Raw genomic sequence first — 54,664 nt, forward strand, 5'->3', positions numbered from 1 at the left:
CACGCCAATGCCGTCCTCACCGCCGCCGGCTACAACTTCCGCCTCATCCTCCGCTGGCTGAGGCTTCTCTTGCGCCTCATCCTGGAGGCCTTTGCCAAAGCCATTGGCCCCAAAACCGCGCTCCAGACGGCTTCTTAACAGTCAACGTCAGAGACCCCGAAGCGATCGAGCGAGCCCGGTCGCGGCGGAGGTGAGATGCCGCCAGAGCGTGTCACATCTTGTTGGACGCCGCTTCTGTTTTGCTGGTCTTCGCGAGGCGAGCGACAGGAGAGACGCGTAGCGCGATGCGAGGCATCGGGCGAGCGGTTCGACGCAGCAAGCGCCCGCCGCGACAAAGCCCGTAGGGCCGGGGGCGATCGCAGACCGGATCCTGACCTCTCTTCAGGCCAATGCGAGATAGGAGGCGCCCAGCCGGCGGGTTCTACGCCGGCTTAGGCAGGAAGGCGGCTCACACGCGCCGCTCCACCATCTTCTTCTTGATCTCGGCGATCGCCTTCGCCGGGTTAAGTCCCTTCGGGCAGACCTGCACGCAATTGAGGATGGTGTGGCAGCGATACAGTCGGAACGGGTCTTCCAACTGGTCGAGCCGTTCGCCGGTGCGCTCATCGCGCGAATCGGCGATCCAACGCCAGGCCTGCAGAAGCGCGGCCGGGCCCAGATAGCGCTCCGGGTTCCACCAATAGCTCGGGCAGGCCGTCGTGCAGCAGGCGCACAGGATGCATTCGTAATAGCCGTCGAGCTTCTCTCGGTCCTCGCGGCTTTGCAGCCATTCCTTTTCCGGCATCGGCGAGACGGTCTGCAGCCAGGGCTCGATCAGCGCATGCTGGGCGTAGAAGCGGGTAAGGTCCGGCACCAGATCCTTCACCACCGGCATATGCGGTAGCGGATAGACCTTCACCGGGCCGTTCACCTCGCCCCAGCCTTTCAGGCAGGCGAGTGTGTTGCTGCCGTCGATATTCATCGCGCAGGAGCCGCAGATGCCCTCGCGGCAGGAGCGGCGCAGCGTCAGCGTCGGATCGACCTTGTTCTTGATCCATAGGAGCGCGTCGAGCACCATCGGCCCGCAATCTTCCGTGTCGACCCAATAGGTGTCGAGGCGCGGATTGGCGTCGTCTTCCGGATCCCAGCGATAGATGCGGAATTCCTTCAGCGTGCCGCCGTCGGGCTTCGGCCAGGCCTTGCCCTGACGGACGGTGGAATTCTTGGGGAGCGTGATGTGAACCATGGGCTGTGTCTTCGTGCGTGGGTCCGGCGATCGGCCAACCTGTGCTGCAAATGCGAAAGCGTCAACGTCGTGGCGCGTTCTGGCGCCGCATCTTATGCGCGCATGCCTTGCGTCGAACGGCGCATGCGCGCAAGAGAGCGAAAGCCGATGCACGCCGGAGTAATGGCCGAGCCATGAACGATCAAGCGCAAAGCGCATCCGCCCTTCGCGGGCGCACGGGCGGACAGATTCTCGTCGACCAGCTTCTCGCCCAGGGCGTGCGGACGCTGAGCTGCGTGCCGGGCGAGAGCTTTCTCGCCGCGCTCGACGCACTCCACGGCTCCGCCATCGAGGTCCTCGTCTGCCGCAACGAAGGCGGCGCCGCGATGATGGCGGAAGCCGCCGGCAAGCTGACCGGCCGGCCGGGCGTGTGTTTCGTCACCCGCGGGCCCGGCGCCAGCAACGCCGCGCATGGCGTGCACGTCGCCGCCCACGATTCCACGCCCATGATCCTGCTCATCGGCCAGGTCGGACGGGCGATGCGCCACCGGGAGGCCTTCCAGGAGGTCGATTACGAACAGATGTTCGGCCGCATCGCCAAATGGGTGGTGGAGGTGAATGAGGCTTCGCGACTGCCGGAGCTGATGGCGCGCGCTTTCCGCGTCGCCATGCAGGGGCGGCCGGGACCGGTCGTCGTCGCACTGCCGGAGGACATGCTTTCGGAGGAGACGGCCGTTATCGCCGATGCGCCGAAAGTGGAGCCGGCCGAGGCGGCCCCCGCCCCTGCCGATCTTCGCCGTCTTGCCGAACTGATGCGCGGCGCCCGCAGGCCTGTCGCCATCCTAGGCGGCTCGCGCTGGAGCGAGGAGGCAAGCGCCGGCTTCGTCGCCTTTGCCGAACGCACGGGCCTGCCGGTCGCCACCTCCTTCCGCCGCGCCCATCTTTTTCCCGCCGATCACCCGAACTATGCCGGCGATCTCGGCATCGGCCCGAACCCCAAGCTCTTTCGGCGCATTCAGGAGGCCGATCTCGTCCTTCTGCTCGGCGCCAGGCTCTCGGAGATGCCGTCGGGCTCCTACACGCTTCTTGACGTGCCGATGCCGCGTCAGGCGCTCGTGCATGTGCATCCGGGTGCGGAAGAGCTCGGCCGCGTCTACCAGCCGAGCCTTGCCATCCAGGCCTCGCCGAGCGCCTTCCTCGCCGCCCTCGCTGCGGCTGAGCTCGATTTCGGCCCCCCGGCGCAGGAAGCCGGCGCCGCGCATCAAGACTATCTAGCCTGGTCGCAGGAGCCGCTGAAGGTGCCCGGCGACTTCCAATACGCCGAGGCGATGGTCTGGCTGCGCCAGCGCCTGCCCCCGGATGCCATCATCTGCAACGGCGCCGGCAATTACGCCGGCTGGATCCACCGCTATTATCGCTTTCGCCGTTTCGCCACCCAGCTCGCGCCCGTTTCCGGCTCCATGGGCTACGGCGTGCCGGCCGCGGTGATGGCCAAGCACCTATTCCCTGAGCGCATCGTCATCGCCTTCGCCGGCGACGGCTGCTTTCTGATGAACGGCCAGGAATTCGCCACCGCCGTGCAGCACGGCCTGCCGATCGTCGTCGTCGTCGTCGACAATGCCATGTACGGCACCATTCGCATGCACCAGGAAGGGCGCTATCCGCACCGCGTCTCGGCGACGGATCTGGCCAATCCGGATTTCGCCGCGCTCGCCAGGGCCTATGGCGGCCATGGCGAGAGGGTGGAAAGGACGCAGGAATTCGCCCCGGCCTTTGAGCGGGCGCTCGCCTGCGGCAAGCCAGCAATCGTGCATTGCCTGCTTGATCCGGAAGCCATCACGCCTGCGAAGACGCTTTCCCAACTGCGCGGTAGTAAGTTGTCCGACTGATGGATAAATCGCTGTTAGAGAACGATAATCGGAATCAGTTGGTGATATGAGCGCACCGGAGTTCAATCTCGCCTTGGAGGGCGCGCCGGGAGAGACGGTGCGCCTTTCCCCACTGGTGCGCCGCGTGCTCGCGCCCAATCCGGGCCCTTTCACCTATCGCGGCACCTGCACCTACATTGTCGGTGAGGGGGATGTCGCCGTCATCGATCCAGGCCCCGCCGATGCTGCGCATCTCTCCGCCCTGCGCCACGCGGTGCGAGACGAGCGCGTCAGCCACATCCTCGTCACCCATACCCACCCGGACCATTATCCGGCAGCGGCGCCGCTGGCGGAAGCGACGGGCGCCGCCATCCTCGGCTGCGCGCCCGGATCGGACGCGGCATCACGCGCCGTCGGCGCCGCCTCGGATGCACCCTACCGCCCCGACCGCATTCTCGCCTGTGGCGAACGCATCGAAGGCCCGGGCTACACCCTGACGGCGCTCGCCACCCCCGGCCACGCCGCCAATCATCTTTGCTTTGAGCTGCAAGAGGAGCGGGCGCTCTTCTCCGGAGACCATGTCATGGCGTGGTCGACCTCCGTCGTCATACCGCCGGACGGAGATATGGGCGACTACATGGCCTCGCTGCGCCTCCTCCTGGAGCGCGACGATCGGCTCTACTGGCCCGGCCATGGCGGCCCGGTGAAGGCGCCCAAACGCTTCGTGCGGGCCCTGCTGCAGCATCGCAGGCAGCGCGAGGCCGCCATCCTGGGAACGCTCGGCCCCGAGCCGCGCTCAATCGACGATATCGTGCTGCAGATCTATCAGGGCATCTCGCCTTCCCTCCTGGAGGCAGCCGCCCAATCGACGCTCGCCCATCTCATTGACCTCGCCGCGAGGGGCAAGGTGCGAAGCGATACTGGCGATGTAACGCGCAAAGCGCGCTTCCTTCGCCCCTGAGCGGCCGCGGGAGCGCCACACCGCGGCCGTCCCGGCAACGGCTCTCGCCCTCACGCCGCTTGCCTACATTCCGCCGCATAGGCGGCTTAGCGGGCAGGCAAGCTTCAAGACATCGGGACACCCATGGCAGAGATATCCCGCCGCGCCGCCCTCCTCGGCGCGGGCGCCCTAGCCCTCAACTCTTTGGGCGAGAGCGCTCTGGCAGCGCCCGCGACGGGCGAGGGGGACGGGATCGCCTATGGGTCGCCGGAGACCTTCTCCTTCCAGCGGCTCAAGGCAGTGGCGCAAAGGCTCGCCCGCCGGCCCTGGCGAGCGACCCCACCGGTGGCCGCAGAGATCCTGCAGGAGATCGACTACGACGCCTATTTCCAGATCGCTTTCCGCAAGGACCACACGATCCGACCCGCCCGCAACGACGGCACGCCAATCCAGCTCTTTCACCTCGGCCGTTACCAGCGAGAACCGGTCTCGATCTCCATCGTGGAGGACGGCACCGCCCGCGAGATCCTCTATCGCCAAGCCTATTTCGACATTCCCGACGGCCATATCGCCCACCGCCTGCCGGAGGATATCGGTTTTGCCGGCTTTCGCGTGATGGATGAGAGCCTTGACTGGGACTGGCTCTCCTTTCTCGGCGCCTCTTATTTCCGCTCCCCCGGTAGCGGTCGCCAATATGGGCTGTCCGCCCGCGGCGTTGCCATCGATACCGGCCTTGCCAGCGGCGAGGAGTTCCCCCGCTTTTCCCGCTTCTTCCTGGAGGCCGTTCCGGGCGAGCGCGACCGGCTGATCGTGCATGCTCTTCTGGAAGGCCCGAGCCTGACCGGCGCCTACCGCTTCGACTGCACCCGGCAGGGCGGCGTCGTCATGGATACCGAGGCCGAGCTTTATCCGCGCCAGGCGATGCAGCGGCTCGGCATGGCGCCGCTCACCTCCATGTTCTGGTACTCGCAGAAGGATCGTCGCCACGCGATCGACTGGCGGCCGGAGATCCACGATTCCGACGGCCTCGCCATCTGGACCGGCAGCGACGAGCGCATCTGGCGCCCGCTGAACAACCCGCCGACCGTGATGACCAACAGCTTCACCGACGAGAACCCGAAAGGCTTCGGCCTTTTGCAGCGCGACCGCGATTTCGACCATTATCAGGACGACAACGTCTTCTACCACCTTCGCCCATCGCTCTGGGTGGAGCCGCGCGGGCCATGGGGCCGCGGCGCCGTCCAACTGGTGGAGATCCCGACCGGCGACGAGACGCACGACAACATCGTCGCCTACTGGGTGCCCGAGATGGAGGCCGTGCCTGGCCGCGCGATCCCGTTCGCCTACCGCCTTCACTGGAATGCCGAGGAGCCTTTTCCCAGCGGCGCCGGGCGCGTCGTCGACACCTTCATCGGCGCCGGCGGCATTCCCGGGCAGGCGCGCCCTCGTAACGCCCATCAATTCGTCGTCGACTTCACCGGCGGCGATCTTGCCCGCTTCGCCGCCGATGACGGCGTCGTGCCGGTCATCGATGTCTCGCGCGGGCGCATCGGCCGCGCCGGCGCCTATCCCGTCGTCGGTCGCCATGGGCTTTTCCGGGCCGCCTTCGAGCTACACGCTTCCGGTGCCGAGCCGCTCGATCTCCGCCTCTATCTGAAGCACGGCGAGCGCGCGCTGACGGAAACCTGGATCTACCAGTTCTTCCCCGACAGCGACCGGCTGCGCGGCAGCGGCTGAGCAGGCGCGGGCCGCCGGCCGCCTATTTCTCCCAGAACCATTTGGCGCATTCGCGCCGCCGCTCCGCCTCGCTGATGCCGATATCGGCAAGCCGCCAGGGCGGAAGCTCGGCCAGCTGCCGCCGTTGCCGCGCCCGTTGGAGCCACAGGCAAAGGCCGCGCGACAAGTCGCGGCCTTTGTGCGTAAATGTGACGGAATGACTGTGCATACCGTCCTTGAGAGCCCTTTATTGAAAGAGATTCAAACGATAAGATCGCACGACATATGTGCGGTTTTTTCACATGAGAAGACGCCTTCCCTCGCTCAACGCGCTGCGCGCCTTCGAGGCGGCCGGCCGCCATGGCCGGATGATCCATGCGGCCGAGGAGCTTCATGTCACCCACAGCGCCATCAGCCGGCAGGTGCAGCAGCTTGAGCAAAGCCTCGGCGTGGCGCTCTTTGAGGGCCCGAAGAACGCCCTCCGGCTGACGGAGGCGGGCCGCACGCTCCTGCCGCACCTCACCGCCGCCTTCGATCAGCTCGACATGGCGGTGCGCATGGTGGCGGGCAAGGAGGAGGCGATCCTCGATATCGCCTGCGGCGGCACCTTCTCCATGCGTTGGCTGATCCCGCGCCTGCATGGCTTTCGTGATCTTTATCCCAGGATCGAGGTGCGCCTCACCGCCTGCCACAACGACGAGCAGTTTCAGCGCGGCGATTTCGACGTCGTAATCCGCCACGGCACCGGGCCCTGGCCGGCGGACAAAACCGTGCTGAAGCTCTTTGCCACCGAGATCGGTCCCGTTCTGGCGCCCAGTCTTGCCCGCCCGGTCCAGACCGATTTTGAAGCTCTGCCGATCCTGCGCGCGCGCACCCGCCCCCACGACTGGGCCGAATGGACGCACAGGAAGTTCGGGCCGGAGCGCGCCGAGCGCTTGCGCCGCAACCCGTCGCCACCCGGCACCGAGTACGAGCATCTCTACTTCCTCCTGGAAGCGGCGACCGCCGGATTGGGGGTCGCCATCGCGCCCTGGCCGCTGGTCGCCGACGATGTCGCCGCCGGCCGCCTCCTCGCCCCGCACGGCTTTCTGGAGAATGGCGAGAGCTACGTCGCACTCGCCCATGCGCGCCCGGCAGAAAAGGTGGCGTTCTTCCTCGATTGGCTGGGCAAGCAGGCTGCCGACTTCGCATCCGCCAGCGCCGACTGACTTTCCCGGCGCTGAACGGGGTTAACGCCACAGTCACATTAGAACAGCTAGCCTTCACGGCGCATATGCCTGTGAACGAGGAAGCTCCATCATGGAAGACCGGCGCAGCGCCGAGCGCCTGCATATAGGCAAGCAGGCGGCGATCATCTCGCCGCGCCTTTTTGCCCGCGCCATCATCCGTAACATCAGCGTCTCCGGTGCTTGCATCGAACTTTTCAGCCCCGTTTCGCTGCCGGAGAGTTTCCGACTGCGTATCCCCAATTACGATACGTTTCCCGCGACCCTTGTCTGGCAGAACGGGCTTGTGGCCGGCCTGCGCTTCGGCGACCCGATCCGCGACAGCGCCGTCGCCACGCTTGCCAAGACGCGCCGCCAGCCCGCCCGGGCTCTGGCGAGCGAGTAGCGCGTTCCTTCCGCGGCGCGTGCCTCCCGCCAAGGCCGCCAGCCGCCTTGCCAATCACTTTCCCATGCCCGCAGCGCCGCGCCATGCGGCCACACTTGCTCCGCGCCCACAAAGATGCCTGCATAGGCAAGCGGAATCTGGCGCGCTCGCCCTCGGCCAAGGCGGCGCCATGCCCCGCCTGCGAATGGAGAGCGGATGACAAGATACGTAAAGGCGGCGGTCGTGCAGGCCGGGACGGTTCTCTTCGACACGCCCAAAACCCTTGCCAAACTGGCGGATCTAGCGCGTCAGGCAAGCGCCGGCGGAGCCGAGATCGCGGTCTTTCCCGAAGCCTTCGTTGGCGGCTACCCGAAAGGCCTCGACTTCGGCGCCCGTCTCGGCTCGCGCACACCGGGAGGCCGCGAGGATTTCCGTCGCTACTATGACAGCGCCATCGCCGTGCCGGGTCCAGAGACGGAGGAGATCGGCCGCATCGCCCGCATCAACGGGCTTCATCTCGTCGTCGGCGTCATCGAGCGCGGCGGCGGCACCCTTTACTGTACGGCTCTTATCTTCGGCCCGGACGGCAGCCTCCTCGGCAAGCACCGAAAACTGATGCCCACGGCCCTGGAGCGTCTCGTCTGGGGCTTCGGCGACGGCTCCACCCTGCCGGTCGCCGAGACCGGCATCGGGCGCATCGGCGCGGTGATTTGCTGGGAAAATTACATGCCGCTCCTGCGCACGGCGATGTATGCCAAGGGCATCGAGCTCTATTGTGCCCCGACGGCCGACGATCGCGAGACCTGGCTGCCGACCATGCGCACGATCGCCATGGAAGGGCGCTGCTTCGTGCTGTCTGCCTGTCAGTATCTGACCCGCGGCGATTGCCCGTCCGATTACGGCGCCGCTGAGGCCGAGGAGCCGTCCACGGTGTTGATGCGCGGCGGCGCCCTCATCGTCGACCCGCTCGGCAACATTTTGGTGGAGCCTTCCTTCGAGGGCGAGGCGGTGCGCTTCGCCGAGCTCGATTTTGCCGCCATTGCCCGCGGCAAGTACGATTTCGACGTCGTCGGCCACTACGCGCGGCCGGATGTGTTCCGCCTGACGGTCGATACGCGCCCACAAGCTCCCGTCTCCTTCACCGCGCCGCAAGCCGGCGAGAGGGCGGACGAAGAATGACGCCCTCGCTCGAAGCGGAGATCGCCGGGGCCATGGAGGCGAGCGCGGTGCTTCTGCCGCATCTGCCCTACCTGCTGCAGGATCTTCCCTCGCTGAGCGGCGCCGATGACGAGGTACTCGCCGTCCTGCGGCGCTTCAATCTCCCGCCCGGCGGGCGCGTACTTGATCTCGGATGCGGGCGCGGCGACCTGGCGATCCGACTGGCACGCGAGTTCGGCGCCGTTGTGAAAGGCTTCGACGGTCATCCCGGCTTCATCGGCGAGGCGCAGAGGGCGGCCCGGACTGCGGGCGTTCACCACGCCTGCCACTTCGTCGCCGCCGATCTCCGCAGCGCCTTGGCGGAAGGCAGCCGCTACGATGCGGTCCTGTTGATCGCCGTCGGCCCCGTGCTCGGCGACGCCGGCGAGACCATGGAAAAACTGCGCGCCGTCACGCGCCCCGGCGGGCTGATCGTCATTGACGACGCCTATCTGACAGATGGCGCTGAGGCGCCGGCAGGCTATGGCATGTATCGGCGCAAGGCCGAGGTAGAGGCCGCCCTCACCCGCTTCGGCGACGCAATCCTCGCCGTGCATGAAGGCAGCGACGCCCTGGCCGCGTTCAACGACTTGGCGCTGGAGGTGATTCCGAAGCGCGCCGGCGAGTTGAAGCAAAGCAACCCGCAACTGGCCGAAGCCCTCGACGCCTATGTCGCCGGTCAGATCGAGGAAGTGGCGCTCCTCAACGGCCCTATCATCCCTACCCTATGGGCGCTGCGACGCAGCGGGAGTTGAGCCTGCTGCGCCCGACGAAAGGCCTTCTCCTGGCGGGTCCGGTGAGAGCGCCGGGAAGGTCGCGGCACTGGCGAACACGCGCATTTTCCGGACGATACCGACGGCCTGATGGTTAGCTGAAGCGTGAGAAGCCGCATAAGGGGCGCGCAAGCTGCAGGAGCGCTTGATTTGGCGGCTTTACGGCTCTGTCAGGGTGCCGGCCAAGAGAAGATCGAATATGTTATCCAAGTCTCCGGCCGGACACGGGAAAATCTGGAGCGGGCGATGGGATTCGAACCCACGACCCCAACCTTGGCAAGGTTGTGCTCTACCCCTGAGCTACACCCGCATCCGAGAAGCCCCGCTGGCGGGGCGGTCGCCTATATGGCGCAAGAGCCCGGCCTTTGCAACACTTGATGCAAGCGAAGGGCTTGATCGCATCGGCCCGCCTGAAGGATAGGGGTACACGGAAAGGAAGGGGTGGAGCCGATGGGCAAGACGCGCGCCGCGTTGATGGCGTTCCTGGACGGGCTCGCTATCAAGACTGAGACCGTGGAGCATCCGCCGCTGTTCACCGTCGCCGAATCGCAGCGCCTGCGCGGCGAGCTGCCCGGGGGTCACACCAAGAACCTGTTTTTGAAGGACAAGAAGGGCGCCGTCTTTCTCCTCGTCGCCGAGGAGGAGGCCGACATAGACATGAAGAGCCTGCACAGGGTGATCGGCTCCGCGCGGCTTTCCTTCGGCAAGCCGGAGCTGCTTGAAGCGCTTCTCGGCGTCACCCCCGGCTCCGTCACCCCCTTCGCCGTCATCAACGACGCCGAGCAGAAGGTCGAGGTCATCCTCGACGAGGCGCTGCTTGCCCATGCTGAGCTCAATTTTCATCCGCTCGACAACAGCGCCACGACCCGCATCGCCCGCGGCGATCTCATCGCCTTCCTGGAGGCGACAGGCCATCCGCCCCGCATTCTCAGCCTCCAGTCCGCCTCGCAGACGCAGTGAGGCGGCGGGCGCAACAAAGGCCCGCCGCGTCGGCGACGCTGAGCCCGATTGCTTTTGCCGCCGGCTTGGCCACATAAGGCGGCAATCAGGAAATTGCCGACAAAGCAAGGAAGCCGACCATGAGCGAGCAAGGTTTCATTCTCGGCGGCCAGCCGAAGGCGCCCGGCAGCGGCGCGCAGGACGGTGCCAGAGCCGGAGGCGACCTCATCAAGGAGACCACCACGCAGGATTTCCAGGCCGACGTCCTGGACGCTTCGCGCAACGTTCCGGTCCTCGTCGATTTCTGGGCGCCCTGGTGCGGGCCCTGCCGGCAGCTGACGCCGATCCTGGAAGGCGCCGTCAACAAGGCCGGCGGCAAGGTTCGTCTGGTGAAGATGAACATCGACGAGCATCCGCAGATCGCCGGCCAGCTCGGTATCCGCTCCATCCCGGCCGTCATCGCCTTCCAGAACGGCCAGCCGCTCGACGGCTTCATGGGCGCCCTGCCGGAAAGCCAGGTGATGTCCTTCATCGAGCGCATCGCCGGCCCGATCGGCCCCTCCTCCGCCGAGGCGAAGCTGGAGGCGGCCGAGAAAGAGCTTGCCGGCCACGATCCCGCCGGAGCCGCCAGCCTCTTTGCAGAGGTGTTGCAGGAAGAGCCGGAAAGCGCCGCCGCACTCGCCGGCCTCATTCGCTGCGAGATCGCTCTCAACAACCTTTCCACCGCCCGCGCCCTTCTCGATCAGGTGCCGCCGGCCATCGAGAACCATGAGGCCATCGCGGCCGCCCGTTCCGCGCTGGAGCTTGCCGAGCAATCGGCTGATCTCGGTGACCCCAATGAGCTGCACCGGCGCCTGGAGGCCGATCCGGCGGACCATCAGGCCCGCTTCGATCTCGCCCTCATTCTCAATGCCCGCGGCGACCGCGCCGGCGCGGCCGGGCATCTCATCGAGATCGTGCGCCGCGAGCGGGAATGGAACGAAGAGGCGGCCCGCAAGCAGCTCCTGCAGTTCTTCGAAGTCTGGGGCCCGAACGAGCCGGCGACGGCGAAGTTCCGTCAGCGCTTGTCGTCGCTGCTTTTCGCCTAGTTCTGTAGAGGGGAAAGCCACTTGTGAGGTGCTTGGCATGGCCATCCAGGCCGGCAATAGATGTTACTCCGGACCAGCCGATCTGCCCGGCGAAATGCCGATTTTCCCTCTCTCAGGGGCCCTGCTTCTGCCGGGCGGCCAATTGCCGCTCAACATCTTCGAGCCGCGCTATCTCGCCATGATCGATGATGCCATCCGGGGCGAACGGCTGATCGGCATGATCCAGCCCGCTCTCGCCGAACCGGATGGCAACGCGCCTTCTTCCCTTTGCCGCGTCGGCTGCGCCGGACGGCTTACCCAGATCGCAGAGACGGGCGACGGCCGCTATCTCATCACGCTGACCGGCGTTGCGCGCTTTTGCGTGCGCCAGGAGTTGGAAGACATCGCCGGCTACCGGCGCTGCGAGGTCTGCTTTAAGGAGTTCGTCGCCGATTTCGAGCCGCGTCGCGGCGAGGAGGAGATCGACCGAGCGGCGCTGGAGCGGGCCTTCCGCTCCTATCTGACGGCGCACGATCTGGAAGCCGACTGGGACAGCGTGGAGCGCGCTTCCAATGTCGGGCTTTTGACGGCCTTGTGTATGATGAGCCCCTGGGGCCCGGCCGAGAAGCAAGCCCTTCTGGAAGCGCCGAGCCATAAGAGCCGGGCGGAGACACTGATCGCCATCGCCGAATTGTCGCTCGCCGGCGGCGAGGGTGAGAGCCCGGTTCACTAGCGCATCGGGGGAGAGGCAAAGATGAACGAAGATGCCGATACGGGGGCGACCGGCTCGTCGGAGCCACAAAAGCAAGAGCGGCGCGTCGACCCCAAGCTTTTGGAGATCCTGGTCTGCCCGGTGACGCGCACGAGCCTGGAATACGACCGCGAGCGTCAGGAGCTGGTGAGCCGGGCGGCGCGGCTCGCCTTTCCGATCCGCGAGGGCATCCCGATTCTGCTTGAAGAAGAGGCGCGGCCTCTTAAAGATTGAGCCTGCGGGGAGCGGGCATGGTTGCAGAAGGCGGCACGGCAACACGACGCGGCGCAGAGGCGCGCCAAAGGCTCGTCAGCGCCGCCGCCGATCTCTTCTGGCGCCAGGGCTTCGCCGCCACCTCGCTGGCCGATATCGGCAACGCCGCCGACATTCCCCTCGGCAACATCTACTACTACTTCCGCTCCAAGGCGGCGCTGGCCGATGCCGTCGCCGCCATGATGGAGGAAGAGATGCAGGCGGCGCTTTGCGAGCTCGCCGGTTTCTATGCCGATCCGCGCCAGCGCATCTCGGCCCTGATCGAGCTTCTGGAAGGATCGTCCGGCATGCGGGCCGTGCAGGGCTGCCCGATCCGCCGCGCCGCCGCGGAGTTCCGCCTGCCGGCCCCGGAAGCCTCCGCAAGGGCCGGCAAGGTGCTTGCCGATATGCGCGCCTGGCTGGAGGCGCAGCTTGTCGCCGCCGGCCTTGCCGGCGAGGAGGCGGCGGCCCGGGCGGGAGAATGCCTCGCCCTCTGGCAGGGCGGCATCGCCGTCGCCGAGGCGCGCCAGGACGAGGCACCTCTGAGGGAGGCGCTGGCAGCCATGCGCCGCAGGCTCGCCGAGCCGCCGCCACAGGCCGGGTCGACAACCTTCTGATCCCTTTACAGATAGCTGGCTTGACGGCCGCACGCGGCCCTCTGGCTGCAAGGATGCAAGACGGCGGGAAAACCGGCGCGGCCGCTGCGCTGTGCTGCCGATGAAGATTGCGATGCGCGGCCGAACCCGAACTTCGCCTACAGCGTTTCCCCGCGCATCAGCCGCGGCAGCTCACCGCCGAGCCCGGCCGCTTCGCGGATAAAACCGCGCTTTAGCTGCGGCAGCCGGTCGACAATGCCGAGCCCGACGCTGCGGGCGATGCGGAGCAAGCCGTTCTCACGCGAGAACAGCCGGTTGAGGACATCAGTGGTCACGCCCATCTGGAAGGTGTCGAAGCGCCGCCATCTTTCATAGCGCTTCAAGACCTCCATATCGCCGATATCGAGGCCGATGCGGTTCGCCTCCACGACGATCTCGGCAAGCGCCGCCGCGTCGCGGAAGCCGAGATTGAGTCCCTGGCCGGCGATCGGATGGATGCCATGCGCCGCATCGCCGAGGAGCGCGAAGCGCGGGCGCACGAAATCGCGCACCAGCGTCAACCCCAAAGGAAAGCCCTGGCGCGGCCCATCCAGCGTGATGGCACCAAGATGATGGCCGAAGCGCCGCTCAAGCTCCAATTGGACGACGAATTCGTCCTCCGCAAGGAGCTTCTTCGCCTCCGTCTCGCGCTCCGTCCATACGAGCGAGCAGCGGTTGCCGATAAGCGGCAGAATGGCGAAAGGTCCGGAAGGCAGGAAATGCTCCACGGCGATGCCGTTATGCGGCCGCTCATGGGCGACGTTGACGACGATCGCCATCTGCTCGTAGCGCCAGGAGACGGTATGGATACCCGCCTTGGCGCGGAGGCCGGAGCGCACTCCGTCGGCGGCCACCAGCAGCTTCGCCTCCACCTTGTCGCCCGAGCCGAGCGCAAGCGTCACCGCGCCCGGCTGCACCGTGAAATCGGCCACGGTCTCCGGCGCCACGATCTTCACCCCGGCCTTTTCCGCGCTCTCCTTCAGCGCCGCGCCGAGCACGCCATTGGGCACCATATGCGCGAAGGGCTCGCCATCGGCGAGCGGCTCGTCGAAGGTGAGAAAGATCGGCCGCACGGCATCACCCGTGGCGCTGTCGGTGATCTCCATGCCGAGGATGGGCTGCGCCTCGCTTGCCGCCTTCTCCCAGACGCCGAGAGCGGCAAGCATGCGCCTGGCGGCCGCGGCGATCGCCGAGGCGCGCTGGTCAGGCCCGCCCTTTCGCGGCCCGGCGGCATCGATCACCATGACACTGAGCGCCGGCGCGCCGTGCTTGATGGCGAGCGCCGCCGTCAGCCCCGCCGAGCCGCCGCCCGCGATGACCACATCTGCCCGCTTCGCCTTTGCCATCTTCGCTTACCTCTTTGCCGCTACCCAGCTCCACATGGCGCATTCCGCTTTCAGCACAACCCCGGCTTGACTTGGCGCCCTTCGCCGACAACCTTGGCCGCCGGCATCGGTCCTTGACCGACCGGACGGGCCAAACGGGGCGCGCAGTCGCCGAAACGGCCGCACTACCCGCCTTACGACCCCGCCGCGGAACGAGCAATATGACCAACGGTATCGAAGAGCTGCTCGCCATTCTCGACTTGGAGAATCTGGAGCACAACCTCTTCCGTGGGCGCAGCCCGCAGGTCGGCTGGCAGCGCGTCTTCGGCGGCCAGGTGATCGGCCAGGCGCTGGTGGCGGCGACCCGCACCGTGGCACAGGACCGCCACGCCCATTCCCTGCACGGCTATTTCCTGCGTCCGGGCGATCCGAGCGTGCCGATCATCTACGAGGTCGACCGCATCCGCGACGGCAAGAGCTTCGTCACCCGGCGCGTCGTCGCCGTCCAGCATGGGGAGGCCATCTTTTCGATGTCGGCCTCTTTCCAGCGTCAGGAAGATGGCTTCGAGCACCAGCTACCGATGCCGCAGGTGCCGGGCCCGGAAGAGCTGATGACGGAGGCCGAGTTCAAAGAGATGGTGATGGCCAGCAAGGCGCCGGAGGCGGTGAAGGCCTATTGGCGCCGCGAGCGGCCGATCGAGTTCCGCCCGGTCAATCTGCAGCATTACATCTCCCGCACGGCGCTGCCGCCCGAGCAGCGGGTCTGGTTTCGCGCCACCGGCCCGACGCCGCCCGACGGGGCGCTGCGCAAATGCGTGCTCGCCTACGCCTCCGACATGACGTTGCTCGACACCTCGCTGTTTCCGCACGGCAAGAGCGTCTTTTCGCGCTCCATGCAGGTGGCCAGCCTCGACCACGCCATGTGGTTCCTCAGGCCCTTCGATCCGGCCGAATGGATGCTTTACGCCCAGGACAGCCCTTCCGCATCCTCCGCGCGCGGCCTGACGCGCGGCTCCATCTATGGCCGCGACGGGCGGCTCATCGCCTGCGTCGCCCAGGAAGGCCTCATCCGTCAGCGCACGCCGCGCGAATGAGACGGGCCGGCTGAAGCCGGGCGGCAAAGGCGTTTTGCGCCACGAATCCCCCTCAATCGCCGCGACCTGAAACGCGCCCATAAATTGGGCACCTCGTCATATCTGCTGCATTTTTAGGCGAATTTTGCTGCTCGCGCTGGCAATCGCGCGGCACTAGCCGCGTTTTACAAACACAATCAGACGTTTAGCTCCTAGCGCACGATTCTGGCACAGCTCTTGGAACGGGCAGGCGGAGGCGGCGCTCCGGCTCGTCGCCAGGCCGGCCGCCGGCTGGCCGAACCAAGGGAGAGTGTGACCGAGATGAAATTGATCATGGCGATCATCAAACCCTTCAAGCTCGACGAGGTGCGCGAAGCCCTCACCGGGCTCGGGGTCCAGGGCCTCACCGTCACGGAAGTGAAGGGCTACGGCCGTCAGAAGGGGCACACGGAGATCTATCGCGGCGCCGAATACGCCGTCAGCTTCCTGCCCAAGCTGAAAATCGAGGTCGTTGTGGAATCCGCCGGCGCCGAGCGCGCCGTCGAGGCGATCGCCTCTGCCGCCAAGAGCGGTCAGATCGGCGACGGCAAGATCTTCGTCGTCAATATCGAGCAAGCGGTGCGCATCCGCACCGGCGAGATGGACAACGAGGCTCTCTAGACCATGGGGACTGCAAGAGAGGGAAAATCGATGAAACTTGAGTATTGGTTAAAGCGGGCGCCACTCATGGCCCCGCTGGCGCTTTTGGCGGTGGAACCGGCGCTGGCACAGGATGCCGCCCCGGCCGCTGAGGCGCCCGCCGCGGCAGCGGCCGATGCGGCCTCGGTCGCCTTCACCTTCAACACCCTGTCCTTCCTCATGTCGGGCTTCCTCGTCATGTGGATGGCCGCTGGCTTCGCCATGCTGGAAGCGGGCCTGGTGCGTTCCAAGAACGTCTCCATGCAGTGCCTGAAGAATATCGGGCTCTATTCCGTCGCCGGCCTGATGTTCTGGGCCATCGGCTACAACCTCATGTACATGGACGTGAACGGCGGCTTCTTCGGCGTTCCGCTGCCCAAGGACATCCCCGACCCGGCCTCGGAGACCGGCGGCGACTATTCCGTCGCCTCTGACTGGTTCTTCCAGATGGTCTTCTGCGCCACCGCGGCCTCCATCGTCTCCGGCACGCTCGCCGAGCGCATCAAGCTATGGCCCTTCATGATCTTCACCGTGGTCTTGACCGGCATCATGTATCCGATCACCGGCTCCTGGCAGTGGGGCGGCGGCTGGCTTTCGGAGATGGGCTTTTCCGATTTCGCCGGCTCCACGCTGGTTCATTCGGTCGGCGGCTGGGCGGCGCTCACCGGCGTCATCCTCCTCGGGGCGCGCAAGGGCAAATACGCCGCGGACGGTTCGGTCCACCCGCTTCCGGGCTCCTCCATCCCGCTCGCCACGCTCGGCACCTTCATCCTTTGGCTCGGCTGGTTCGGCTTCAATGGCGGCTCTCAGCTCGCCCTTGACGGCTTTGAGAATGCCTCGGCGATCTCGCGCATCTTCGTCAACACCAACCTCGCCGCCGCCGCCGGCGTCGTCGTGGCGATGATCCTGACGCAGGTCATCTACAAGAAGGTGGACGTGACCATGGCGCTCAACGGCGCCCTTGCCGGTCTCGTCTCCATCACCGCCGAGCCGCTCACGCCAAGCGTGCCGATCGCCCTCTTCATCGGCGGCATCGGCGGGCTCATCGTCGTTCTGGTCGTGCCGCTTCTCGACAAGCTGAAGATCGACGACGTGGTCGGCGCCATCCCGGTGCATCTGGTCGCCGGCATCTGGGGCACCTTGATCGTGCCCTTGTCCAATGCCGATACCAGCTACGTCACCCAGGCGATCGGCATCGCCTCCATCGGCGCCTTCACGGTGGTCGTCAGCGCCGTCGTCTGGATGATCCTCAAACTCACCATCGGCATCCGTGTCGGCGACGAGGAAGAGGCGCTCGGCCTCGATGCGGTGGAGATCGGCGTGGAAGCCTATCCGGAGTTCGGCGTCGGCTCGCAGCGCGTCTGATCCGCTCCGACCGCTTCATGCCAACGGCGGCCCGGGCCTTGTGCCCGGGCCGCTTCTTTTTCTCTTCCAGATGCTTGCGGCGCCCTCTGGTTAACAAGCGCTTAACCCGACCTGACCTATCCTGCCCCTATCGGCAAGCGAGGGGATGGCGGCTGAATGGCCTTCGGCGCGAATAGTGAGCTTTTGCATTCCACCTATGCCCTGCGTCAGCTGGCGGCCCGCCGGCTTCTGCAGCTCGCCGGCTTTGCGCTTCTTTTCCTCTTGGCGCTGATCGTCCTTGCTCTCATCACCTGGAATGTCGCCGATCCGAGCTTCTCGCATCTGACGCAAGCGAGCCCGAGCAACCTTCTCGGCCGCCCAGGCGCGATTCTCGCCGATCTCGCCATGCAGTTCTTCGGCCTTGCGGTCATCGCACTCCTCGTCCCGCCGGCGCTTCTGGCGCTGGCGCTCGTGCGCAGCCGCAGGCCTCGCCATGCCGGCCGGCAATCGAGCTTCTGGATCGGCGGCGCCGCGCTCGCCGCCCTGGCGCTAGCCTGTCTGCCCATCACCACGGCCTGGCCGCTGCCGGTCGGATTCGGCGGCGCCCTTGGCGACATCCTTCTGCGCCTGCCAGAGGCCATCTTCGGCGATCCCCTCTCCACAGGCATGCGCGCCGCCATCGGCGTCTTCGCCTTCGGCCTGGCGCTCGGCTTTCTCGTTGCCTCCGTCCTCACGCAGCCGCTGGAGCTGGCCGCGCCCGCCGCGGACCGTCGCCGCGCTGCTGTGGAGGAAGAAGACGATGCCGCCGGCGACGAGGAGGCAGGCCGGCTCGCCCTAGCCACGGGCTTTCTCCTGCATCACGGTCTTGCCGCCGTCTCAGCCGCCAGCCGTGCCGTCAAGCGTGGCGGTCGCGCCGCCCTCAGCGCAGCTCTGGAGCGGCAGCAAGAGCCACGAGCGAGGCTGGCGCCGGACACTCGCCTGGAGCCGATGCTCGGCGAGACCGATATCGACGAGGAGACGGAGCCGCATTTCGAGCCGGTGCCGGAAGCGCCCGCACCGCGCCGCGTCGCCGAGGCGGCGCCGCGCCTCAAGCCCGGCCGTCGCGTCGCCCGCGAGGCGCAGCCTTCCCTGCTGCCTGCCGACGCTTACGAGTATCCGCCGCTGCATTTCCTCGCCGAACCCGAGGTGAGGCGCGGCCAGCACCTCGATCCGGCCGCCTTGGAGAAGAACGCCCGCGCCCTGGAAGGGGTGTTGGAGGATTTCGGCGTACGCGGCGAGATTATCAATGTGCGCCCCGGCCCCGTGGTCACCCTCTACGAGCTTGAGCCGGCGCCCGGCATCAAATCCTCGCGCGTCATCGGCCTGGCCGACGACATCGCCCGCTCCATGAGCGCCATCGCCGCCCGCGTCGCCGTCGTGCCGGGCCGCAACGTCATCGGCATCGAGCTGCCGAATGCGCGCCGCGAGACGGTGTTCCTGAAGGAGATTCTCGCCTCGAGTGATTTTGAGAAGAGCCGTGGCCGCCTCGCCTTGGCGCTCGGCAAGACGATCGGCGGCGAGCCGGTCATCGCCGATCTCGCCAAGATGCCGCATCTTCTCGTCGCCGGCACCACCGGCTCCGGCAAGTCGGTGTCCGTCAACACCATGATCCTGTCGATCCTCTACCGGCTGAAGCCGGAAGAGTGCCGCCTCATCCTCATCGATCCGAAGATGCTGGAGCTGTCCGTCTATGACGGCATCCCGCATCTGCTCACCCCCGTCGTCACCGACCCCAAGAAAGCGGTCGTGGCGCTGAAATGGACGGTGCGGGAGATGGAGGAGCGCTACAAGCAGATGTCCAAGCTTGGCGTGCGCAACATCGAGGGCTTCAACCAGCGCATCGCCGCCGCCAAGAAGAAGGGCGAGGTAATCCGGCGAACCGTCCAGACCGGCTTCGACCACGACAGCGGCGAGGCAATCTTCGAAACCGAGGAGCTGGCGCTCGACCCCATCCCCTATATCGTCGTCATTATCGACGAGATGGCCGACCTGATGATGGTGGCCGGCAAGGAGATCGAGGGCGCCGTCCAGCGCCTGGCGCAGATGGCGCGGGCCGCCGGCATCCATGTCATCATGGCGACGCAGCGGCCTTCCGTCGACGTCATCACCGGCACCATCAAGGCGAATTTCCCGACCCGCATCTCCTTCCAGGTGACCTCCAAGATCGATTCGCGCACCATCCTCGGCGAACAGGGAGCCGAGCAGCTCCTCGGGCAGGGCGATATGCTGTTCATGGCCGGCGGCGGGCGCATCCAGCGCGTCCACGGCCCCTTCGTCACAGACGGCGAAGTGGAGGAGGTGGTCTCGCATCTGAAAGCGCAGGGCGTGCCCGATTATCACGACGCCATCACCGACGAGGAGGCGGCCGGCGAAAGCGGCTGGGACGCGCTCGCTGGCGGCGCCGGTGGCGAGGAAGGCAACGATACCTACGATCAGGCGGTGGCCATCGTCTTGCGCGACCGCAAGGTCTCCACCAGCTATATCCAGAGGCGCCTGTCGATCGGCTATAATCGCGCCGCCTCGATCGTGGAGCGGATGGAGAAGGAAGGCCTGATCAGCCCGGCCAACCATGCCGGCAAGCGCGAGATCCTCGTCGGCGAGGAGGACGCGGCCTGATCCGATTTTAGCCCTCTTTCAGTGTTTGCAGCAGAAGAACCGTTGAAGCGGGCGGTTCGCGGCACGGCCCGCAAGGGCCCCGCAAAGGGCAGGGAGAACCGAATGCGCATTGATGCCAGGCGCGGCTTGCGCCTTTTCGCCGCCGGAGCGCTGGCGCTCGCCACCCTTTCAGCGCCCGCCTTCGCCATCACCCAGGAGGAAAGCACGGCCCTTGCCGCCATCTCGCAGAAGCTTGACGGCCTGCGCACGATGAATGGCGAGTTCATCCAATTTGGCCCGACCGGCCAGAAGAGCCAGGGCAAGTTCTATATCGCCCGGCCCGGCCGCATTCTTTTCGACTACGACCCGCCCTCGCGCCTCACCGTGCGCTCCGACGGGGAATCGGTGCTGGTGCAAGATGCCAGCCTGAAGACCGACGACCTGTGGCCCCTGTCGAAGACGCCGCTGAAGTTCCTCCTCGATATCGGCCTCAATCTGACCCGCTCCGACAAGGTTCGCGGCGTTGCCGTGGAGAGCGACCTTATCCAGGTGACGATCGTCGACGACGCCCAGTTCGGCGGTGGCACGCTCACCCTGTTCTTCGATCCTTCCAGCTACGAGCTGCGCCAATGGACGGTCCGCGATGCGCAGGGGCTCGATACGACCGTCGTGCTCTACAACGTGGAGACGGGCCGCAGCCTTTCGCCGGACCTGTTCAAAATCAACTACAGCGCCATCACCAACAGGGCGCGCGAGCGCTCGCTTCGAGATTAGAATATTTCCTAACTGTGACTCTTTTGCATGTTGGAATACAACGTGCCGACAGGTTATGAGGAACATGGCGATGCGTGGGCTTGTCTCGGCGACGGGAAGCCCCATCTAGTCGCTGCGGAGATCGACCCGGCCGATACAACGCCCCCCGTCTCGCTCGGGTTCGGTCCGCGAAGGCGTCCAGTCGATCCGGCTGGACGCCTTTCTTTTCGGCACCTTTCTTGTTGACGTTGCCCGTGGCGGGTGGATTTCCCGGCTCGGGGCGGCCATTCCCGCATCATGGCTTTTTCCGTCGCGACCTGGAACATCAACTCCGTCCGCCTGCGCATCGATCTGGTGCGCCACTTCTTGCAGGAGGCGGCGCCGGATGTACTGTGCCTGCAAGAGACCAAGTGTCCGGACGCGCTATTTCCGCAAAAGCCCTTCCAGGAGGCCGGCTACCCCTTCCTCGCTTTCGCTGGTGAGAAGGGCTACAACGGCGTCGCCATCGTCTCGCGCCGCCCGCTCGCCAAGATCGATCGCAGCTATTTCTGCAACCGCGAAGATTGCCGCCACATCTCGGCCGAAGTGACGACACGTGCCGGGCCTCTCACCTTGCACAACTTCTATGTCCCCGCCGGCGGCGACGAGCCTGACCCGGAAAAGAACTGGAAGTTCGCCCACAAGCTCGCCTTCGTGGAGGAGATGACGGCGGCCACGGAGCGTTTCGCGCGGCCGCGGACGATCCTGGTCGGCGACCTCAACATCGCCCCGTTGGAAACCGACGTCTGGTCACACCGCCAGCTCCTCAAGGTCGTCAGCCACACGCCGGTCGAGACGGAGGGACTGAAGCGCCTGCAGGCCGCCGGCAAATGGGTTGACGTCATGCGCCACTTCGTGCCGCCGGAAGAAAAGCTCTACACTTGGTGGAGTTACCGTTCGCCCAATTGGGAAGCGTCCGACCGAGGCCGGCGGCTCGACCATATCTGGGCTTCGCCGGACCTAGGTGAGCGTGCCCTCTCCATGCAGGTGCTGAAAGCGGCCAGAAGCTGGGAGCGCCCCTCCGATCACGTCCCGGTGGTCGCGACATTCGCCGAGGAATAGAAGAGCTCTCTAGTCGCCGGGAGTTTCCAGCCGCCGCCCGACGCGGCGGATCTGCTCGACGGTCTCCGTCAGCGCCCGGGTCAACTCCTGGCGCAGCCCTTCGGCGATCTCCGGGTACTCCTCGAAGAGACGACGAAACACCGAGCGACGGATTTGCAGCACCACGCTCGGCTCGGCCGCCAAGACCGTCTCATGGGCGCGCATCTCGGTGATGAGGGCGAGTTCGCCGATCAGCGCTCCCCGCTCCAGCGCTATGGCCTGCGCCATATCCGGCTTGCCCTCCTTGGGGCGTCCCGGCAGCGCGCGCAACGCACCGGACGCGACGAGATAGGCGGAATGCAGGGGTCGTCCGGCCTCCACGACCACCTCGCCCTCGCGCAGCGTCCGGCTTTCGGCCGAGAAGGCGATAAGGCGCAGATGATCCTCCGAGAAGCCGGCGAAGAAAGGCGCCTCCTTCAGGAGCGCGACATCGGAACCAAGGCTCATCGGCCCGCAACCTAGCTCCGGACCAGCTTATAGCCGCCGGCCTCCGTCACCAGAATCTCCGCATGCGAGGGATCCTTCTCGATCTTCTGGCGCAGCCGATAGATATGCGTCTCCAGGGTATGCGTGGTGACGCCCGAATTGTATCCCCATACCTCCGACAGAAGCACGTCCCGTGTCACCGTGCGCTCGCCGGCCCGATAGAGGTACTTCAAAATCGCCGTCTCCTTCTCCGTCAACCGCACCTTGCTGCCATTGGCATCCAGGAGCAGTTTCGCGGCCGGGCGGAACGTATAGGGCCCGATGGTGAAGGTGGCGTCCTCGCTCTGCTCGTGCTGCCTGAGATGCGCCCGAATGCGCGCCAGGAGCACGGCGAAGCGGAAGGGCTTGGCGACGTAATCGTTGGCACCCGCCTCCAGGCCGAGGACCGTGTCGGAATCGGTGTCGTGTCCCGTCAGCATGATGATCGGCGCCTTGATGCCGCTCTTGCGCAGGAGCTTCACCGCCTCGCGCCCGTCCATGTCGGGCAGCTCCACATCCATGATGACGAGGTCGACATGGCTGTCCTTGGCCGCCTTGATGCCGGCGCCGGCATTCTGCGCGGAGGCGATCTCGAATTCCTCATAGAGCGACAACTGCTCCATCAGCGCATTGCAGAGCTCTTTGTCGTCGTCGACGATGAGGATTCGTCTGGCCGTCATCGGCGCTCCTCTCTCACCACGATTGCGTGAGAATCTCTTGCGCCGGACCTTAGGGCAAGTTGATAAGGCCTGCCAGCCTGGCCATGCCGCCGTTCCCAGATCGTTTCATGTCCCCGCCCGATCCACGCTTCTGTCCGCCCGCCCAGCGCCCGAAAAGGCGAGACCCTGCCACGCCGCGCCGCAAGATCTGGGTGCGGGCGCTTCCCCGGGCACGCCAGACGGCGATCCTCTCCCTCGGCGACCTCACCTGCCGGGCGGCTCTCGGCCGCGGCGGCATGAACCGGGTCAAGCGCGAAGGCGACGGGGCGACCCCAGTCGGATGCCTGACTTTGGAATGGTGCGCCCTTCGGGCCGACCGGCGGCCAGCCATGCCGCGCCCAGCTCTGCCCACCATTGCGCTTTCTTGGGATGATGGCTGGTGCGACGCACCCGAAAGCCGGCGCTACAATCGGCCGGTACGTCTGCCCTTTCGCGCCTCGGCAGAGAAGATGTGGCGCGGTGACCATCTCTACGACGTGGTGATCGGCCTTTCCTGGAACACGGCGCCGGCCAGGCGCGGATTGGGCAGCGCCATCTTCTTCCATCTTGCCCGCCCCGGTCTGACGCCGACGGAAGGCTGCGTCGCCGTGCCACGGGCGATGATGCGCCTCCTCCTGCCGCGGCTTCGCCCCGGCTGCAAGATGCTTCTCCTGCCGCCCGGCGACAGCGGCCCGAAGCTGCGAAGGCCGAAAGGCAAACGCCGCTAGCCTTGGCGCGCCCCCTTGAAAGGCGCCCGGGCGCCGAAAATCGCGCTGCCGACGCGCACATGCGTGGCGCCGAGTTTCACGGCGGTCTCAAAATCGGCGCTCATGCCCATGGAGAGCTTGGCAAGTCCCAGCTTGTCGGCGAGCTTGGCCAGGAGCGCGAAATGCGGCCCGGGCGGCTCCTCCAGGGGCGGAATGCACATCAGCCCGGCGATCGACAGCCCGTGCTCCTTCCGGCAGCGCACCACGAAGGCTTCCACCTCCTGCGGCACGACGCCGGCCTTTTGTTCTTCCTCGCCTGTATTGACCTGCACGAAGAGCTCCGGTCGCCTGTCTTGTTTTTCCATTTCCTTGGCGAGCGCGGCGGCGAGCTTGTCGCGGTCGAGCGAATGGATGGCGTCAAAGAGCGCCACCGCCTCACGCGCCTTGTTGGTCTGCAAGGGCCCGATGAGATGCAGCTCGATATCGGCGTATACGCCCTTCAGCTCGGGCCATTTGCCCGCCGCTTCCTGAACGCGATTCTCGCCGAAGACGCGCTGGCCGGCTTCCAGCACCGGGCGGATCGCCTCCGGGCCGAAGGTCTTGCTGACGGCAATCAGCGTCACCGCGTCCGGTTGGCGCCCGACTTCGCGCGCCGCCGCCGTCATCCGCCGGGTGATATCGGCAAGCGCCGCCCGGCTGTCTTGCATGTGGCTCATCTGGAACGCCCGCGCCGAAGGACGGACCATCGCCGCTCGGCGAGGTTGACCGGCTCCGGCAATCCGTGTTGATGCTCTCCGGCCGCCGCAGCGGTGGATTTGCCCCCAACAACCATGCCGTCCATGACCGCGTCAACCGAACGCTACAACCCGCGAAACGTCGAAGCCCGCTGGCAATCCGTCTGGGAGGAGCGCGGTCTGTTCCGCTGCCCCGATGACGACCCGCGGCCGAAATACTACGTGCTGGAGATGTTCCCCTATCCTTCGGGGCGCATCCATATCGGCCATACCCGCAATTACACGATGGGCGACGTCGTCGCCCGCTACCGCCGCGCCCGCGGCTACAACGTGTTGCACCCGATGGGCTGGGACGCCTTCGGCATGCCGGCCGAGAACGCGGCCATGCAAAACAAGGTCCATCCCAAGGAATGGACCTACGCCAACATCGCCACCATGCGCGATCAGCTGAAACTGATGGGCTTTTCCATCGACTGGTCGCGCGAATTCGCCACCTGCGACGAGGAATACTACGCCCAGCAGCAGCGTCTCTTCCTGGATTTCCTCAAGGCCGGCCTGGTGCGGCGCAAGAGCGCCAAGGTCAACTGGGATCCGGTCGACCAGACGGTGCTCGCCAACGAACAGGTCATCGACGGCCGCGGCTGGCGCTCCGGCGCCCTGGTGGAGCAGCGCGAGCTCACCCAATGGTTCCTCGCCATCTCCGATTACGCCGACGAGCTTCTGGAGGCGCTGAAGACCCTGGAGCGCTGGCCGGAGAAAGTCCGCATCATGCAGGAGAAGTGGATCGGCCGCTCCGAGGGGCTGCGGATCCGCTTTCAGTTCGCCGGGACCGCGCCGGGCGGGGCGGAAATCCTGGAGGTCTTCACCACGCGGCCGGACACGCTCTTCGGCGCTTCCTTCATGGCGCTGTCGCCCGATCATCCGCTTTCGGCCGAGATCGCCGCCACCGATGAGAAAGCCAGGGCCTTCATCGCCGAATGCCAACGCCGCGGCACCTCCGCAGAGGCCGTGGAGACGGCCGAGAAGAGCGGCTACGACACCGGCCTCAAGGTTCGCCATCCCTTTCTCGACGGCAAGCTTCTGCCCGTCTACATCGCCAATTTCGTTCTGATGGGCTACGGCACCGGCGCTATTTTCGGCTGCCCGGCGCACGATCAGCGCGACCTCGATTTCGCCAACCGCTACGGCCTTCCCGTCACCCCGGTGGTGAAGCCCGACGAGGTGGCGGAGGCCGATTTCACCGTCCTGGAAGAGGCCTATCTTGGGCCAGGGCGCCTCGTCCATTCCGATTTCCTCAACGGCATGGGTGTCGAGGAAGCCAAGGAGGAGGTCGCGCGTCGGCTTGAGGGCCGCCAGGTCGCCGGGGCGCCGCAGGCCAGCCGCGAGGTCAATTTCCGCCTGCGCGACTGGGGCATCTCGCGGCAGCGCTATTGGGGCTGCCCGATCCCGATGATCCATTGCCGGACTTGCGGCGCCGTGCCGGTGCCGGAGGCGGATTTGCCGGTGCGCCTGCCGCAGGACATCGATTTCGACAAGCCGGGAAACCCGCTCGACCGCCATCCAAGCTGGAAGGACGTCGCCTGCCCGCAATGCGGTGCACAGGCGCGCCGCGAGACCGACACGATGGACACCTTCGTCGACTCCTCGTGGTATTTCGCCCGCTTCACCGCGCCGCGCGCCGCAACGCCGACCGTGCCGGAGATCGCCAATGCCTGGCTGCCGGTGGACCAGTATATCGGCGGCATTGAGCATGCGATCCTGCATCTTCTCTATTCGCGCTTCTTCACCCGCGCCATGACCGAGACCGGCCATCTCGACCTTGCCGAGCCCTTCGCCGGCCTCTTCACCCAGGGCATGGTGGTACACGAGACCTATCGCGAGCCGGATGGAGCGTTCCTGCCACCGGAGGAAATCGTGGTGGAGGAAAAGAGCGGGGTACGCCAAGCCCGCCACGCCAAGACCGGCGCGCCGGTGGAGATCGGCCCGATCGAGAAGATGTCGAAGTCGAAGCGCAATACGGTCGGGCCGGAGGAGATCAGCCGCAACTATGGTGCCGATACGGCACGCTGGTTCATGCTCTCCGACTCCCCGCCGGAGCGCGACGTGCAATGGTCTGCCGCCGGCGTGGAGGGCGCCCACCGTTTCGTGCAGCGCATCTGGCGCATGGTGACAGGAGCCGCCGCCTCCTTGCCGCCAGCCGGCTCTCCGGGGCCGGGTCGACTCTCGGAGGCCGATATCGGGCTCCGCCGCGCGACTCATCGCGCTATCCGCGATGTCACCGAAGCCATCGAAAACCTGCGTTTCAACCGCGCCATCGCCTTTTTGCACGACCTCGCCAATCAGATCGCTATTCATGATAGCGGTGATAAAGACGATAGTTGTGATAGTGGGTGGGCGCAGCGTGAGGCCCTCGAATCCCTCATTCTGTTGATGGGGCCTTTCATGCCGCATTTGGCTGAAGAGGCGTGGCAGGTTCTCGGCCACGACCGCCTCGTCGCCGAAACGGACTGGCCGGAGGCCGATCCGGCCCTTTTGCGCGAGGATGAGATCATTCTCCCGCTGCAGGTCAACGGCAAGAAGCGCGACGATCTCAAGGTCGCGCGCGATGCTAGCGTCGCCGAGATCGAGGCGGCCGCATTGGCGGCCGAGTGCGTCCAGCGCTTCCTTGAGGGAAGGCCGGCGCGCAAGGTCATCGTTGTGCCGGGGAGGATCGTCAATGTGGTCGGCTAGAAGAGCTTCTTTCGCGCTCATCCTCGCCGCCACGGCGCTGCTTGCCGCCTGTCAGGTTCGTCCGCTCTACGCGCCGGGACCGACGGGCCGGTCGGTGCAGGCGGAACTGGCCGCCGTCTCCGTCGCCGCCCCCTCGACGCGGCCTGAGCAGGTGTTCCGCAACACCCTGCTCTTTGGGCTCGAGGAGGCCACGCCCGTCCCCAAGCGCTACGATCTGCGCTACAGCCTCTCGCTTGCTTCGAGTTCCGTCGGCATTGAGAGCGTTACCGGCGTGCCCACCGCCTATCAGATCTCCGGCACGCTCAACTACGTGCTGACGGACGCCCAAACCGGCGAGCGGCTGACCAGCGGCACCATTGCCAACGTCGCTTCTTACGATCGCTCCTCCCAGACTTTCGCCAATATCCGCGCTGAGCGCGACGCGGAAAACCGCGTCGCAACGACCATTGCCGGAATTTTGAAGACACGGCTCGCCGCCTTCCTCGCCACCAGCTAGAGCCTCCTGTGATGGTGGCGATCCGTCCAGCCTCCGTATCCGGTTTCCTCGCCGCACCCCCGGCCGAGTTGCGCCTGTTTCTCGTCTATGGATCGGATCAGGGCGCCGTCAGTGAACGGGCCGCAGCCCTTTCCACTGCCCTTTCGGCTCGCGAGCCGCAGGGCACAACGCTTATCCGCATCGGTTCCGACGAGCTTGCCGGCGATCCCGGTCGTATCGCCGACGAATCGAACGCCGATCTCCTGTTCGGCGGCCCACCCCTCATCCGTTTGAAGCTGCTCGATGCCCGCCACAACGCCGTCGGCGCCCTTCGCCCCTTGATCGAGGCGCCGCCCGAGGCGGCCTACGTCATCGTGGAAGCGGAAGAGTTGCGAGCCGGCAGCGCCCTGCGCAAGCTCTTCGAGGAATCGGCTGCCGCGGCCGCGCTCCCCTGCTACGAGGCGAGCCCGGAGGATGTCGCCGATCTCGTACGCTCCAGCCTGCGCGAGGCGGGGCTGCGCGTGGAGCCGGAGGCCTTCGATTATCTCCTCGCCCATCTGGGCGGCGATCGCGGGGTCACGCGGCGTGAGCTGGAAAAGCTCGTCCTCTTCGCCGGCGACGCGGCCGAGATCACCTTGGAGGACGTCCTCGCCGTCACAGGAGAAAGCGTTGAGCTGCGCAACGATCGGCTGATCGATCACGCTCTGACGGGGGATCTTGACCGCCTGGCACTGGACCTCAATCGTCTGAAGGCGGAGGGAGGCTCGCCCGGCGCCCTTCTCGCCCAGGCGCTCAGCCATCTCATCATGCTTTCAGGCCTGTCGGCCCAGGCCGCTCACGGTGCCGCGCTCGGCCCGCTCGTTGAGCGGGCCCGTCCGCCCGTACATTTCCGTCGCAAGGAAAAGGTGGTGCGTTCCCTGCAGCTATGGCCCTCAGAGGCGCTGCAGCGCGCCCGAGCCGCCGTCGATCGGGCAATCTTGCTCACACGCCAGTTTCCCGGGCTCGATCACGCCATCGCCTCCGACACGTTGCTGAAGTTCGCTCTGGCCGCCCGCCGCGCCGCCCGGCGTTAGGTCGCGAAGATACCATGAACGCGGCGGACCTTCTCGTCCTGTCACGCTCTAGCTTCGCAGCCGCCCGCACACCATGTCGAGCTGCGCCAGATCGCGATACTTGATGCGCACTTCACCCTTGCCGTCCGGCTTGTGGCGGATATCGATCTGGAGACCGAGGCGGTCGCCCAGCTCTTTTTGCAGCGCCAGCGTATCGGCGTCCTTTTCCGCGGTTTGTCGCCGCTCGCCGGAGGCCGGTTCGGCACCGCGCTGCGCAAGCTTTTCCGTATCGCGCACCGAAAGGCCCTTGGCGATGGCGATCTCGGCCAGCCGCACCGGCTCTTCGGTATTGATCAAAGCCCGGGCATGTCCCGCCGTCAGGCGCCCGAAGCGCAGATGCTCCAACACTTTCTCCGGCAGCTTCAAGAGCCGCAGCGTGTTGGTGACATGCACCCGGCTCTTGCCGATGACGTCGGCGAGATCGCCCTGGCTGTAGCTGAACTCCTCGATGAGCGCCTGATAGCCTTGCGCCTCCTCCAGCGGGTTAAGGTCGGCGCGCTGCACGTTCTCCACGATGGCGAGTTCCAGCGCCTCCCGGTCGGAAACCTCCAGGAGCGTAATCGGAACTTCGTGGATGCCGGCAAGCTGCGCCGCGCGCCAGCGTCTTTCGCCGGCGATGATCTCGTATTCGCCGCTAACACCCGGTCGCGGCCGCACCACGACCGGCTGCACCAGCCCATGGGCACGGATGGACGCAGCAAGATCCTCAAGCTCCTCGCCGGAGAAATCTCGCCGGGGATTACGGGGATTGGGGTGGATGGAGGCCAAAAGGGCCGTCTGCGGCGCCGGGCGCGGTCTCTCCCCCTCTTCCGCCGGCGTCATCTCCGGCAACGCATAATCCTGTAAGAGGGCATCGAGGCCCCGTCCCAGCCGTCTTGTCGGTTCTTGCGCCATTCTCGTTCCGCCTATGCCCGCACGGCCTAAGCCGCCCTCAGGACCCGCTCGCGCTGGATGACCTCGCTGGCGAGCCTCAGATACGCCTGGCTGCCAGCGCAATTGATATCGTAGAGGATCGCCGGCTTGCCATGCGAGGGCGCCTCGGAGATGCGCACATTGCGCGGAATCACCGTCTCATACACCTTTTCGCCCATATGCGAGCGCACATCCTCCACCACCTGGCCGGAAAGGTTGTTGCGTCCATCGAACATGGTCAGCACGATCCCGTGGATGGAAAGCTCAGGATTGAGGCCCCGGCGCACCCGCTCCACCGTACCCAGGATCTGGCTGAGACCCTCCAGCGCGAAGAACTCGCATTGCAGCGGCACCAGCACGGCATGCGCCGCAGCCATCGCGTTAATGGTCAGAAGGTTGAGCGAGGGCGGGCAATCGATCAGGACATAGGTGAAGGGCGAATTTCCCTCCTTGCCGAGCGCGGCGACGGCCTTGCGCAGCCGAAAAGCACGATCCTGAAAGCTGGCGATCTCCAGCTCCACGCCGAGCAGGTCGAGCGTCGAAGGCGCGATCGACAAGCGCGGCACGACCGTCTCCACGGCGACATCGCGCAGCGGGACCTCCTCCATCAGAATGTCGTAGGTGGAGCGCTGGCGGCTTTCGCGGCCGATGCCGAGACCCGTGGAGGCGTTGCCCTGCGGATCGAGGTCGACGATAAGGACTCTCTCGCCGATAGCGGCAAGCGCCGTTCCGAGATTGATCGCGGTCGTCGTCTTGCCGACGCCACCCTTCTGATTGGCGATGACAAGAACGCGCGGGACAGAAGGAAGCCGCTCCACATTCTGCGGCATGTCTCAGGCCTTCCTCAGCTTCAGATTGGAGATGGCGGCAACGCCACCGCCGCCCCCGACGGCGCTTTCGTACCATATCTGATCGAAAGACCAGATGTGAGCCGCCGCCGCCTCTTCATGCACATATTCCTTGCCCTTCATGGCCAACACGATCCCGTCGGGTGCGAGCAGCGGCGCTGCCAGAGTGAAGAGCTCCGGCAACGGCGCCAGCGCCCTGGCGCTGACGATATCGTAGGGTGACGCGCTGCCAAGCGCCTCGATCCGTTCTGCGCGGATTGTCGCGCTCGGCGCGCACAGGCGTGCCGCCTGGCGCAGGAAAGCAGCCTTCTTCCGGTTCGCCTCCACCAGCGTGACCTGAAGTTCCGTGCCCTCCGCGGCGATGGCCACGACCATGCCTGGAAAGCCGCCGCCGCTGCCAAGATCGATCCACCTCTTCGCGCCCTCCGGCGCCAGCGGCAGAAGCTGCAGACTGTCGGCGACATGCCGCGTCCATAGCTCCGGCACCGTCTTGGGGGCGATGAGATTGTGGGTGGCCTGCCAAGTGAGGAGCAAAGCGACGAACCGTTCCAGAGCCGATTCGATGCCCGGTCGGAGATTGAAGGGGCGGAGAGCGGCACCTTTGTCAGGCGCCGTCATGGCTTGTGCCAGCGCGGGCTCAGGCGGCACGACGCTCCCTCGCCTGTCTCTTCACATGCGCTAGGATGAGGGTGAGCGCTGCCGACGTCATGCCCTCGATACGCCCGGCCTGGGCAAGGCTTGCCGGCCGCACCGTCTCAAGCCGCTCACGTAGCTCGTTGGAAAGGCCGGAAAGCGCCGCATAGGCGAAGCCTGCCGGAATCCTTACCGCCTCTTCGCGCTTCAGCGACGCGACATCCGCTTTCTGGCGATCGAGGTAGACCGCGTAGCGCGCATCGGTGGTGACGTGCCGCACAAGCGCCGGCTCTGCCGCGGCGAGTTCCGGCCAGATCGTCGCGAGCCTGGCGTAGGGAAGATCCGGATAGGCGAGGAGCTCGAAGGCGCTGCGCCGGATGCCATCCTGGTTGACCGCAAGGCCGTGCCGTGCGGCCTCGTTGGGCGTCAGGCTCTTCGCGTTGAGAAGCTCGCGGAGTCGTGCCAACTCGGCCATTTTCTTCCGGAACCGAGTCGAGCGTGCCGCGCCGACGATTCCCCAGGCTTCGCCGAGTGGCGTCAGCCGCTCATCGGCATTGTCGACCCTCAGTGCCAGCCGGTATTCCGCCCGCGAGGTGAACATCCGATAGGGCTCGGAGACGCCGCGGGTAACGAGGTCGTCGATCATCACCCCGAGATAGGCATCGGCACGCGAGACGGTCTGCGGCTCGGCCCCGCCGGCCCGGCGCGCCGCGTTGAGGCCGGCGATCAACCCCTGCGCCGCCGCCTCTTCGTAGCCGGTCGTGCCGTTGATTTGCCCTGCCAGGAAAAGCCCCGGAAGGCTCTTGGCCTCCAGTCCGGCGGTCAGCTCGCGCGGATCGACATGATCGTATTCGATGGCATAGCCCGGACGGAGGATACGCACCCGGCCAAGCCCCGGAAGGGTGCGCACGAACGCCGTCTGAACCTCCTCCGGCAAAGAGGTGGAGATGCCGTTCGGATAGACGGTATGATCCTCAAGGCCCTCCGGCTCCAGGAAGACCTGATGCGATTCCCGTTCCGCGAAACGGACGACCTTGTCCTCGATGGAAGGGCAGTAACGCGGTCCGCGGCTCGCGATCCGCCCTGAGTAGATGGCGGAGCGGGAAAGATTGGTGCGGATGATGGCATGCGCCTCTGCCCCGGTGCGAGTGATGGCGCAATCGATCTGCGGCGTTACAATCCGATCCGTGAGAGCGGAGAAGGGCTCCGGCGTTTCGTCACCCGGCTGTCGCTCCAGAGTCTCCCAGTCGATGCTGCGCCCGTCGAGACGCGGCGGCGTACCGGTCTTCATCCGCCCAAGCCGCAGCCCCAGTCGCGCCAGGGTATCTGCCAGAGCGATGGCCGGCCGCTCATCGACTCGACCCGCCGGCCAACTCCTCTCACCGAGGTGGATAAGGCCGCGCAGAAAAGTACCGGTCGTGATCACCACGGCGGCGCAGTGGATCGCGCGACCATCGGAAAGCTTAAGGCCAGCCACGCGGCCGCGCGCGATGAGAAGGTCGGACGCTTCCCCCTCGACGACGACAAGGCCCGCCTGCGTGGCGATGGCCTCCTGCATCGCTCGGCGATAGAGGGATCGATCCGCCTGTGCGCGCGGCCCCTGCACCGCTGGGCCCTTGCGGCGATTGAGCATCCGGAACTGGATACCCGCCGCATCGGCGACGCGCGCCATCAGCCCATCGAGGGCATCGATCTCGCGCACCAGATGCCCCTTGCCGAGTCCGCCGATAGCCGGATTGCACGACATTGCGCCGATCGTATCGAAGCGGTGCGTAATGAGGACGACATGCGCCCCGGCCCTGGCCGCAGCGGCGGCCGCCTCGCAGCCGGCATGGCCGCCGCCGATGATGGCAACATCGCAAGAGGTGATGCTCATAGGCTTTGGTCTAGTCGCTCTTTCTCGCCTTGAGAAGATGTTTCACGTGGAACCGATGAGGAGTCAGGATAGGTTTCACGTGGAACATCCGCTGAATCGTTCCGCGTGAAACCTCATTTGCCGATGCAGAACCGGGAGAATATCGCACCTAGCATCTCCTCCGCGTCGACCCGCCCAGCGATGCGTCCGATCGAAGTGACACAGCTTCGCAACTCCTCGACCGTCAACTCGTCGACCGTCATCCCTTCCCGTTCCAGCACCGATTCAATCCCCCGCCTCAGCGCCTGCAGACCCGTCCGCTGCCTCCCATTCACCGCTTCAGCCCCGGTCCCCGGGCTCCGGCCTCCGAGCTGCCCCCGCAACCAGTCACCGATCGCCCCCTCAAGCTCTTCCAGCCCCACCCCGGACTTTGCCGAGACACGGAACGCCGCATCGCCGATCCGCCCATGCGGCTCGCCCGAGATGTCCGCCTTGGTCTCGACCCTCCATACGTTCACTTCCGAGGCCTTCGTCGCACACCCGGCGTTCCCGCCCTCTGTCAGTCGAAGCACCAAATCCGCATTCTCCGCGCTAAGCCGCGCGCGGCGCACGCCCTCCATCTCCGCCGCGCTTGCCGCCGAGCGAAGCCCCGCCGTATCGACCAGCGTCACCGCATATCCCCCAAGCGAAAGCGGTACCGTCACGAGATCGCGGGTGGTACCCGGCTCGTCGCTGACAATCGCAACCTCCCTTCGGGCAAACGCATTGAGCAGCGTCGACTTGCCGACATTCGGCGCTCCCGTCAGCACAATCGTGAAGCCCTCCCGGATCCGCTCGGCGAAATACGATCCCGCCAGAACCGACTCCACCTCCGCAAGAAGTTGCCGAAGCTCCTTCCAGAACTCAGGCCCAAGCTCCTCGGCAGCATCTTCCTCGTCCGCGAAATCGAGCCGCGCCTCCACCTCCGCGAGCAGATCGCGGAGCCGTTCCCGCCATTGCGCAAGCCGGCGCGCCATCGCCCCTTCGGCCTGCGCCAGAGCCTGGCACCGCTGCGCCTCGGTTTCCGCAGCAATCAGATCGGCAAGCCCCTCCGCTTCCGTCAGGTCGAGACGACCGTTCAGGAAAGCGCGGCGGGTAAATTCCCCCGCCTCGGCAGCTCTGACGCCGTCCCGTTCCGCGAGCGATTCGAATATCTTCAGCACGACCGCCCGGCTGCCGTGACAATGCAGCTCGGCGCAATCCTCTCCGGCGAAGCTACCCGGTGCCGGCAGCCATACGACAAGCGCCTCGTCGATCGGCTCCCCGGTGCCGTCCCGCAACATCCGCAGGCACATCCGCCGCGCCGGCGGGACTGACCCGGCCATCGCCTCCAGCACCTCGCGGCTGCGCGGCCCGCAGATGCGAATCACCGCGACGCCGGCTGGCGGCGCCCCACTCGACAACGCGAAGATCGTCTCCATCTACCTTGCTACCCAACCGAAGGAACCGCCGAAGCCATATGGCCGAAAACCGCCTCGCACAATCCGCCAGCCCTTATCTTCGCCAACACGCCGACAATCCCGTCATGTGGCACCCATGGGACGAGAAAGCCCTCGCCGAGGCAGCCCGGCGCAACGTCCCAATACATCTCTCCATCGGCTACGCCGCCTGCCATTGGTGTCATGTCATGGCCCATGAAAGCTTCTCGGACGCGAAGACGGCCGAACTCCTCAACGCCGGCTTCGTCAACATCAAGGTTGATCGTGAGGAGCGACCCGACATCGACCATATCTATATGCGCGCCCTCCACGCCCTCGGCGAGCCCGGCGGTTGGCCACTCACCATGTTCCTGACCCCAGCGGGCGAGCCATTCTGGGGCGGCACCTATTTCCCGCCGGAGCCGCGTTTCGGTCGACCGAGCTTCCGTCAGCTCCTGACAGCGGTTTCAGAGACCTGGCGCGACAAACCCGACACGATCACCGCTAACACCGCAGCCATTTTGCAAAGGCTGACGCACCAGCCCGCGGCGCCTTCTCCCGCGCCCGACGCTCCCATTCTCGACGCCGCCGCCGCCCAGATGCTGACTCTCTACGACACCCGCCACGGTGGTTTCCATGGCGCCCCGAAGTTCCCCCAAGCCCCCCTACTGGAACTGACCTGGCGGGCCGGTCTCCGGACCGGAAACGAGTCGTTCCTGCACGCCGTTCTCCTCACCCTCCACAACATCTGCCAGGGCGGCATTTATGATCACCTCGGCGGCGGCTTTGCACGCTACGCCGTCGACGACCGCTGGCTGGTGCCGCATTTCGAGAAGATGCTCTCCGACAACGGTCAGCTCCTCTCGCTCCTCGCCCTCGCCGTGCAAAAGACCGCCTCGCCGCTCTTTCGCGCTCGGCTCAACGAAACCGCCGACTGGCTCCTCCGCGACATGCTACTCGCCGAAGGTGCCTTCGCCGCCAGCCTGGACGCCGACACCGAAAACGAAGAAGGCGCTACCTATGTCTGGAATGCCGCCGAGATCACTAGCTTGCTTGGCAACGATAGCGCCAACTTCGCCGCCCGCTACGGCGTGACGCCCGCCGGCAACTGGGAAGGCAGGAACATCCTCAATCGGCTCGGAGCCGATTCGTTCGAATGGCTCGGCGACGCGGAGGAAGCGCGTCTCGCGACACACCGGGCGAAGCTTCTTGCCGTGCGCGAGCGGCGCCCCCAACCCGCCCGCGACTACAAGATCCTTACCGATTGGAACGCGGTCGCGATCGCCGGCCTCGCCCGCGCCAGCGAGGTGAATGAGCGTCCCGAACTCCTCGCCGCCGCGGAGAAAGCGTTCGCCTTCCTCACAAACCTCGACGACCACGCCCCCGGCGCGCTCGTCCACGCCTGGTGCGATGCACGCGCCACCGCCGCGGGCCTCGCCACCGACTACGCCCAGATGATGCGCGCCGCATTGGAGCTGTACGCCCAAACCGGCGCCAAACGTTACCTTCACCACGCGGCGGCGTTCTTCGACCGCCTCGAGACCGATTTCCTCGATAAAGACTCTGGGACCTATTTCCTCACGGCCGACTCCGCCCCGCCCCTGATCCTGCGCCCACGCAGCGACACCGACGAAGCGATGCCAAACGCCAACGGCGTCGCGGCCGAAGCGGCGATCCGGCTTTCCCTGGTCACATCCGAACGACGGTTCCAAGACCGCGCCGAGGCCATCATCGAACGTTTCCGTCCGGCCATGATCCGCGACCTCATCGGCACCGCGAGCGTGCAAACGGCATGGGATACCGCCGAGCGCGCCCGTCACGTCACCCTCGCAGAAGGCCCCAACGCGCCCCCGCTGCGCTGTCTCGTCGCCGCGGAGGCTGACCCGGCCCTTCTGCAAGACGCCCTCGCCGCGGAAAGCGTCCAAGGCGCGCTGCGCCTATGCGACCGCCAACGATGTTATCCTGATGTCGTTGATACCGAGGCCGCGGCCGCACTCCTGCGCGATAGCCGCCGGGGCATCAACTCTCCGTCGGCATAAGACACCGCAGACGGCTTCGCGGCCGCCTGTCTCAGGTGTTCATGGAATCGAAGAATTCGGAATTCGACTTCGTGTGCCGCAGCTTGTCGAGAAGGAACTCGATGGCATCGACGACACCCATGGAGGAAAGAATCCGCCTCAGCACGAAAATCTTCTGAAGGTCGGCCCTTGGCACCAAAAGCTCTTCCTTCCGGGTTCCCGATTTCAGGATGTCCATGGAGGGGAACACCCGCTTGTCGGCGACCTTACGGTCGAGCACGATCTCCGAATTGCCCGTGCCCTTGAACTCCTCGAAGATCACCTCATCCATCCGACTGCCCGTATCGATCAGCGCCGTCGCGATGATCGATAACGACCCGCCCTCCTCGATATTGCGCGCCGCGCCAAAGAAGCGCTTCGGCCGCTGCAATGCGTTCGCGTCGACACCGCCCGTCAGCACCTTCCCGGAGGACGGCACCACCGTGTTGTACGCTCGGCCGAGGCGGGTGATGGAATCGAGCAAAATGACGACATCGCGTCCATGCTCCACCAGACGCTTGGCCTTTTCGATGACCATTTCCGCGACCTGCACATGCCGCGCCGCCGGCTCGTCGAACGTGGAGGAAATCACCTCGCCGCGCACCGTGCGCTGCATGTCGGTCACTTCTTCCGGCCGCTCGTCGATAAGCAGGACAATGACGTAGCATTCCGGATGATTGCTGGTGATGGAACGCGCGATGTTCTGCAACAGCACCGTCTTGCCGGTACGCGGCGGCGCCACGATCAAGCCGCGCTGTCCCTTGCCGAGCGGCGCCACCAGGTCGATCACCCGCGCCGACATGTCCTTCATCGTCGGATCGTCCAGCTCCATCTTGAAGCGGGTATCGGGATAGAGCGGCGTAAGGTTGTCGAAATGAACCTTGTGCTTCGCCTTCTCAGGCTCCTCGAAGTTGATCGTGTTAACTTTCAGGAGCGCGAAATACCGCTCACCATCCTTCGGACTTCGAATTTCTCCCTCGATCGTGTCGCCCGTTCGTAAAGAAAACCGGCGTATTTGCGAGGGCGAGACATAGATATCGTCCGGCCCGGGAAGGTAATTGGCATCCGGCGAGCGCAGGAAACCAAATCCATCTTGTAAGACTTCGATGACGCCTTCGCCAACGATGGTCATATCGCGTTCGGCGACCTTCTTGAGAATGGCGAACAACAGCTCCTGCTTGCGCAGAATGCTGGCATTCTCCACCTCATACTCTTCTGCAACCGCAAGAAGTTCGGTCGGCGACTTCGCCTTAAGGTCTTGTAGCTTGATCTCTGCCATGAAAGTTGAGTCCCGTGTGAAACACGGTCGTAAAGGCAAGGGGGTTCTTGGAAGGCGCCGCCACGGAGCGGGAACCAGAAGGGGGACGGCCTCACCGCAGATGGCCGATTACGCCAGTCCTTTTCGCTTAACCCGGCTCGGCCTGAATCACAAGCCGAAATATCGTCCAGATCTCAGAACGGACGCACGATCACCATGATCACGATGCCGATCATCAGCAATGTCGGAATCTCATTGACGGCCCGGTAGAACTTCTCTGGCCGCGTATTCCGATCCTCTCGAAAAGCCTTGACCCAGCCCATCATGAAAAAATGCGACAACGTCAAGAGCACAACAAGTGTCAACTTGATGTGGAACCAGCCCTGATCCCAGGCATGGGCGAGAAACGCCGCCCACAATCCAAAGCCCCAGCTGGCGATCATCGCCGGCGTCATGATGGCGACGAGCAACCGTCGCTCCATTACCTTGAAGAGCTCCGACTGGTCGGAGCCAACCGCCACCTTGGTGTGATAGACCATCAGCCGCGGCAGGTAGAGAAGCCCGGCCATCCAGGCGATAATCGAAATCACATGCAGGGCCCGCGCCCATTCATAGGCCATCAGCCGCCCCGCACCAGCTGCACGAATCTTTCCACATGCGCGACCGGCGTATCGGGCGTGATGCCGTGTCCGAGATTGAAAATGTGCGGGTAGCCCTGCATCGCCTCCAGGATCTGCCGCACGCCATTCTCCAGCGCCGCACCACCGACGATGAGCCGCATCGGATCGAGATTGCCTTGCAGCGCAAGCCCGCCGACCGCGTCGCGCGCCGCAGCCAGCGGCACCGACCAATCGAGCCCAAGCGCATCCGCGCCTGTGGCTTCGGCATAGGCCTTGAGCCGCGCACCGCCGCCCTTCGGGAAGGCGATCACCTTGGCACCGGGAATTTCCGCACGCACGCCTTCCACGATCCGCCTCACCGGCTCGATCGCCCAGCGCTTGAAACCCTCCTCGTCCAGGACCCCGGCCCAGGTGTCGAAGATCTGCACCGCATCGGCGCCCGCCCTCAGCTGCGCCACCAGATAGCGGGTGGAGGCCTCCACCAGAATATCCATCAGCGCATCGAAGGCCTCCGGCTCGCCCATCGAAAGTTTGCGTGCCGGACCCTGGTCAGGTGTACCGGAGCCGGCGACCATGTAGGTCGCCACCGTCCACGGCGCACCGCAAAAGCCCAGCAGCGTCGTCTCAGCGGGCAAGGCTTGGCGCACGCGCTCCACCGTCTCCAGAACCGGAGCAAGATGGCCAAGCACGTCCTTGCCGGCGAACTCGCCGATCCGTGCCGGATCGATCGGCTCCAGAACGGGCCCGCGACCCTCCTCGAAGCGCACGTCCTGTCCGAGTGCGTCGGGTACCACCAGGATATCGGAAAACAGGATCGCCGCGTCGAAACCGAAGCGACGGATCGGCTGCAGCGTCACTTCCGTCGCCAGCGTGGGCGTGTAGCACAGGTCGAGAAACCCGTTCGCCTGGGCTCGCGTTTGCCGGTACTCCGGCAGATAGCGTCCGGCCTGGCGCATCATCCAGAGCGGTGGCACTGCAAGGCTTTCGCCCTCCAGGACCTTCATGAGGGATTTTGGGGAAGTCACAGGGCTCTTAATCCAAAATTAACGAGAAGAGAGTCTGTTGTTGTTTCTGGTCCGTGGATTAACCGGATTCAAACTCCCCCACAACGTATGAAGCCGCGGCAAAGCGGCTGCGCCCGCATCACGGCGTTTGGAAAACAGCGTGGATAGCGGGCGAGCGCGGGAATTGCCGCGCAGCGTTCGAGCCGATTCAAGGCAGCGCGCACCATAGCGCGCCTTGCCATGTGCGCTTGTTGAAAAGCGCTAGCTGTCGACTCCTGCCCACACCCTGTTGCCAAGCCTTGGCCCACGGCGCAGATTGTGGATCGGCGTGGCGGCCAGCGGGATGACGTCGGCAGGCGACGTCGCCGCCGCCCGGATTGCGCCATCTTATTCACGGCTATCCCCCATTGCCCCAGACCCGCTTCTTTCATCTGCATCTTATTTCCGACGCGACGGGCGAGACCCTGATCAATGTCGGGCGTGCCGCGGCCGCGCAATACGCCGGAATCCGGGCGATTGAGCATATCCATTCGCTCGTGCGCAGTCCCAAGCAGATCGATCGGATCATGGTGGAAATCGAGAACACACCCGGCATCGTTCTCTACACCCTCGTCGACCGCAAGCTCGCCGACCTCTTGGAAGCGCGATGCGCCGAGCTCGCCGTTCCGGCCGTATCGGTGCTGGAGCCCGTGCTTCAGGCCTTCCAAGCCTATCTGGGTGCACGTTCCACCGGCCGTATCGGCGCCCAGCATGCCCTAGACGCGAGCTATTTCCGTCGCATCGAGGCGTTGAACTTCACCATGATGCACGACGATGGGCAGCTTCCGGCCGATATCGACGAGGCAGATGTGATGCTCATCGGCGTCAGCCGCACCTCCAAGACGCCGACCTCCATCTATCTTGCCAATCGCGGTATCAAGACGGCCAATCTGCCCATCGTCAAAGACATTCCGGTTTCCCCCGCCCTTGCCCGCGCCAAGCGCTGCCTCGTCGTTGGCCTTGTGGCGAGCCCCGACCGCATCGTGCAGATTCGCCAGCACCGCATTCTCAGCCCTAACGGCGAGGAGCGAAATTCCGCCTATCTCGACCGCCACGAGGTGTCGCAGGAAATCCTGCAATGCCGGCGGTTATGCGCCAAGCACGGCTGGCCGATCATCGATGTGTCGAGACGCTCCATCGAGGAAACGGCAGCCGCCGTGCTTGCCTTGCTGGCCGAGCGTCGGCTAGGGCCGCATACATGACGCAGCAATTGATCCTCGCCTCCGGCAGTCCGGCGCGGCGTGCGCTTCTCGGCGCCACCGGCCTCACCTTCGATGTCTTGCGCGCCGAGCTCGATGAGGAAGCTGCGGCGGCCCCCTTGGAGGAGAGCAATGCCAGTCCCGCCGATATTGCTGCCGCGCTCGCCATGGCCAAGGCGCTGACCGTTAGTGAGCAATATCCGGAGGCGCTCGTCATCGCCGCCGATCAGACGCTGGAATGCGAGGGCGAGCTGTTGCGCAAGGCCGACGATATGGGCGAGGCGCGCCGCCAGCTCCTCCGCCTTTCCGGCAGGACACATTTCCTGCATGCCGCGCTCGCCTGCGCTGAGGCTGGTCAGATCGTGTTTGAGGCTCAAGAAAGCGCGGCGCTCGCCCTGCGCCAGCTTTCGCCGGAGGAGGTCGGCCGCTATCTCGCCTTTGCCGGCGAGGAGGTGCTGTCGAGCGTCGGGCTCTACCAGTTCGAAGGGCCGGGCATTCGCCTGATGCAGCGCGTGGACGGCGACTATTTTACCATTCTGGGCCTTCCGCTGATGCCGCTTTTGGCGTTCTTGCGCGAGCGCGGCATCGGCACGTTCTGATATGCGTCCCATCGCCTGCGTCACCGGCTGGCCCGTCGAGCATTCGCGCTCGCCCTTGATCCATCGCTTCTGGCTCGCGCGCTACGGGGTGGAGGGTGATTATGTCGCCCGTCCGGTGTCGCCGGACGAAGCGGCGGATTTCTATGGCAGCTTCGCAGCCTCCGGCTTTGTCGGCGCGAACGTGACCTTGCCGCACAAAGAAACGGCCTATGCCGCGGCGCACCGGCGCATGGCCGCGGCGGAGCGTCTCGGCGCGGCCAACACGCTGTGGTTGGAGAAGGGCGAGCTCGTTGCGGACAACACGGACGCGGTCGGATTTCTCGCCTCGCTCGACAGCGCGGCGCCCGGCTGGGCGGAAGGCGCGGAGCGAGCACTCGTTCTGGGCGCCGGCGGTGCGACGCGCGCGGTGCTCGATGCATTGATTGAAAGAGGCATCGAAAAGGTTGATCTTCTCAACCGAACCGAAAAGCGCGCCCATGAACTCGTGGAGTTCTTCGCGCCGCGCGCGGCGGGCCGCCTCGTTCCGGGACCGCTGGAGGCCGCGGAAAAAGTCCTGCCCCGCGCCGATCTCATCGTCAACGCCACCTCCGCCGGTCTTCACGGCGCCGCGCCGCTCGCCATTGCCTGGAAAAAGGCGAAACCGACGGCGCTGGCCACCGATCTGACCTATGTGCCGCTTATGACGCCGTTCCTTGCCGGCGCCTCGGAAGCGGGCCTTGCCACGGTTGACGGGCTCGGCATGCTTCTCCACCAGGCGGTGCCGGGCTTCGAGCGCTGGTTCGGCGTGGTGCCAAAGGTCGATGAGGAGCTACGCCGTCACGTTCTGGCCGATCTTGCGAGGGCTGTTCCATGATCGTCATCGGCCTGACCGGCTCCATGGCCATGGGCAAATCGACGACGGCGGCGATGTTTCGCGCCCGTGGCATGCCGGTGCACGATTCCGACAATGCCGTTCACCGTCTCTACCGCGGTGCCGCGGTGGCGCCGATCGAAGCAGCTTTCCCCGGCGTGACGAAGGATGGCGAGGTCGACCGAAAGAAGCTTGGTGCGACGCTCGCCGGCGATATCGCCCAGCTGAAGCGGCTGGAGGCGATCGTTCATCCGCTGGTGCGCGAGGAGACGCTGCGCTTTGCTCAGAAGGCGTCAGACGATAGGGCGCGGGCCATCCTTCTCGATATACCGCTCTTGTTCGAGACGCGGGCGGAGGCATGGATGGATTGCGTCGTCGTCGTCTCGGCGCCTGCCGAAATCCAGCGCCAGCGGGTTCTGGCCCGCCGCGGCATGAGCGAGGCGCTGTTCGACAAGCTTGTTGCGCGCCAAGTGCCCGATGCCGACAAGCGGCGGCGGGCGCATTTCGTCATCGATACCGCCCATGGCTTCGCCGCGGCCGAGCGCGAGGTGGGGGCTATCCTCAAAGCCGTGGCATCGATGAGCTAGGGCGCGCGAGGTCTCGCCTTGCGCGATGCGCGTATCGGTGGCTTGGCGACGGGGTGCCGAATCGGTCAGTCAGCCGCCTGACGCAAAAGTCTTGGATGAACCGGCGCGCCAGCTTGCGCCGGCACTTTCTCCGGGCACAATGGCTGGCCGATGCGTGAGATCGTCTTCGATACCGAGACCACGGGCCTTGACGCCCTCAGGGGCGACCGGCTGGTGGAGATCGGCTGCGTGGAGATCATCAACCGCATTCCCACCGGGCGCTTCTACCACGTCTATATCAACCCCGGCCGCGCCATCAGCGCCGAAGCCGTCGCCGTGCACGGGCTGACGGAGGAGTTTCTCGCCGACAAGCCGCTTTTCACAGATTGCGTGGCGGAGTTCCTGGAATTTATCGCCGATGCGCCGCTGGTGGCCCACAATGCCAGCTTTGACCGCGGCTTCATCAACATGGAACTGAAGCTTGCGGGCCAGACGGCCCTGCCGGATGAGCGCTTCGTCGACACGCTGGTCCTGGCGCGGCGTCGCCATCCTGGCGGCGCCAACAGCCTCGACGCGCTTTGCAGCCGCTATGGCATCGACAATTCGGCCCGCACCAAGCACGGCGCGCTGCTGGACGCAGAGATCCTGGCGGAAGTCTATGTGGAATTGCAGGGCGGCCGCCAGGCTCTCTTGGAGCTTGGCAGCATCTCCGCTGGCGAGGACGGCTTGCCGCGCGCCCAACCTGTCGGAGCGCGCCCGCACGAGCTGCCATCGCGTCTTTGCGGGGCCGCACGCGCCGCCCATCGCGCTTATGTCGCAAAGGAGCTGGGCGAGGCGGCGATGTGGAACAGGTATTGGCCGGCAAAGCCCGGCGCGAGCGGCGACTGAGCTCTTCTGCCGACGATGGCCTCTCGGCGCCGAACAAACCGCGATGGACCCATCGCGGCAAGAGATCGTCAGGCCGTCTTCGGCGCTTCGGCCTCGGCCGATTGCTGCGCGCGCTGGCGATAGAGCGCGGCGAAATCCACCGGGTCGATCATCAACGGCGGGAACCCGCCCTGACGCGTGGCGTCGGCGAGAATCTGCCGCGCGAAGGGGAAGAGGAGCCGCGGGCATTCGATCAGCACGATTTGATGCACATGCTCCTGCGGCACGTTGCGCAGCTGAAACAGCCCACCATAAACGACTTCCGTAACGAAGAGCGTATCCTCGCCGCGCTTGGCCGCCGCGTCGAGCTTCAATTCGACCTCGAACTGATTCTCGCCGATCGGCTTAGCGTTGACGTTGACGTTGACGTCAAGTGACGGGTTGGAGCCGGCCGGCCTCAGGCTGTTCGGCGCGCCGGGATTTTCGAAGGACAGATCCTTGATGTACTGGCCGAGGACATGGATTCCCGGCGCCTGGTTCGCCGCGGCTTCCGCCGGCTTCGTTTCTTCGGCGGGCTCGCCGCCATTGCTGGCTTGCTTGGCCATGCTCGTCTTTCCGCATATTGAGGGTTGGCTGGCCGACTAGCATGCGCCGTGGATTGCGGCAACCACGGCGGGCGACAAGCCGGGCGCCTCAGTTCGGATCGCGGACCTTGAACTCGCTCTCTTCCAGGTCGATCACCTCTCCGTCGGGGCCAGTGCGGTAGCGGCGCTCGGTGGTGACGACCGTCAGATTGAGACGCGAGACGACGAAGGAAAAGATTGCCTGGCGCACGGGCGGCACGAAAAGCAGAAAGCCGATGACGTCGGTGACGAAGCCCGGCGTCAGGAGCAACAGGCCGGCAGCGGCGATCATCGCCCCATCGGCCATACTGCGCGCCGGCATACGGTTGGCTTCCAAATCGGCGCGGATGCGCAGGATCGTCTGCACGCCCTGATGGCGCAGCAGCGCCGTGCCGATCACGGCCGTCAGCAGCGTCAAGAGCAGCGTGGCGACAAGGCCGATGCTCTGGCCGACGAGGATGAAGACGGCCACTTCCACGAGCGGCACGATAAGAAGGAGGAGAAAGATCGGCATGGGGCGGTTCCTGTTCGCCGATATGGGGATTGGGTGAGTTTTTTAAAGACTTGCCTGCGCCCTGCTGGACTCGCGGCCGATCCTGCTTACATTGGCCCTTAAGCAGCGGACGCCCGACGGGAGCGTGCAAGGATAGGCATGAGCGGCTTCTTCGATATCTATTCCTTGATTTTTTTGGTCATTGCCGTGGTGATTTTCATGCGCCTCGGCAGCGTGCTCGGCCGGCGCACCGGCAACGAGCCTTCGCCGTATGAGAATGGCCGCAAACCCTCGCGTATGGCAACGCGTCCGACCCCGGAAAACGTCATCACCCTGCCGCGAGCCGAGCAGGCGCCCGAGCGCGACATGGCGCCGGAGACGGGCGCGCCCGACTGGAGCGCTCTGAAGCGCCACGCCAAGCCGGATACGCCGCTTTACGACGGGCTTGTGGCGATAAGCCGCGCCGACTCCGCTTTCGATCCCGATTCGTTCCTGAACGGCGCCAAATCCGCTTACGAGATGATCGTGCAGGGCTTCGCGGCTGGCGACCGCGATACGTTGCGTTCGCTGCTTTCCGCCGACGTCTACGAGAGCTTTTCCGGGGCGATCGCCGAGCGCGAGGAGCGGGGCGAGCGCATGGAGACGACCTTCGTCGGCTTTGAGACCGTCAAGCTTTCCGGGGCGGCATTGGAAGACAAGGTCGCGCGCATTGCCGTCCGCTTCAAATCCGAGCTTGTCTCCGTCACCTACGACAAGGAGGGGCGGGTGATCGAGGGTGATCCGACCAGCGTGCAAAAGCCCGACGAGATCTGGACCTTCGCCCGCTCCACCGCCAGCCGCGACCCGAACTGGGAACTGGTCGCCACCGAATCGGGCTGAGCCGCGGGCCCGATACGCGTGCTGTCCGTTCCGGCCCGCGCATGTCCGCTCCCGCTCCCGCTTCCGGCTGCCAAAGCGCAATAGGGCCCGAAACGGCGCTTGTGCCCGTTGCCTTCGATGCCATCGCCGGCTGGCACGCGGACGATCACGCCCACGCTTTTGCAGCTTTCAGACTGTCGGCCGAGGCCTTGCTGAGCGGCGTCCCGCCCTGCCGCGGCCGGGCCGCTCGCGGCTTGCGGCAGACGGCCGAAGCCGCCGTTGCCATGCAAGATGCCGCTCGCGACAAGAGCGCCGCCCGCGCCTTCTTTGAACGTTACTTCACGCCATGGCGCTACCCCCATCCGGGCCTTTTGACGGGCTACTACGAGCCCGTCGTCGAGGCGCGGCTGGAAAGATCGGCCGAGTTCAGCGTGCCGCTCTACCGCCCGCCGGCCGGCTGCGCCGCCGAGGAGAATCCGCAAGAGGCGATTTGCGCGCCGGACCGTGCCGAAATCGAGGCTGGGGCGCTTGCCGGGCAGGGGTTGGAGTTCGTCTTTCTCGCCGATCCGGTGGCGGCTTTTTTCATCCACGTTCAGGGCTCCGCGCGGCTACGCCTGGAGGATGGACGCCAGATGCGCATTGCCTATGCCGGCAAGTCGGGCCACGCCTATACCTCCATCGGCCGCCTTGCCGTGGAGGAGGGGCTCCTTCCCGCCCAGGGTGCCGACAAGGCGGCGCTTGAGGCATTCCTGAAGGCCGACGAGGAAAGAGGGGCGGCGCTGATGCGCCTTAACCGCTCCTACATCTTTTTTCGCGAGGTGAAGGGCCATTCGGCGCAGGCCGGGCCGCTCGGCGCCGTCGGGGCGCCGCTGACGGCGGGACGCAGCGCCGCCGTCGACAGCGATCACCTCCCCTTGCATTTGCCGCTCTTCATCGACGCGCCGCCGCTGCCGGGCTTCGGCGCGGCACCATTCCGGCGGCTGATGGTCGCGCAGGATGTTGGCTCGGCAATCAAGGGGCCGGGCCGGGCCGATCTCTTCGTCGGCACCGGCGAACCCGCCGGAACTGTGGCCGGCCGAATCCAACATGCGGGGCGCATGATCGCGCTCTGGCCGAGGGCCGAAATCGAGAAAGGCTCCGTTGCATGACGAGGCGGCCCTCGCTCTCCGCCGAAGACTGGGCGCTGTGGGAGAAGGTGCGGCGCAGCGTGCGGCCGCTGCGCCGGAGGGCCGTGAAACCGGGGCCGGCGGATCGCGGCGCCAGCAAAGGCACATCGGATGGACAGAAGGCAGCGGCTGAAAGCGCGCCGGTGGCAGACAGCGTCGTTGCGGCCGAGGATTCCCGTCTCGGCGTGGCGACGGCGAGGCGCTTGCGGCCGGCAGCGCCGCCGCCTGCGGCCACGCGCCTTCAGCCGCGCGAGCGCCGCGATCTCGGCCGCGGGATGCGCGCACCGGAGGCCCGTATCGACCTGCACGGCATGACGCAGGCCCGCGCCCATGACCGACTTCTTGCCTTTCTGCGCGAGGGTCAGCGGCGTGGCATCACCATCGTCCTGGTGATCACCGGTAAGGGCGGGCCGGATGGGCGCGGTGTTCTGCGCGAAATGGTGCCGCGTTGGCTACGCGAGCCGGCCTTCGCCGAGATCGTTGTCGCCTACGATGGAGCGGCCCGCCGCCATGGCGGCGAAGGTGCGCTTTACGTCAGGTTGCGGCGCAGCGGGAATCGGCGGCGCACCGGCGGGGCGTAGCGGCCGGCATCGGTGCCGAAATGGTTGACATAGCGCGGATTGAGCGCGCTCACCGGCAGAATGATGAGGATGTCGGTGGTGCCGAACTGGTAGTCCACGACGGCGCCGTCGCCGATATAGGCGCCGAGCCTGAGATAACCTTTGATCAGCGGTGGAAGCTGGCGCAGCGCCGCGCGCGCATCGACCGCCTCCGCAGGCATGCGGTTCATATCCACATGCCGTTCCGCCAACGCCCGCACACTCCATTCCTCCGGGGCACGTGCATTGTGATGCAGAAAGCTCAGTGGCAGGGCGAGCGCGTCCGGGTCGGTGCCGGCAAGGCTGGCGCAGCCGATCATCACGTCCATTCTGTGCATCAGCACATAGCTCCAGATGCCATGCCAGAGGAGTTCCACGGTGCGCTTGTCGCGATAGGGCTTCAACACGCAGGAGCGCCCCAGCTCCAGGAAGCGCAGATGCGGATAGCGAGCAATGAGCGGTGCGACGTCGTATTCACCAGCCGAGTAGAAACCGCCGTTGAGTTCGGCGATCTCCTGCCGCAGCAATCGGTACGTGCCGACGATCTCCGGCTTCGAACGCAGGAAGGGGCGCCGCGGCACCGCGTGATCGAGGACCAGAAGATGGTCGCAAATGAGGTCGTAAGGGTCGGCGTCGCGGCGCAGGAAATGCGTTTGCGCGTCGGCAACGGCCGCCATCTCCTCGTAGAAGACGTGGTAGCGAAGGGCTTGTGAGCGGCGGATCTCGGAGGGGGAGCGGGCGAGCCGCGCTTCCAGATCGCCGAGCCGGCCGAGAGCATCGAGATGACGCGCCGCGCGCCAGGGCGCGCGGCCCGGCTTGGCGAAGGGGCGAACCAAACCGGCACCGCCATCTCGTCCGAAAGCGGGTGCAAAGCGGCGCACCAGCCGTCTCGGCGAGAGATTTTGACGTCCCTGCATGGCCTCCCTGCCCCCGGGGAATCGCGATCTCACTCCTTCCTCCCTTAATGGATCGCCGGTGCTTCGACCAGATACAAGCGTTGACCCATGCGCAAAAACATGGTGCCGCAAACGCGCTCGCGCCAGAGCGCGCAAACGATAAAGACTCGCCAAAACAGGATGATGCGCACGATGTGCGCCAAAGCGGGCCTTCTCGGCAAGGCCGGCCTCGGTCCCGCCTTGCGCAAGGCAGGTCGCTCGCGACAACCGGTCGCTACGCCGCTGCCGCGAGCAGCGTTCCGCTCTGCCGGAAGGAGAGGGCCTCGGCTATATGGATACGCCGCACCTTTTCCTCCTGGTCGAGGTCGGCCAGCGTCCGCGCGACCTTCAACACCCGGTGATAGCCACGTGCCGAGAGCCCCATCGCCTCGGCGGCGTCGCGTATCAATCGCGCGCCCGCTTCGTCCGGCGCGGCGACTTCCTCGATCAACCGGCTGCCGGCGCGCGCATTGGTGCGAATTCCGGCAAGCCCGCGCTGAAGATAGCGATCGCGCTGACGCGTTCGTGCCGCAGCGACCCGTTCGGCAACGACTGCGCTCGCCTCGCCGGTCCCGGGGGCGATGAGGTCGGCGGCGGAGACAGCCGGCACCTCCAGGCGCATATCGATGCGATCGAGAAGCGGGCCGGAGATGCGTGCCTGGTAATCGGCGGCGCAGCGCGCGCCGCGCCGGCAGCTATGTCCGGGCTCGCCCGCAATGCCGCAACGGCAGGGGTTCATCGCCGCAATCAGTTGGAAGGCGGCCGGATAGGTGACGCGGTGATTGGCACGGGCGATCATGCTCTCGCCGGCTTCCAACGGCTGGCGCAGCGAATCGAGCACGGCCGGCTGAAATTCGGGCAATTCGTCGAGGAAGAGAACGCCGTGATGGGCGAGTGAGACCTCACCCGGCCGGGCATTGAGGCCGCCCCCAACCATCGCCGCCATGGAGGCGGAGTGATGCGGCGCCCGGAAGGGCCGCTGCGCCGATAGCCGCCCGCCGGCGAGCTGGCCGGCGATGGACGCGATCATGGAGACTTCCAGAAGCTCGCGCGGCTCCAGCGGCGGCAGGATGGAGGGCAGCCGGCTCGCCAGCATCGACTTGCCGGCGCCGGGCGGGCCCATCATCAGCATGTTGTGGCCGCCGGCGGCGGCGATCTCCAGAGCCCGCTTGGCGTTCTCCTGGCCGCGGATCTCCGAAAGGTCCGGCAGCGCCTCGGGGGTGGCTCGCAGCGCCGGTTTGGGCTGCGACAGCACCTGATTGCCGCGGATATGGTTGGCGAGCTGGATGAGGCTCGATGGCGCCAGGATCGAAAGCCCCTCGCCGGCCCAGGCCGCCTCGCCGCCGCAAGCCGCTGGACAGATCAGCCCCTTGCCGAGGGCGTTCGCCCCGATCGCCGCCGGCAGCACGCCGGCTACCTGCTCAATTCGCCCATCAAGGCCGAGCTCGCCAAGGACGACATGCCCCTCGGCGGCATCGGAAGGCACCGCCCCCATCGCGGCCATGAGGGCGAGCGCGATCGGCAGATCGTAATGCGAGCCTTCCTTGGGCAGATCCGCCGGGGCGAGATTGACTGTGATGCGCTTGGCCGGCAGGGCTAGGCCCGAGGCGTGGATCGCCGCCTGCACCCGTTCCCGGCTTTCCGCCACCGCCTTGTCGGGCAGGCCGACGATGTTGAAGAGCGTGCGCCCCGGCGCGATCAGCACCTGCACGTCGACCGGGATCGCTTCGATCCCGCGGAAAGCCACTGTCGTGACACGAGAAACCATGTTCGCACCCCCGTCCTGGTTGCAAACATGCCCGAATGTGTTGCTTTTGGCAAGAACGAAAACGGAACAGGCTCGCCCTCGCGGCTTAGCCCGCCCGCCTTGCCTCGATCGCGTCCCAGACCATGGCCGCCGCGTCGATGTCGGAGAACCGCTTTAATTCGCGGATGCCGGTCGGCGAGGTGACGTTGATCTCGGTCATAACGTCACCGATGACGTCGATACCGACGAGAATGAAGCCGCGTTCCTTCAGCGCCGGTCCGATACGGGCGCAGATTTCCAGGTCTCGGGCATTGAGCTCCGCCGCCTCGGCGCGCCCGCCGACATGCATGTTGGAGCGCGCATCGCCGAGCGCCGGCACCCGGTTAATAGCGCCGGCTGGCTCGCCGTCGACGAGAATGATGCGCTTGTCGCCCTGGCGTACCTCCGGCAGGTAGCGCTGGACCACGAAGGGCTCACGAAAGGTGGTCTCGAAGAGCTCGATGAGGGCGGATAGGTTCTCGTCGCCCTCGCCGATGCGGAAGACGGCGGCGCCGCCATTGCCGTAGAGCGGCTTGAGGATGATGTCGCGATGCTCGGCGCGAAAGTCGCGGATGGCGGCGATGTCGCGGGCGATTAACGTCTGCGGCATCAGGTCGGAGAATTCGGTGACGAAGAGCTTTTCCGGCGCATTCCTGACATGGGCCGGGTCGTTGACGACGAGCGTTTTAGGATGGATGCGCTCCAGAAGATGCGTGGCCGAGATATAGGCCATGTCGAAGGGCGGGTCCTGGCGCATCAGAACGACGTCGAACTCCTCGAGCCGGCGCCTCTCCTCTTCGCCAAGCCGGTAATGCGCCCCTTCCTCGTCCTTAACTGTCACGGGGCGAAGGCGGGTGAATACCTCGCCCCCTTGCATGGAGAGCTGCCAGGGCTCGTAGTAGAAGAGCTGATGGCCGCGCGCCTCGCCCTCCAGCATCAGCGCGAAAGTGGTGTCGCCCGAAATGTCGATGCGGCCGATCGGGTCCATCTGCACCGCGACGGAAAGCGCCATGTTCGTCTCCACAGGGATCGTCACCCTGCGTTAGCCGCGTGGCCGGCCCGATGCAATTAGTCCGGCGGGCGAAAGGCGTCGGCAAGGTGCACCGGCCAGCGCCAGGGCGCGACAAGGACGAGGTCGAAGCGCTGCGTCAAGTGGATGGCCGAAGGGTGGCGCGTCACCCACAGGCTCGCCGCCGCGCCGATGCGCCTTTCGGCGCGTTTCGTCAGCGACCATTCGCCGATATCGGCGCTATGGCGCCGCTTCACCTCCACGAAGGCGATGGTGGCGCCCCGCTTGGCGATAAGGTCGATCTCGCCGAGCGGCGTGCGGTAGCGCCTGGCGAGGATGCGGTAGCCTTTGGCCGTCAGCAGGAGGCTGGCGATCCATTCCGCCGACAGGCCGCGCCGCAAGGCCCGTCGCCGCGCCCTGGTCATCTGCCGGCTTCCTTGGAAGCTTCTTTGGAAAGGGCGAGAGCGCGTTGATAGAGCTCGCGCCGCGACAGGCCCGTCGCCTCGGCCACCTCGCGGGCGGCGTCCTTGACGCCCATATGGAGGAGCCTTTCGCTGAGCATCGCCGCAACTTCCGCGTCGCCCGGCGCTTGCGACGCGCTCTCGGCTGGCGGGCCGACGACGAGCACGATCTCGCCGCGCTGGTGTGCCTCGGCGGCGGCGGCGATCTCCTCAAGCGATCCGCGCAGGAAGACCTCGTTGAGCTTGGTGATTTCCCGGGCCAGGCAGGCCGGGCGCTCGCCTAGAATCTCGGCGGCGTCCTCGGCAAAGGCTTTGAGACGATGCGGCGCCTCCAGGAAGACGAGTGTGAAGGGCAGCGTGGCGAGGCTTTGCAGGGCTTGCCGCCGCGCCTTCGCCTTGGCCGGCAGGAAGCCGGTGAAGAGGCAGGGGCCCTCGCCGAGCGCGGCGACGCTGAGCGCGGCCGCGAGGCTCGACGCGCCTGGGATCGGCGCCACCTTGAGCCCCGAAGCGGCCGCGCGCGCGACGAGCCTCGCCCCCGGATCGGAGATGAGCGGCGTGCCAGCATCTGAGACGAGCGCCACCGCCGCGCCCTCCGCGATCGCGGCAAGGATGCGTTCCTCCGCGGCCGGGCCGGAATGCTCGTGATAGGCCCTCAGCGGCGTGCGGATGCCGTAGCGCGCCGTCAGCTTGCGGGTGACGCGCGTATCCTCCGCGGCGATGAGGTCGGCGGCGGCGAGCACTTTCAGGGCGCGCAGGGTGATGTCGCCGAGATGGCCGATCGGCGTCGCCGTGACATAAAGGCCCGGCGCCAGGGCTGGCGCCGCAATCTCCTGTCCCTCGACGACGAAAGTCGCCCGTCTCGCCTCTTGCATCTTGCCGGCTCGCTCTTGAGGCGGCGTGCCCGGCCGCTTATGACATTCCGTAGGCATGAATGGAACGGCTGGCAACCGCCGGCGCGGGAGTTGAGGCATGAGGCACGAGCGACAAGGGGCGGGCGCCGTGGCCGCGAGGTTCTACGCGCGCATTGGCGGCGTCATCGCCGCCCTTGCGATGGTTTTCGCGCTGGCGGCCTGCACCTCCTTCTCGCCAGGCGGTTTCGGCACCGTGGCCCCGCCTCCCGCCGCCGATCAGGGGCGCGTTGCGACCGGCGAGGTGATCGGCCAGGGTTCCACGCGCGTCGCCATGCTGTTGCCGCTGTCGGCCACCGGCAATGCCGGCAATGTCGGCCGGGCCTTCCGCAACGCCGCCGAGATGGCGATGCGCGATTTTCCGAGCGCCGGCATCCAGCTCGTCATCTACGACACGGCCGGCACGCCCTCCGGCGCGCAGCTTGCCGCCAACAAGGCCATCGCCGAGGGTGGGCAGATCGTTCTGGGGCCGCTGTTTTCCAACTCCGTCGGCGCCGTGGCGCCGATCGCCCGCCAGGCCGGCGCGCCGGTCGTCGCCTTCTCCTCCGACACGGCCGTCGCCGGGCCGGGCGTCTATCTCCTCTCCTTCCTGCCCAATTCCGACATCGAGCGCATCGTCTCCTACGCCTCGGCGCAGAACCGCAAGGCCTTCGCCGCGCTGCTGCCCAACGATGCCTACGGCACGGTGGCCGATGCGGCCTTCCGCCAGGCGGTCGCCAGCGCAGGTGGACGCGTGATGGCGATCGAGCGCTACGAGCGCAACGATGCCGATATCCGCGCCAAGGTGGCCGCGATCGCGGCGATCGCGCCGCGCATCGACGCGCTGCTGGTACCGGAAGGCGGGCAGATCCCCGGCGCGGTGGCGCGCGGCCTCGGCGCGGCGGGCGCCCAGATCAAGCTTCTCGGCAGCGGCCAGTGGGACGATCCGGCGGTCACCAACGATCGCGCCGTCGCCGGCGGCTGGTTCCCGGCCCCGACCAAGAAGGGCTTCCAGGGCTTTGCTTCGCGCTATGCCAGCGCCTATGGCGGCCCGCCGCCGCGCAACGCCACGCTCGCCTACGACGCGACGGTCCTGGCCGCGGGTCTGGTGCGGCAGAACCCGGGCAATGCCTTCTCCACGACGCTGCTCACCAATGCCAACGGCTTCAGCGGGCTCGACGGCGTCTTTCGCCTTCGCAGCGACGGCACCAACCAGCGCCAGCTGGCGGTCTTCGAGGTGACGGGTTCGGGCGCGCGCGAGATCGAGGCGGCGCCGCGCAGCTTCTCCGGCGGTGGCGGCTTCTGAACCGGCTTGCCGACGGGCCGGCGGCGGACGAGGCGCCGCTCGGCGAGAGGATGCCGGCTGGCGCAACAGCTTCGATTTTAACCGTCTTTTAGAATACTTCGCGACGTTTGAGCGCCTCCTGGCCATATTTGCGCTGGGAGAGCGGGGGCGCGCCTGGCAGCATTGCAGAGGAACGCCCTGATGGAGAACGTAGGCAGGATCGACAGCGCGCGCTACCGCGTCGCCTGGGTCGACGTCGCCAAGGGATTTTGCATCGTCATGGTGGTGATGATGCATTCCACGCTCGGCGTGGAAGCGGCGATGGGCGAGACCGGCTGGATGGGCACGCTGGTGGAATATGCCCGGCCCTTCCGCATGCCGGATTTCTTCCTCATCGCGGGCCTGTTCCTGCCGGCGCGTATCGCCGCGCCGCTGCGCCTTTACGTCGACCGCAAGATCCTGCACTTCGTCTATTTCTACGTCTTGTGGCTGACCATCCAATTCGCCTTCAAGGCGCCTGCCTTCGCCGCCGATTTCGGCTGGGCGGGCACGCTCGGGCTTTATCTTCACAGCTTCGTGGAGCCTTTCGGAACCCTCTGGTTCATCTACCACCTCGCCATCTTCTTCGCCGTCACCCGGCTGGTGCATAACCGGGTGCCGTTCTGGCTCGTCTGGCTCGTCGCCGCGGCGCTGGAGATCGCGCCGATCCACACCGGCTCCATGCTGATCGACGAATTCGCCTCCCGCTTCGTCTATTTCTACACCGGCTTCATCCTGGCCGGCGCCATCCTGCGCTTTGCCGAACGCGTCGACCGGCACATGGCGCTCGGCCTCGTCTATCTGGCGCTCTGGGGCGTTCTGAACGGCTTTCTGGTCTTCAGCGGCATCGCCGATTGGCCCTTCGTCTCGCTCGCCCTCGGCCTTGCCGGCGCCATCGCCGTGTGCATCGCCGCCGTCCTGGCGACCAAGACGCTGGCGATGCGCCCGCTCACCTATCT

At 66.1% G+C, this 54,664-nt stretch carries 54 protein-coding genes and 1 tRNA gene (1 of these 55 cut by a window edge); 33 read left to right on the forward strand and 22 right to left on the reverse strand.

The features are described from left to right. Positions 1 to 448: 448 nt before the first annotated feature. Positions 449 to 1,225 carry a succinate dehydrogenase iron-sulfur subunit gene (locus Q331_RS0109630; RefSeq protein ID WP_026380507.1) on the reverse strand — a complete coding sequence of 259 codons (777 nt, stop codon included), beginning with the start codon at positions 1,223 to 1,225 and terminating at the stop codon, positions 449 to 451. Between the two features lie 173 nt (positions 1,226 to 1,398). Here Q331_RS0109630 and Q331_RS20930 point away from each other — a divergent pair, with 173 nt between their 5' ends. The 3 genes from Q331_RS20930 (at position 1,399) to Q331_RS0109645 (ending at position 5,749) form a co-directional block, all read left to right on the forward strand. Continuing rightward, positions 1,399 to 3,093: a thiamine pyrophosphate-binding protein gene (locus tag Q331_RS20930; protein WP_051630956.1), complete on the forward strand. Its 1,695-nt coding sequence runs from the start codon at positions 1,399 to 1,401 to the stop codon at positions 3,091 to 3,093. A 46-nt stretch (positions 3,094 to 3,139) separates the two neighbouring features. Then, complete coding sequence (locus Q331_RS0109640) at positions 3,140 to 4,033, forward strand: MBL fold metallo-hydrolase (RefSeq protein ID WP_026380508.1); 894 nt, start codon at positions 3,140 to 3,142, stop codon at positions 4,031 to 4,033. 123 nt (positions 4,034 to 4,156) lie between these two features. Next, the gene (locus Q331_RS0109645) at positions 4,157 to 5,749 is read left to right on the forward strand and encodes a glucan biosynthesis protein (protein ID WP_026380509.1); all 1,593 of its coding nucleotides are present in this window, start codon (positions 4,157 to 4,159) and stop codon (positions 5,747 to 5,749) included. Between the two features lie 22 nt (positions 5,750 to 5,771). Here the strand turns inward: Q331_RS0109645 and Q331_RS0109650 are convergent, their stop codons facing one another. Beyond that, complete coding sequence (locus Q331_RS0109650; RefSeq protein WP_026380510.1) at positions 5,772 to 5,957, reverse strand: DUF1127 domain-containing protein; 186 nt, start codon at positions 5,955 to 5,957, stop codon at positions 5,772 to 5,774. A 73-nt stretch (positions 5,958 to 6,030) separates the two neighbouring features. Between Q331_RS0109650 and Q331_RS0109655 the strand changes: the two genes are divergently transcribed. The 4 genes from Q331_RS0109655 (at position 6,031) to Q331_RS23010 (ending at position 9,270) form a co-directional block, all read left to right on the forward strand. Further along, on the forward strand, positions 6,031 to 6,936 hold the full coding sequence (locus Q331_RS0109655) for a LysR substrate-binding domain-containing protein (RefSeq protein ID WP_026380511.1): 906 nt from the start codon (positions 6,031 to 6,033) through the stop codon (positions 6,934 to 6,936). A gap of 91 nt (positions 6,937 to 7,027) precedes the next feature. After that, positions 7,028 to 7,339, forward strand: a complete 312-nt coding sequence (locus Q331_RS0109660) for a PilZ domain-containing protein (RefSeq protein WP_026380512.1) — start codon at positions 7,028 to 7,030, stop codon at positions 7,337 to 7,339. 195 nt (positions 7,340 to 7,534) lie between these two features. Then, positions 7,535 to 8,497, forward strand: coding sequence for a carbon-nitrogen hydrolase family protein (locus Q331_RS0109665; protein WP_026380513.1), 963 nt, complete (start codon positions 7,535 to 7,537; stop codon positions 8,495 to 8,497). Continuing rightward, positions 8,494 to 9,270: an SAM-dependent methyltransferase gene (locus tag Q331_RS23010; RefSeq protein ID WP_051630958.1), complete on the forward strand. Its 777-nt coding sequence runs from the start codon at positions 8,494 to 8,496 to the stop codon at positions 9,268 to 9,270. The genes Q331_RS0109665 and Q331_RS23010 overlap by 4 nt, the downstream gene beginning before the upstream one ends. Positions 9,271 to 9,523: 253 nt before the next feature. Here Q331_RS23010 and Q331_RS0109675 read toward each other — a convergent pair. Further along, a tRNA-Gly gene (locus Q331_RS0109675) sits at positions 9,524 to 9,598 on the reverse strand. A 140-nt stretch (positions 9,599 to 9,738) separates the two neighbouring features. On the opposite strand from Q331_RS0109675, the gene Q331_RS0109680 reads away from it, so the two are divergent. From Q331_RS0109680 to Q331_RS23015, 5 genes are all read left to right on the forward strand, one after another. Further along, the gene (locus Q331_RS0109680; RefSeq protein WP_026380514.1) at positions 9,739 to 10,248 is read left to right on the forward strand and encodes a prolyl-tRNA synthetase associated domain-containing protein; all 510 of its coding nucleotides are present in this window, start codon (positions 9,739 to 9,741) and stop codon (positions 10,246 to 10,248) included. Between the two features lie 119 nt (positions 10,249 to 10,367). Further along, complete coding sequence (gene trxA, locus Q331_RS0109685) at positions 10,368 to 11,315, forward strand: thioredoxin (protein WP_026380515.1); 948 nt, start codon at positions 10,368 to 10,370, stop codon at positions 11,313 to 11,315. A gap of 37 nt (positions 11,316 to 11,352) precedes the next feature. Continuing rightward, complete coding sequence (locus tag Q331_RS0109690; protein ID WP_034491746.1) at positions 11,353 to 12,027, forward strand: LON peptidase substrate-binding domain-containing protein; 675 nt, start codon at positions 11,353 to 11,355, stop codon at positions 12,025 to 12,027. Positions 12,028 to 12,048: 21 nt separating this feature from the next. Then, positions 12,049 to 12,279, forward strand: a complete 231-nt coding sequence (locus tag Q331_RS0109695) for a Trm112 family protein (protein ID WP_084174970.1) — start codon at positions 12,049 to 12,051, stop codon at positions 12,277 to 12,279. Positions 12,280 to 12,296: 17 nt separating this feature from the next. Continuing rightward, positions 12,297 to 12,914 (forward strand): TetR/AcrR family transcriptional regulator, encoded by a 618-nt coding sequence (locus Q331_RS23015; protein WP_051630960.1) that lies wholly within the window; start codon positions 12,297 to 12,299, stop codon positions 12,912 to 12,914. A gap of 137 nt (positions 12,915 to 13,051) precedes the next feature. On the opposite strand, the gene Q331_RS0109705 is transcribed toward Q331_RS23015, so the two are convergent. After that, positions 13,052 to 14,278: a ubiquinone biosynthesis hydroxylase gene (locus Q331_RS0109705; RefSeq protein WP_026380518.1), complete on the reverse strand. Its 1,227-nt coding sequence runs from the start codon at positions 14,276 to 14,278 to the stop codon at positions 13,052 to 13,054. 200 nt (positions 14,279 to 14,478) lie between these two features. On the opposite strand from Q331_RS0109705, the gene tesB reads away from it, so the two are divergent. The 6 genes from tesB (at position 14,479) to Q331_RS0109735 (ending at position 21,840) form a co-directional block, all read left to right on the forward strand. Further along, the gene (tesB, locus tag Q331_RS0109710) at positions 14,479 to 15,351 is read left to right on the forward strand and encodes an acyl-CoA thioesterase II (protein WP_026380519.1); all 873 of its coding nucleotides are present in this window, start codon (positions 14,479 to 14,481) and stop codon (positions 15,349 to 15,351) included. Positions 15,352 to 15,651: 300 nt separating this feature from the next. Continuing rightward, positions 15,652 to 15,990: a P-II family nitrogen regulator gene (locus Q331_RS0109715; protein WP_026380520.1), complete on the forward strand. Its 339-nt coding sequence runs from the start codon at positions 15,652 to 15,654 to the stop codon at positions 15,988 to 15,990. Between the two features lie 66 nt (positions 15,991 to 16,056). Further along, a complete protein-coding gene (locus Q331_RS0109720; protein ID WP_034491748.1) occupies positions 16,057 to 17,373 on the forward strand; it encodes an ammonium transporter family protein in 1,317 nt (438 codons plus the stop codon). Positions 17,374 to 17,529: 156 nt separating this feature from the next. Continuing rightward, on the forward strand, positions 17,530 to 20,007 hold the full coding sequence (locus Q331_RS0109725; RefSeq protein ID WP_084174971.1) for an FtsK/SpoIIIE family DNA translocase: 2,478 nt from the start codon (positions 17,530 to 17,532) through the stop codon (positions 20,005 to 20,007). A gap of 102 nt (positions 20,008 to 20,109) precedes the next feature. Then, a complete protein-coding gene (locus Q331_RS0109730; RefSeq protein ID WP_034491764.1) occupies positions 20,110 to 20,760 on the forward strand; it encodes a LolA family protein in 651 nt (216 codons plus the stop codon). Positions 20,761 to 21,036: 276 nt separating this feature from the next. Continuing rightward, positions 21,037 to 21,840, forward strand: a complete 804-nt coding sequence (locus tag Q331_RS0109735; RefSeq protein ID WP_026380524.1) for an exodeoxyribonuclease III — start codon at positions 21,037 to 21,039, stop codon at positions 21,838 to 21,840. 9 nt (positions 21,841 to 21,849) lie between these two features. Here Q331_RS0109735 and Q331_RS20945 read toward each other — a convergent pair whose 3' ends face one another. Together Q331_RS20945 and Q331_RS0109745 are read right to left on the reverse strand one after the other, a co-directional pair. Next, a complete protein-coding gene (locus Q331_RS20945) occupies positions 21,850 to 22,326 on the reverse strand; it encodes a Crp/Fnr family transcriptional regulator (RefSeq protein WP_051630962.1) in 477 nt (158 codons plus the stop codon). Positions 22,327 to 22,337: 11 nt separating this feature from the next. Then, on the reverse strand, positions 22,338 to 23,024 hold the full coding sequence (locus Q331_RS0109745; RefSeq protein WP_026380525.1) for a response regulator transcription factor: 687 nt from the start codon (positions 23,022 to 23,024) through the stop codon (positions 22,338 to 22,340). Positions 23,025 to 23,215: 191 nt separating this feature from the next. On the opposite strand from Q331_RS0109745, the gene Q331_RS20950 reads away from it, so the two are divergent. Further along, complete coding sequence (locus tag Q331_RS20950; protein ID WP_051630964.1) at positions 23,216 to 23,770, forward strand: L,D-transpeptidase family protein; 555 nt, start codon at positions 23,216 to 23,218, stop codon at positions 23,768 to 23,770. Here Q331_RS20950 and Q331_RS0109755 read toward each other — a convergent pair. Continuing rightward, positions 23,767 to 24,456: a YggS family pyridoxal phosphate-dependent enzyme gene (locus tag Q331_RS0109755; protein ID WP_026380526.1), complete on the reverse strand. Its 690-nt coding sequence runs from the start codon at positions 24,454 to 24,456 to the stop codon at positions 23,767 to 23,769. The genes Q331_RS20950 and Q331_RS0109755 overlap by 4 nt on opposite strands. 132 nt (positions 24,457 to 24,588) lie before the next feature. On the opposite strand from Q331_RS0109755, the gene leuS reads away from it, so the two are divergent. Genes leuS through holA form a run of 3 tightly spaced genes read left to right on the forward strand, consistent with a single transcriptional unit; the run spans position 24,589 to position 28,761 of the window. Further along, positions 24,589 to 27,213 (forward strand): leucine--tRNA ligase, encoded by a 2,625-nt coding sequence (gene leuS / locus Q331_RS0109760; RefSeq protein ID WP_034491749.1) that lies wholly within the window; start codon positions 24,589 to 24,591, stop codon positions 27,211 to 27,213. Then, positions 27,200 to 27,709, forward strand: a complete 510-nt coding sequence (lptE, locus tag Q331_RS0109765) for an LPS assembly lipoprotein LptE (RefSeq protein ID WP_034491750.1) — start codon at positions 27,200 to 27,202, stop codon at positions 27,707 to 27,709. Before leuS ends, lptE begins: the two co-directional genes overlap by 14 nt. 11 nt (positions 27,710 to 27,720) lie before the next feature. Further along, positions 27,721 to 28,761: a DNA polymerase III subunit delta gene (gene holA, locus Q331_RS0109770; protein ID WP_084174972.1), complete on the forward strand. Its 1,041-nt coding sequence runs from the start codon at positions 27,721 to 27,723 to the stop codon at positions 28,759 to 28,761. 48 nt (positions 28,762 to 28,809) lie between these two features. Here holA and Q331_RS0109775 read toward each other — a convergent pair whose 3' ends face one another. The 5 genes from Q331_RS0109775 to mnmE form a co-directional block, all read right to left on the reverse strand. Next, entirely contained in the window at positions 28,810 to 29,694 is an 885-nt protein-coding gene (locus Q331_RS0109775; RefSeq protein ID WP_026380530.1) for a ParB/RepB/Spo0J family partition protein, read from the reverse strand. A 26-nt stretch (positions 29,695 to 29,720) separates the two neighbouring features. Beyond that, a complete protein-coding gene (locus tag Q331_RS0109780) occupies positions 29,721 to 30,542 on the reverse strand; it encodes a ParA family protein (RefSeq protein WP_026380531.1) in 822 nt (273 codons plus the stop codon). Between the two features lie 3 nt (positions 30,543 to 30,545). Continuing rightward, positions 30,546 to 31,178, reverse strand: coding sequence for a 16S rRNA (guanine(527)-N(7))-methyltransferase RsmG (gene rsmG / locus Q331_RS0109785; RefSeq protein ID WP_034491770.1), 633 nt, complete (start codon positions 31,176 to 31,178; stop codon positions 30,546 to 30,548). A 19-nt stretch (positions 31,179 to 31,197) separates the two neighbouring features. Further along, a complete protein-coding gene (gene mnmG, locus Q331_RS0109790) occupies positions 31,198 to 33,069 on the reverse strand; it encodes a tRNA uridine-5-carboxymethylaminomethyl(34) synthesis enzyme MnmG (RefSeq protein ID WP_026380533.1) in 1,872 nt (623 codons plus the stop codon). A gap of 113 nt (positions 33,070 to 33,182) precedes the next feature. Further along, positions 33,183 to 34,508 (reverse strand): tRNA uridine-5-carboxymethylaminomethyl(34) synthesis GTPase MnmE, encoded by a 1,326-nt coding sequence (mnmE, locus tag Q331_RS0109795; RefSeq protein ID WP_026380534.1) that lies wholly within the window; start codon positions 34,506 to 34,508, stop codon positions 33,183 to 33,185. A 38-nt stretch (positions 34,509 to 34,546) separates the two neighbouring features. On the opposite strand from mnmE, the gene Q331_RS20955 reads away from it, so the two are divergent. After that, entirely contained in the window at positions 34,547 to 36,544 is a 1,998-nt protein-coding gene (locus Q331_RS20955) for a thioredoxin domain-containing protein (RefSeq protein WP_034491772.1), read from the forward strand. A gap of 31 nt (positions 36,545 to 36,575) precedes the next feature. Here Q331_RS20955 and rho read toward each other — a convergent pair whose 3' ends face one another. From rho to hemE, 3 genes are all read right to left on the reverse strand, one after another. After that, complete coding sequence (rho, locus tag Q331_RS0109810; protein WP_026380535.1) at positions 36,576 to 37,841, reverse strand: transcription termination factor Rho; 1,266 nt, start codon at positions 37,839 to 37,841, stop codon at positions 36,576 to 36,578. Between the two features lie 173 nt (positions 37,842 to 38,014). Continuing rightward, complete coding sequence (gene hemJ, locus Q331_RS0109815) at positions 38,015 to 38,440, reverse strand: protoporphyrinogen oxidase HemJ (protein ID WP_026380536.1); 426 nt, start codon at positions 38,438 to 38,440, stop codon at positions 38,015 to 38,017. Continuing rightward, on the reverse strand, positions 38,440 to 39,444 hold the full coding sequence (gene hemE, locus Q331_RS0109820; RefSeq protein WP_026380537.1) for a uroporphyrinogen decarboxylase: 1,005 nt from the start codon (positions 39,442 to 39,444) through the stop codon (positions 38,440 to 38,442). The genes hemJ and hemE overlap by 1 nt, the downstream gene beginning before the upstream one ends. A gap of 407 nt (positions 39,445 to 39,851) precedes the next feature. On the opposite strand from hemE, the gene Q331_RS0109825 reads away from it, so the two are divergent. The 5 genes from Q331_RS0109825 (at position 39,852) to dnaQ (ending at position 43,585) form a co-directional block, all read left to right on the forward strand. Beyond that, on the forward strand, positions 39,852 to 40,685 hold the full coding sequence (locus Q331_RS0109825) for a pyruvate, water dikinase regulatory protein (RefSeq protein ID WP_034491752.1): 834 nt from the start codon (positions 39,852 to 39,854) through the stop codon (positions 40,683 to 40,685). Then, entirely contained in the window at positions 40,682 to 41,281 is a 600-nt protein-coding gene (locus Q331_RS0109830) for a Maf family protein (protein ID WP_026380539.1), read from the forward strand. Before Q331_RS0109825 ends, Q331_RS0109830 begins: the two co-directional genes overlap by 4 nt. A gap of 1 nt (position 41,282) precedes the next feature. Beyond that, positions 41,283 to 42,134 carry a shikimate dehydrogenase gene (locus tag Q331_RS0109835; RefSeq protein ID WP_026380540.1) on the forward strand — a complete coding sequence of 284 codons (852 nt, stop codon included), beginning with the start codon at positions 41,283 to 41,285 and terminating at the stop codon, positions 42,132 to 42,134. After that, entirely contained in the window at positions 42,131 to 42,718 is a 588-nt protein-coding gene (coaE, locus tag Q331_RS0109840; protein ID WP_026380541.1) for a dephospho-CoA kinase, read from the forward strand. The genes Q331_RS0109835 and coaE overlap by 4 nt, the downstream gene beginning before the upstream one ends. Positions 42,719 to 42,868: 150 nt before the next feature. Next, on the forward strand, positions 42,869 to 43,585 hold the full coding sequence (gene dnaQ, locus Q331_RS0109845; RefSeq protein ID WP_026380542.1) for a DNA polymerase III subunit epsilon: 717 nt from the start codon (positions 42,869 to 42,871) through the stop codon (positions 43,583 to 43,585). A 68-nt stretch (positions 43,586 to 43,653) separates the two neighbouring features. On the opposite strand, the gene secB is transcribed toward dnaQ, so the two are convergent. Further along, a complete protein-coding gene (secB, locus tag Q331_RS0109850) occupies positions 43,654 to 44,169 on the reverse strand; it encodes a protein-export chaperone SecB (RefSeq protein ID WP_026380543.1) in 516 nt (171 codons plus the stop codon). 88 nt (positions 44,170 to 44,257) lie between these two features. Then, positions 44,258 to 44,701: an FxsA family protein gene (locus Q331_RS20960; protein ID WP_034491753.1), complete on the reverse strand. Its 444-nt coding sequence runs from the start codon at positions 44,699 to 44,701 to the stop codon at positions 44,258 to 44,260. 138 nt (positions 44,702 to 44,839) lie between these two features. Here Q331_RS20960 and Q331_RS0109860 point away from each other — a divergent pair, with 138 nt between their 5' ends. The 3 genes from Q331_RS0109860 to Q331_RS20965 all read left to right on the forward strand — a co-directional run bounded on the left by Q331_RS0109860 (position 44,840) and on the right by Q331_RS20965 (position 47,285). Then, a complete protein-coding gene (locus Q331_RS0109860) occupies positions 44,840 to 45,559 on the forward strand; it encodes a Tim44/TimA family putative adaptor protein (protein ID WP_026380544.1) in 720 nt (239 codons plus the stop codon). A gap of 263 nt (positions 45,560 to 45,822) precedes the next feature. Next, positions 45,823 to 46,686 carry a murein transglycosylase A gene (gene mltA, locus Q331_RS0109865; protein WP_407637777.1) on the forward strand — a complete coding sequence of 288 codons (864 nt, stop codon included), beginning with the start codon at positions 45,823 to 45,825 and terminating at the stop codon, positions 46,684 to 46,686. Further along, entirely contained in the window at positions 46,683 to 47,285 is a 603-nt protein-coding gene (locus tag Q331_RS20965) for a Smr/MutS family protein (RefSeq protein ID WP_034491754.1), read from the forward strand. The genes mltA and Q331_RS20965 overlap by 4 nt, the downstream gene beginning before the upstream one ends. Here the strand turns inward: Q331_RS20965 and Q331_RS20970 are convergent. The 5 genes from Q331_RS20970 to rsmI form a co-directional block, all read right to left on the reverse strand. Beyond that, complete coding sequence (locus tag Q331_RS20970) at positions 47,234 to 48,220, reverse strand: GNAT family N-acetyltransferase (RefSeq protein WP_051630971.1); 987 nt, start codon at positions 48,218 to 48,220, stop codon at positions 47,234 to 47,236. The genes Q331_RS20965 and Q331_RS20970 overlap by 52 nt on opposite strands. A gap of 253 nt (positions 48,221 to 48,473) precedes the next feature. Then, a complete protein-coding gene (locus Q331_RS0109885; RefSeq protein WP_026380546.1) occupies positions 48,474 to 50,006 on the reverse strand; it encodes a YifB family Mg chelatase-like AAA ATPase in 1,533 nt (510 codons plus the stop codon). An 85-nt stretch (positions 50,007 to 50,091) separates the two neighbouring features. Beyond that, positions 50,092 to 51,036 carry a glutathione synthase gene (gene gshB, locus Q331_RS0109890; RefSeq protein WP_026380547.1) on the reverse strand — a complete coding sequence of 315 codons (945 nt, stop codon included), beginning with the start codon at positions 51,034 to 51,036 and terminating at the stop codon, positions 50,092 to 50,094. A 56-nt stretch (positions 51,037 to 51,092) separates the two neighbouring features. Continuing rightward, positions 51,093 to 51,458, reverse strand: a complete 366-nt coding sequence (locus Q331_RS0109895) for a YraN family protein (protein ID WP_026380548.1) — start codon at positions 51,456 to 51,458, stop codon at positions 51,093 to 51,095. Continuing rightward, complete coding sequence (gene rsmI / locus Q331_RS0109900; protein WP_026380549.1) at positions 51,455 to 52,366, reverse strand: 16S rRNA (cytidine(1402)-2'-O)-methyltransferase; 912 nt, start codon at positions 52,364 to 52,366, stop codon at positions 51,455 to 51,457. The genes Q331_RS0109895 and rsmI overlap by 4 nt, the downstream gene beginning before the upstream one ends. A 97-nt stretch (positions 52,367 to 52,463) precedes the next feature. On the opposite strand from rsmI, the gene Q331_RS0109905 reads away from it, so the two are divergent. Together Q331_RS0109905 and Q331_RS20975 are read left to right on the forward strand one after the other, a co-directional pair. Then, positions 52,464 to 53,687 carry a penicillin-binding protein activator gene (locus Q331_RS0109905; RefSeq protein ID WP_051630974.1) on the forward strand — a complete coding sequence of 408 codons (1,224 nt, stop codon included), beginning with the start codon at positions 52,464 to 52,466 and terminating at the stop codon, positions 53,685 to 53,687. 180 nt (positions 53,688 to 53,867) lie between these two features. After that, positions 53,868 to 54,664, forward strand: partial view of an acyltransferase family protein gene (locus Q331_RS20975; RefSeq protein WP_034491755.1) — the 5' portion only. It continues 277 nt past the right edge of the window; the window shows 797 of its 1,074 coding nt (coding positions 1–797); the start codon lies at positions 53,868 to 53,870; the stop codon falls past the right edge of the window.

This window comes from Afifella pfennigii DSM 17143 (assembly GCF_000688515.1).
GTDB lineage: Bacteria > Pseudomonadota > Alphaproteobacteria > Rhizobiales > Afifellaceae > Afifella > Afifella pfennigii.

Coding starts and splice junctions, on each gene's coding strand:
- Q331_RS0109655 (WP_026380511.1), top strand. CDS start 6,031: ATGAGAAGACGCCTTCCCTCGCTCAACGCGCTGCGCGCCTTCGAGGCG.
- Q331_RS0109725 (WP_084174971.1), top strand. CDS start 17,530: ATGGCCTTCGGCGCGAATAGTGAGCTTTTGCATTCCACCTATGCCCTG.
- Q331_RS20930 (WP_051630956.1), top strand. CDS start 1,399: ATGAACGATCAAGCGCAAAGCGCATCCGCCCTTCGCGGGCGCACGGGC.
- Q331_RS0109650 (WP_026380510.1), bottom strand. CDS start 5,957: ATGCACAGTCATTCCGTCACATTTACGCACAAAGGCCGCGACTTGTCG.
- Q331_RS0109905 (WP_051630974.1), top strand. CDS start 52,464: ATGAGGCACGAGCGACAAGGGGCGGGCGCCGTGGCCGCGAGGTTCTAC.
- trxA (WP_026380515.1), top strand. CDS start 10,368: ATGAGCGAGCAAGGTTTCATTCTCGGCGGCCAGCCGAAGGCGCCCGGC.
- Q331_RS0109645 (WP_026380509.1), top strand. CDS start 4,157: ATGGCAGAGATATCCCGCCGCGCCGCCCTCCTCGGCGCGGGCGCCCTA.
- mnmG (WP_026380533.1), bottom strand. CDS start 33,069: ATGAGCATCACCTCTTGCGATGTTGCCATCATCGGCGGCGGCCATGCC.
- Q331_RS0109745 (WP_026380525.1), bottom strand. CDS start 23,024: ATGACGGCCAGACGAATCCTCATCGTCGACGACGACAAAGAGCTCTGC.
- rho (WP_026380535.1), bottom strand. CDS start 37,841: ATGGCAGAGATCAAGCTACAAGACCTTAAGGCGAAGTCGCCGACCGAA.
- secB (WP_026380543.1), bottom strand. CDS start 44,169: ATGGCCAAGCAAGCCAGCAATGGCGGCGAGCCCGCCGAAGAAACGAAG.
- mnmE (WP_026380534.1), bottom strand. CDS start 34,508: ATGGAGACGATCTTCGCGTTGTCGAGTGGGGCGCCGCCAGCCGGCGTC.
- dnaQ (WP_026380542.1), top strand. CDS start 42,869: ATGCGTGAGATCGTCTTCGATACCGAGACCACGGGCCTTGACGCCCTC.
- mltA (WP_407637777.1), top strand. CDS start 45,823: ATGCAAGATGCCGCTCGCGACAAGAGCGCCGCCCGCGCCTTCTTTGAA.
- Q331_RS0109695 (WP_084174970.1), top strand. CDS start 12,049: ATGAACGAAGATGCCGATACGGGGGCGACCGGCTCGTCGGAGCCACAA.
- Q331_RS20965 (WP_034491754.1), top strand. CDS start 46,683: ATGACGAGGCGGCCCTCGCTCTCCGCCGAAGACTGGGCGCTGTGGGAG.
- Q331_RS0109830 (WP_026380539.1), top strand. CDS start 40,682: ATGACGCAGCAATTGATCCTCGCCTCCGGCAGTCCGGCGCGGCGTGCG.
- rsmI (WP_026380549.1), bottom strand. CDS start 52,366: ATGCAAGAGGCGAGACGGGCGACTTTCGTCGTCGAGGGACAGGAGATT.
- Q331_RS20955 (WP_034491772.1), top strand. CDS start 34,547: ATGGCCGAAAACCGCCTCGCACAATCCGCCAGCCCTTATCTTCGCCAA.
- Q331_RS0109735 (WP_026380524.1), top strand. CDS start 21,037: ATGGCTTTTTCCGTCGCGACCTGGAACATCAACTCCGTCCGCCTGCGC.
- Q331_RS0109775 (WP_026380530.1), bottom strand. CDS start 29,694: ATGGCGCAAGAACCGACAAGACGGCTGGGACGGGGCCTCGATGCCCTC.
- Q331_RS0109660 (WP_026380512.1), top strand. CDS start 7,028: ATGGAAGACCGGCGCAGCGCCGAGCGCCTGCATATAGGCAAGCAGGCG.
- tesB (WP_026380519.1), top strand. CDS start 14,479: ATGACCAACGGTATCGAAGAGCTGCTCGCCATTCTCGACTTGGAGAAT.
- Q331_RS20960 (WP_034491753.1), bottom strand. CDS start 44,701: ATGCCGATCTTTCTCCTCCTTCTTATCGTGCCGCTCGTGGAAGTGGCC.
- Q331_RS0109780 (WP_026380531.1), bottom strand. CDS start 30,542: ATGCCGCAGAATGTGGAGCGGCTTCCTTCTGTCCCGCGCGTTCTTGTC.
- Q331_RS0109715 (WP_026380520.1), top strand. CDS start 15,652: ATGAAATTGATCATGGCGATCATCAAACCCTTCAAGCTCGACGAGGTG.
- Q331_RS0109835 (WP_026380540.1), top strand. CDS start 41,283: ATGCGTCCCATCGCCTGCGTCACCGGCTGGCCCGTCGAGCATTCGCGC.
- hemE (WP_026380537.1), bottom strand. CDS start 39,444: ATGAAGGTCCTGGAGGGCGAAAGCCTTGCAGTGCCACCGCTCTGGATG.
- Q331_RS0109665 (WP_026380513.1), top strand. CDS start 7,535: ATGACAAGATACGTAAAGGCGGCGGTCGTGCAGGCCGGGACGGTTCTC.
- Q331_RS0109720 (WP_034491748.1), top strand. CDS start 16,057: ATGGCCCCGCTGGCGCTTTTGGCGGTGGAACCGGCGCTGGCACAGGAT.
- Q331_RS0109680 (WP_026380514.1), top strand. CDS start 9,739: ATGGGCAAGACGCGCGCCGCGTTGATGGCGTTCCTGGACGGGCTCGCT.
- leuS (WP_034491749.1), top strand. CDS start 24,589: ATGACCGCGTCAACCGAACGCTACAACCCGCGAAACGTCGAAGCCCGC.
- Q331_RS0109705 (WP_026380518.1), bottom strand. CDS start 14,278: ATGGCAAAGGCGAAGCGGGCAGATGTGGTCATCGCGGGCGGCGGCTCG.
- rsmG (WP_034491770.1), bottom strand. CDS start 31,178: ATGACGGCGCCTGACAAAGGTGCCGCTCTCCGCCCCTTCAATCTCCGA.
- Q331_RS0109630 (WP_026380507.1), bottom strand. CDS start 1,225: ATGGTTCACATCACGCTCCCCAAGAATTCCACCGTCCGTCAGGGCAAG.
- gshB (WP_026380547.1), bottom strand. CDS start 51,036: ATGGCGCTTTCCGTCGCGGTGCAGATGGACCCGATCGGCCGCATCGAC.
- Q331_RS0109755 (WP_026380526.1), bottom strand. CDS start 24,456: ATGCAAGACAGCCGGGCGGCGCTTGCCGATATCACCCGGCGGATGACG.
- Q331_RS0109730 (WP_034491764.1), top strand. CDS start 20,110: ATGCGCATTGATGCCAGGCGCGGCTTGCGCCTTTTCGCCGCCGGAGCG.
- holA (WP_084174972.1), top strand. CDS start 27,721: ATGGTGGCGATCCGTCCAGCCTCCGTATCCGGTTTCCTCGCCGCACCC.
- Q331_RS23010 (WP_051630958.1), top strand. CDS start 8,494: ATGACGCCCTCGCTCGAAGCGGAGATCGCCGGGGCCATGGAGGCGAGC.
- Q331_RS0109895 (WP_026380548.1), bottom strand. CDS start 51,458: ATGACCAGGGCGCGGCGACGGGCCTTGCGGCGCGGCCTGTCGGCGGAA.
- Q331_RS20970 (WP_051630971.1), bottom strand. CDS start 48,220: ATGCAGGGACGTCAAAATCTCTCGCCGAGACGGCTGGTGCGCCGCTTT.
- Q331_RS20945 (WP_051630962.1), bottom strand. CDS start 22,326: ATGAGCCTTGGTTCCGATGTCGCGCTCCTGAAGGAGGCGCCTTTCTTC.
- Q331_RS0109640 (WP_026380508.1), top strand. CDS start 3,140: ATGAGCGCACCGGAGTTCAATCTCGCCTTGGAGGGCGCGCCGGGAGAG.
- hemJ (WP_026380536.1), bottom strand. CDS start 38,440: ATGGCCTATGAATGGGCGCGGGCCCTGCATGTGATTTCGATTATCGCC.
- Q331_RS0109860 (WP_026380544.1), top strand. CDS start 44,840: ATGAGCGGCTTCTTCGATATCTATTCCTTGATTTTTTTGGTCATTGCC.
- lptE (WP_034491750.1), top strand. CDS start 27,200: ATGTGGTCGGCTAGAAGAGCTTCTTTCGCGCTCATCCTCGCCGCCACG.
- Q331_RS0109885 (WP_026380546.1), bottom strand. CDS start 50,006: ATGGTTTCTCGTGTCACGACAGTGGCTTTCCGCGGGATCGAAGCGATC.
- Q331_RS0109690 (WP_034491746.1), top strand. CDS start 11,353: ATGGCCATCCAGGCCGGCAATAGATGTTACTCCGGACCAGCCGATCTG.
- coaE (WP_026380541.1), top strand. CDS start 42,131: ATGATCGTCATCGGCCTGACCGGCTCCATGGCCATGGGCAAATCGACG.
- Q331_RS23015 (WP_051630960.1), top strand. CDS start 12,297: ATGGTTGCAGAAGGCGGCACGGCAACACGACGCGGCGCAGAGGCGCGC.